Below are 56900 nucleotides of genomic sequence, written 5' to 3'. Positions count from 1 at the left end.
CCCCAGCAGGTAGAGAATCTCTTCCGCTGTCCCCACGCCACCGGGGAACACCACGATGCCGTGCCCGATGCGGACGAACGCCTCCAGACGTTTTTCGATGTCCGGCATGATCACCAGTTCGTTGACGATCGGGTTGGGAGACTCGGCGGCGATGATGCCGGGTTCGGAGATCCCCAGATACCGGCTGCCATGGCGGCGCTGTTTGGCGTGGGCCAGATTGGCCCCCTTCATGGGCCCTTTCATGGCGCCAGGGCCGCAGCCGGTACAAATGTCCAGGCCGCGCAGCCCCATGTGATAACCCACGCCCTTGGTATAGTCGTACTCCTCGCGGGTGATCGAGTGTCCTCCCCAGCAGACCACCATGCTTGGCTCCTGCGCCGTACGCAGAGTGCTGGCATTGCGCAGGATGTGGAATACGGCGTTGGTGGCGCCCTCATTGGTCTCCAGGTCGAACTTGGGGGTGTTCTGGATTTCGTTATAGACGTAGACGATGTCACGCAGCACGGCGGATAGCTGCTCGCGCACGCCTCGAATCATGCGACCGTCGACGAACGCGCAGGCCGGCGCATTGGAGAGCTTGAGCCGGATGCCGCGATCCTGCTGCAGAACCTCGATGTCGAAGTCCTTGTAGGCCTCCATCACTGCCAGGCCATCGTCGGTGGGCGTGTCGCAATTCAATATGGCCAGTGCGCAGCGACGCAGGAGATCGTGAAGGCCGCTGGTGGAGGTGTCCCTGAGTCGATTGACTTCGGATTGAGAGAGCACCTCGAGACTGCCCTCGGGGGAGACGATGGTCGATAGCGTCTCAGGCATGGACGGCATCCTCGTGCAAATAGGTTCGGTGATTCAATGTTCGGCTCTTGCGGCGGCGGTTTGCCAGAGTCCTGCGATCTGTTCGCGATCGGCTTCGCTCATGTTGTCCTGAGCGAAGGTGCTCTCCAGCCACTGCCAATAGGTGGCGTCGAAGTCTTCCGCTTCGACATCGGCTGGATCGTACTCGGCCATCTCCTGCACCAGGCCGATTTGGGGAATCATGTAGCCGAGCGCGAAAAGCTCGCTGTCATCGGCGCTCTGTTCCATCGCGAGTAGCGTTTGTTGCACGGCCTTGGCGCGCTGCGCAAAGGGATCAGACATAGCGTTCTTCAATCCTGAGTGAGAGCCCGGCAATGCTAACATAGGCGCTGGCGCCTATCGCGGGGCGGGAACAAGGTGGGGCGGGTTCGTTGTCGTTGTGTCCAGGTTTCGGCGGTGTGTCACGACCTGAAACCGAGGGGGAAGAAGAGACTCGGGCCGCGCTTTTCTCGGGCGTGACAGTGCGAGTTCGGCCATAAATTGTTATGATTGGAAAGTCCATAGGCGACAACGAGGCGTTATCGACTTTCGGCAGGCTTAGGCCATTGAGTCGAGGCGCTTTAATTGCGTACAGCGTGAGTGATCCGCGTTTCCATGTTCAATGCCCAGTATTTTCGCACCTACATGATGCTCGTCGAGACGGGCAGCTTCACTCAGACCGCGGGCAAGCTGGACATGACCCAGCCGGGTGTCAGCCAGCATGTACGCAAGCTCGAGGAGTATCTCGGCCGCTCGCTGCTCAATCGACATGGCCGCCGTTTCTCGTTGACCGACGCCGGACGCCGGGCCTACGACTACGCGGTGAAGCTCTTCGCCGAACATGAGCATTTTCGTCATTCGCTGGATGATGATTCGCCGGACAGCGGCGAGTGTCGCATTGCGTCTCCCGGTAGCGTCGGACTGATGTTCTATCCTTTTCTGCTGGGATATCAACAGATGCACCCGGGACTGACGGTCAACTACAGTTTCGCGTTCAATCACGAGATTGCGCAGGACGTGGTCGCAGGTCGTTACGACGTCGGCATCGTGACCGAAGTCAGCAAGCATCCCGACTTGAGTTACGAAGCCTGGCACCAGGAGCCCCTGTGCCTGGTGGTACCGGCTGATTTCGCCGGCACCAGTCTCAGTGAACTGCTCGCGCTGGGGTTCGTCAACTACAACGATGGCAACACCAACGCGAGTCTTCTGCTGAAGAGCAACTTCGGCAGCGAGTTCCGCAGCATGAGCCATTTCCCGCGCCAGGGGTTCACCAATGAAGTGGGGCAGGTTCTGGACGCGGTGGCCAGGGGGCTGGGTTTCACGGTGGTGTCGCGCCCGGTGCTGGAAACCTCCCCATGGCAGCGCCAGGTCAAGGAGGTCACGCTGTTGAAACCGGTCTATGAGACGTTGCATCTGGTATCGCGAACGGACGTCGAACTGCCCAAGCGTTACCGCCAGTTGCTGGAGTCCTTTCGTCAGCAGCGGCTCAATTCGCTTTATGGCTATAGTGAACTGCCCGCCCTGGAACCGAACTAGGGTCTGTTCCCGTTTCGTTCGCGGCCGCGCCGGAGCCCGTTTTAGCGCGAGGCAAGGCACGAGATGCGAAGTTTAGTGGGCTAAATGAGCCATCGAGAAACGCAGCATCGCGCTAAAACGGGCCCGGCCCTTCGGGTTGCGCGAAAAATCTCGCCATGCGTTGTTGGAGGACTTGGCAAGGGAACAACCATTCCCTGCGTCCTCCGCCTAGCCTGGCGAGATTTTTCACAGCAACGTGGCTTGCGACGAAACGGGAACAGACCCTAGACACTGCCGTTCATTCCGCAACGACAACGGCCGCTCATCGAGCGGCCGTTGTCGTCGGGTCCTCTCTACGCTTCAGAGAGCCTCTCGATAGGCCTCGATCGGTGGGCAGCTGCAGATCAGGTTGCGGTCACCGAAGACGTTGTCGACCCGATTGACCGCCGGCCAATATTTGGCTTCGCGCACGGCGTCGGTCGGGAACGCCGCCCGTTCCCGGGAGTAGGGACGGTTCCAGTTCTCCTCGGTCACGTCCGCCATGGTGTGCGGTGCCAATACCAGAGGGTTGGCGTCCTTCGGCCATTCGCCGGATTCGACCCTGGCGATCTCTTCACGAATCGCGATCATGGCATCGCAGAAGCGATCGATCTCATAGCGCGACTCGGATTCGGTGGGTTCCACCATCAGCGTACCCGCCACCGGGAACGACATCGTCGGCGCGTGGAAGCCGTAGTCCATCAGGCGCTTGGCAATGTCTTCCTCGCTGATGCCGGAGGCGGCCTTGAGCGGTCGCATATCGAGAATGCACTCGTGTGCCACCGTGCCGTTGGCACCCTGGTAGAGAACCGGGTAGTGCGTTTCCAGGCGTTTGGCGATGTAGTTGGCATTGAGAATGGCCAGCTCGGTCGCTTCGCGCAGGCCGCGAGCCCCCATCATCTTGATGTAGGCCCATGAGATCGGCAGGATCGAGGCGCTGCCGAAGGCTGCCGCCGACACCGCGCTGGAACCCGTCTCGATGCCTTCCTGCGGGGTCATGACATGATTGGGCAGGTGGGGCGCCAGGTGTGCCTTGACGCCGATCGGACCCATGCCGGGGCCGCCGCCGCCATGAGGAATGCAGAACGTCTTGTGCAGGTTGAGGTGCGAGACGTCCCCGCCGTAGTCACCGGGACGGCAGAGCCCGACCTGGGCGTTCATGTTGGCCCCGTCGATGTAGACCTGCCCGCCGTTGTCGTGGACGATTCGGCAGGCGTCACGAATGTTCTCCTCGAATACGCCGTGGGTCGATGGGTAGGTCAGCATGATCGCCGACAGATTGGCGCTGTGCTTCTCAGCCTTGGCTTCTAGGTCCGTCATGTCGATGTTGCCATCGCGGTCGCATTTGACGACGACCACTTTCATCTGGGCCATGGCCGCGGAGGCAGGGTTGGTGCCATGAGCGGAGCTTGGGATCAGGCAGATATCGCGGTGGCCCTCGCTCACGGCGGCCTGATACCGCCGGATCGCGACCAGGCCCGCGTATTCGCCCTGGGCGCCGGAGTTCGGCTGCATCGATATGCCGTCGTAGCCGGTGATCTCGATCAGGAAGTCGCTCAGCTCGGTGATCATCTGACGGTAGCCGGTCGCTTGCGCCGCGGGAGCGAAAGGATGGATGTTGGCAAACTCGGGCCAGGTGATCGGTATCATCTCGCTGGTGGCGTTCAGCTTCATGGTGCAGGAACCCAGCGGAATCATCGCATGGGTCAACGAGAGATCGCGATTTTCCAGGCGCTTGAGATAGCGCAGCATCTCGGTTTCGCTGCGGAAACGCTGGAAGTTGGGATGCTGCAGAAAGTCGCTATGGCGACGATAGGCGGCGGGAATTCCGCCAGCGCTCTGCTCGACGGCCTGATGATCTAGCTCGCTGATGGAGAGACCGTGTTCCTCGCCGATCAGCACATCGAGCAGTTCCGCCAGGTCGGCGGCGGTGGTGGTCTCGTTGAGACTCACCCCGACTTCCCCGTCGGCGGGATAGCGCAGGTTGATCTCGCGCGTCAACGCGCGGCCCTGGATCCGGTGGCTGTCGACACCGGACAACGTCAGCGTGTCGAACCAACTGTCGTGCTTGAGCGCGACCCCATGCTGCTTCAGGCTCAGCGCGAGCAGGGTCGTGAGGCGATGAATGCGGCCGGCTATGGTCCGCAGCCCCTCGGCACCATGATAGGTCGCATAGAAGCCGGCGATATTCGCCAGTAGCGCCTGCGCGGTGCAAATGTTGGAGGTCGCCTTCTCGCGACGGATGTGTTGCTCGCGGGTCTGCATCGCCATGCGCAGCGCCGGGCGTCCGCGGCTATCCTTGGAAACGCCGATCACCCGGCCGGGCAGGGAGCGCTTGAGGGCTTCGCTGGTGGCGAAGAACGCCGCGTGCGGGCCGCCATAGCCCATCGGAACACCGAAACGCTGTGAGTTGCCCAGCACGATGTCCACGCCCATGGCGCCGGGCTCCTTCAGCATGACCAGGCTCATCAGATCCGCCGCGACACAAGTCATTATCTGGCGCGAGCGCGCCTCGGCGACAATGTTTTCGATATCGCCGACCTCACCGTCGACACCGGGGTACTGCAGCAGCGCACCGAAGACGTCCTCCTGTGCCAGCTGGCTCGCGGGTGCCACGACCAGTTCGAACCCGAGGTAGGCCGCCCGGGTGCGGAGCACGTCCAGGGTCTGGGGCAGCACGCTGTCGGAGACGAAGAAACGCTGACTCTTCTGCTTCTTGTTGGCGCGCCGGCAGAGCGCCATGGCTTCCGCCGCCGCCGTGGCCTCATCGAGTAGCGATGCGTTGGCGATCGCCATGCCGGTCAGATCCATCACCATCTGCTGGAAATTGAGCAGCCCCTCCAGGCGACCTTGGGCAATCTCGGGCTGGTACGGCGTATAGGCCGTGTACCAACCGGGATTTTCCAACACGTTGCGCTGAATGACGGCAGGCAGGTGCGTTGGGTGGTACCCCTGACCGATGTAACTCTTGAAAACCTTGTTCTGGCGAGCCAGACCCCGCAGATAATCCAACGCCTCCGATTCGCCGCGCGGACCGTCCAGATCCAGTTCGCCGTCGAGTCGGATTCCCTTGGGAATGGTGCGGTCGATCAGCGTCTCCAGCGATGGCATGTCGAGCACTTTGAGCATCTCGATGACATCGAGAGGATTCGGGCCATTGTGACGCTGAATGAAATCCGTGTGATTGGCCAGGTCAGTCAGAGGGCGAGTCTCGGTGGGCATGATCTATCCGGCGAGGTTGGCGGAAAAAAGGGCGGCCGTTCGACGGTCGTGGCGGCGAACGGCCGAGCTGGTAAGGATGAGGTGGCGATCAGTCGTCCTGATCTTCCTCGGCGGCAACCAGTTCGCGGTAGGCTTCCGCCGAGATCAGCGATTCCAGATCGCCCTGGTCGGTCAATTGCAGCTTGAGAATCCAGCCGTCGCCATAGGGTGAATCGTTGATGGTTTCCGGCGCGTCCTCCAGCGACTCGTTGACTTCGACGATCTCTCCCGCCAGGGGGGAATAGAGGTCGGATGCGGCCTTCACCGACTCGATGACGCCAAACTCGTCGCCGGCGTCCAGTTCCCGCCCAGGTTCCGGAAGTTCAACGAAGACCACGTCGCCGAGGGCGTCCTGCGCATGATCCGTGATACCGACGGTCACGGTGCCATCGCCGTTATCCAGCACCCATTCGTGGCTATCGGTGTACAGCAGGTTGTTGGGGATATCGCTCATGGAAGTTTCCTATACGAAACAGTTTTCGATACGGGGAATTTTGGCGAGCATTATGCACGAATGCGAGATCGATTGGCATAGTCTCGAACGTCTCCAGCACAGCTTTGCGTGGATCGCGCTATTAGGTTGAGCCCAGATCCATAAAACGTCCAGTTCAAGGGGGCGATCTCCGCGGAGCCCCGGCGTATAAGGCGCCGGCGCCGGCCGCTCCATGGTCGGCCGCTGGCACAGGGCGCCACTGCGGTAGAGTCTGGCATCCAGAATGGCCAAAGGAGAAAAGTTTCCTATTGGAAACACCCGGCGCTTTTCGCTAAGGTGTAGCGCCTCGCTACGCGAGATGTGGCGACGGTTGCTGGATGAATGCTTTGGAATAATTGTGAACACGTAGTTGAATCCTCTATTGTTGCCTCGCTCTGACTTGTCAATGATCGATCGTGGCGACGGCTGGCCGTTCGAGCCCGTTCGACAGCAACAACAACGTGATAATGGAGGTCGACGTGGATCAACTTAATGTAGTGTTCAGTACCATCAATGGTGTCGTTTGGGGGCCATTGATGCTGATTCTGCTGTTTGGGGTCGGTATCTATCTGCAGGTGGGGCTCAAATTGATGCCCATCCGCAAGTTGGGGCTCGGTTTCAGCCTGCTGTGGCGTGGACGTCGCAGTGAAGCCGACAGTCGTGATGAAGGCGAAATATCACCGTTCAATGCGCTGATGACAGCGCTCTCCGCGACCATCGGTACCGGCAATATCGCGGGCGTCGCCACCGCCATCGCGCTCGGTGGGCCGGGGGCGGTATTCTGGATGTGGCTGACGGCGTTGGTAGGGATGGCGACCAAGTTCGCCGAAGCCGTGCTGGCTGTCCGATATCGCCAGACCGATTCGACCGGCAACCATGTCGGCGGCCCGATGTATTACATCCGTAACGGGCTTGGCAAACGGTGGGCCTGGCTGGGCGGATTGTTCGCGTTCTTTGGTGCGGTGGCGGCCTTCGGCATCGGCAATACCGTTCAATCCAATTCCGTTGCAGATGCATTGACGACGTCGTTCGGTGTGCCGGCCTGGCTGACCGGCGTGATTATCATGGTGCTGGCTGGCGCGGTGATTCTGGGGGGGATCAAACGTATCTCCCGCGTCGCCGGCAAGCTGGTGCCTTTGATGGCCGTTGCCTATTTTGCAGCTGGCGTGGTCGTTCTGGTGCTGAACGCAGATCAAATCGGTAGCGCATTGGGAACGATCTTTTCCCACGCCTTCCAACCGATTGCCGCCAGTGGTGGTTTCGCCGGCGCGGCGGTGGCGGCGGCGATCCGTTTTGGCGTGGCCCGCGGGATCTTCTCCAACGAAGCCGGCCTGGGCAGTGCGCCTATCGCGCATGCCGCGGCGCAGACACGCAATCCGGTCCGCCAGGGGCTGATCGCCATGCTGGGAACATTCATCGATACGCTGGTGGTCTGCACCATGACCGCGCTGGTAATTCTGACCTCGACCCACTGGCTCGATGGTGAAAGCGGCGCGGCGTTGACCTCTCTCTCCTTCGACAGTGCCTTGCCCGGCATCGGACAGCATATCGTCGCGATCGCGCTGTCGATATTCGCCTTCACCACGATTCTTGGCTGGTCGTTCTACGGCGAGAAATGCTTCCAGTATCTGTTCGGCGATCGGGCGATTCTGCTTTATCGCATACTGTTCGTCCTGGCAGTGCCTGTCGGCGCCATGGCGAAGCTGGACTTCATCTGGCTGGTAGCGGACACCTTCAACGCGATGATGGCGATCCCCAACCTGATCGCGTTGGCGCTGCTGTCGCCGGTGGTTTTCAAGCTGACTCGGGACCACTTCGCGGGCAAGACGGTCCTGCCGGGCGAAGCGCTGGAAGGTCACGATCCTAAAGCGTAACGTTTTTCTATCTGCCCTGATCTGGAGACATCCATGTCCGACATGAAACAGACCCCGCTGTTTGCGTTGCATCAAGAGCTCGGTGGCAAGATGGTGCCTTTCGCGGGATACAGCATGCCCGTGCAATATCCGCTGGGCGTCAAGAAAGAGCACGAACATACGCGCCGGGCTTGTGGGCTGTTCGATGTTTCCCACATGGGGCAGGTGACGGTGACCGGGCCGACTCCCGCGAAGGCGATGGAGACCCTCGTTACCGCCGATGTGGTCGGGCTGCAGAAGGGAGGGCAGCGCTACGCGCTGTTTACCAACGGCGAAGGCGGCATCCTGGACGATCTGATGATCGTCAATCAGGGCGACTCGCTGTACGTGGTGGTGAACGCCGCATGCAAGGACCAGGACCTCGCGCTGATGCGCACCGGGCTCGGGGCGGATCACGATGTCGAGATTCTGGACCGTGGGCTGCTGGCGCTGCAGGGGCCTGATGCCACGGCCGTCATGCGGCGCCTCTGTCCGGCGGCTTGCGATCTGGTATTCATGCAACATGATCGGTTCGAGATCATGGGTCACGAGACATGGATAAGCAGAAGCGGCTATACCGGTGAAGACGGCTTCGAAATCTCGGTGCCGTCCGGCGCGGCCGAAGCGCTTGCACGCTGGTTTGTCGATCAGCCCGAGGTCGAGCCGATTGGTCTGGGCGCACGGGATTCGCTGCGCCTTGAGGCCGGGCTATGCCTTTACGGACACGATCTCGACACCACCACCACGCCCGTCGAGGCGAGTCTCTCCTGGGCGGTGGGTAAGCCACGGCGTGTCGGGGGGGAACGGGAAGCCGGCTTTCCCGGTGCGGACAGGGTCCTACATCAACTGCAGGCCAGGGATCATCGTCGTCGTCGTGTCGGCTTGCTTGGAGAAGGCCGAGCGCCGGTCCGGGAGGGGGTCGAACTGTTCGACGTGAACGACCGGATGGTCGGGCAAGTCACCTCGGGCAGTTTCGGGCCCAGCGTGGGCGCGCCCGTGGCCATGGCCTACGTTGCGGTCGAAGTTGCCGAGAAGGGCGCCACGCTCTATGCCGATGTTCGCGGCAAGCGATTGCCGATGGTGATCAGCCCGATGCCTTTCGTGCCAGCCAACTATTATCGCGGCTGATCCGCTTACGAGGCGGTGTCTCTCAAGTTTATACCGTTATCTTTCATGCCTCCCAAATAGGGAGGCATTTTTGGTTTCAGTAGCCCTGAGAAGCCCCTAGAGGATTCGACGAAAGGTCAGGTTGATACGGACGCCGTCGATCACGCGTGGCGCGAGCGCATGCTGCCATCGAGATTGAACACCGGGCCCCATCAGCAGGAGGCTGCCATGCGGTAGCCAGACGTTGAAGGCGTGATGGGATCCACCCGTTTTCTCCCGAAAGCGAAGAGGGCGTTCACTGCCCATCGAAAGCGAGGCGACGATAGGGTTCTTTCCCAGCTCGGGTTCATCGTCGCTGTGCCACCCCATTCTTTGCTCGCCGCTCTCGTAGCGGTTCAGCAAGGCACTGTTGAAGTCGGCGTAAGGTAGGTTTTCTGCCTGCAGCGCACTTCGCACTCGGTTTCTCAGATCCTCTACCAGCGGATGCCAAGGCCGTGGTTGAAGGGTCCGACCGGAGTAGTGATAGCTTGCGCCGTCATCGCCCATCCAGCATTGAGAGCGGGGAATGACATGTCGTTTCCCGTAGAGCGACAGGGTCGGCGAAGACCACGCGATCTCCTGCTCAAGCACCCGTTGAATGGCGGAGGCTTCGGCCGCGGCGACGAAATCGGGGAGCAGTATCAACGACGGGGAAGCGACGACGCATTGCCAGCGGGTACTGCTAGGCATATACAGGGACTTCAGTTCCAGACCATCAGAACCAGCAGACCGCTGCACCAGGCGAGGCCTGCTCCGATCAGCGCTCCCACGACCACGTCACTGACGTAATGGAGTCCCAGCACCACGCGGGAGATGGCGATCAGGCCGGCAAGAGGCAGGACCGCTGGCAGCAGTTGCGGGCTGCTGGCGGCCGTCAGGCTAGTGAACATGACCGCATGCAAGGTATGCCCGCTGGGAAAACTGTAGCGGTCCACGGGAGGCATTGTGCAACGGATCGTCGTGAAGGTGATATACGGGCGCTCACGACACAGACGGGTCTTGAGCAGACGGTAGAGCAGGGCGGCAATGCTAGCCGTCAGGCCCCACTGAATGGCGATCAACCAGCCTTGATAGCCGTGAAGAAGGGGTTGCAACAGCGCCAGAAACGCCCACGCGGGCCAGTCTCCCAATCTGCTGACGCAGCGGAAAAGCCAGAGTGTTGGGGTGTGGCGAGACAATTCCGCCAGACGGTGGCTGAGCCGACTTTCGAAGCGATCCAGTCGCTCAAACGTGAGACGTTGAGTGCGTGGCGGCATGTTGGGTCCCCTGAACTTGAATCAACTGCGCAAGAAAGCGATCGCCAATGTGGCTCCAGCTCAGACTGGAGACGCGCTGGTGTGCCTGACGGCCCAGCCGAGCGTAGAGCGCGGGCTGCCGGCACAGCTCGCTGGCCGCCTGAATGAAGCCCCGAGAATCTCCCGGCGACACCAGGCGACCATCGACGTTGTCCGTGATCAATTCCCCCGCTGCGGCGTGATCGAAAGCCACCACGGGCAATCCGCTGGCCATCGCCTCCGGGACGACATTGCCAAACGTCTCCGATAGCGAGGGAAAGATGAACATATCGGCGCTGGCATAGTGACGGGCCAGTGCTTCGCCGGTCTTGAATCCCGTGAATATGGCTTCTGGCAGTCGCCGGGCGATCGTCTTGCGAGCGGGGCCGTCCCCCACCAGTACCTGCACGAGCGACGGGTCGGCACGTTGCATGGCTGCCATCGTATCGGCCAGCAGGTCGATATTCTTCTCGCTGGCGAGTCGCCCGACATAGAGTGCAACGGGCTGGTGTGGACCGGCTCCCCACTGGCGCCTCAGCTCGACATCCCGACGAGAGGGGCGGTAGCGCTCGGCATCGACGCCCCGGGCGAGTACCGAGACGCGACGGTACCCGTTGCCTTCGAGCATTCTCTGTTGTGCTGAGGTGGGAACCAGCGTCGCGTCGCAGCGATTGTGAAAATACCGCAATCCCCGGCGCGCGATAGGAATGCTCCAGCCGAGGTGATAGTTGCTGGCATATTGATCGAAGTTGGTATGAAAGCCGCTGACCACGGGAATTCCCAGGTGGCGAGCTGCGTTCAACGCCGACCAGCCGAGCGGGCCTTCGGTCGCGATGTAGATTGCGTCGGGGCGCTCGTGGCGCCAGAGCCGGACCAGGCGTCGGCGACAAGGCAGGCCGATATGCACGTCGGCGTATACGGGAAGGGCGATGCCCCGAACGTGAACGTCTCGTTCTGCCAAGGCGTCGCGTTCGCCATTCACCGGGTTGGGACGAATCAGTTGGAGCAAGACGCCCTTGGATGCCAGATGGTTGGCGAGCTGACTCAGTGTATGAGCCACGCCGTTGACCTCCGGCGCCCAAGTTTCACTGACCAGGGCTACACGCATCTCTATCACTCCTTCCACGCCAGCGAAGCCTTCTAGCAGTCCCGCCTCGTCGCCAACCGTGTTCGAACTGGTCTCCGATAATGCGGGGCACCGATGACGTCAATGCGTCACGATGATGACGAATTCATGACATCGTTGATTAGCGTAGCACGCCCGCGGGATCCACGGGCTTGCCGCCGTGGCGGAGATCGAAAAGCAGATGATAGCGGCTGCTGCCGTTCTCCTTTCCGATTTCGCATAGCGGGGTGCCGGCGGAGACGGATTGTCCCTCCGACACCATCAGTCGGTCGCAGAACGCGTAGACGCTCTGCATGTTGTCGGCGTGGTGGAGTATGACGACCTGTCCCAACTGGCGCATGCCGCTGGCGAATCTTACCTTGCCCGAGGTGGTTGCCTTGGCGGTGGCGGGCGAGGGTGTTGATAGCATCATGGGCTGCAGCGTGCCATGGGCGTCCCGCCCGAATCGGCGCTCGATGGTGTAGTCATCCAATGGCCAGCGCCACTGGCTTGCCGACGAGGGTAGCGGGCCGGGGTCGGGCAGCGACCGGGATGCCGCCGGTGTTGGCGGTGTTCGACGACTCGCCGAACCGCCTGCCAGCGGAATCTGGATCAACTGGCCGACGGCCAATTGAGATGGGTCGATGCCCGTATTCGCGGCCTGGACACGCTGCGGGTTGGCACCGAAGTAGCGCGCGATCGAATAGAGGGAGTCCCCCCGTCTTACCTGGTAGCGGTAAGGGCCCCCACCGGGAGCGCGCTCCTGCTGAGAAGGCAGCAGCAGACGTTGGCCAACCGCCAGGCGGCGGGAGTCCACGCCTGGATTGAAGCGCTGGAGCCGGAGTAATGGTACGCCCGCCTGGCTGGCGATCCTGCCCAATGTATCGCCACGTTGCACGGTCACCCAGCCCCCGCCGTCGGCGATGCTGGCATGATTGCCACCGCCGCTCGCGCAGCCCGCGAGTACCAGCGTCAATCCCAGGAGTAGGAGGAGAGCGCCGCGTCTTTTTCCTGCCACAATAAGTTCAACCATGTGTAGAAACGTTCCTTGTATTGGGCATCGTCGTAGTCCCCGTCCAGCATCCACTCCGGCCTGTCGAGACATCTTGCGACGATCGCCACGTCGGCCTCGCGTCCGCAAAGGAAATCCCAGAAATTGGGCGTGCCCCGACGGTAGTGCAGGGTCACGTCGATGATACCGTCCAGGCGTGGCCCCAGCAGCCCGATCACCTGCGCGACGCCCCCGGCCTTGGGTCGCAGGAGATGTTGGTAGGGGCTCTCCTGCCGGCGCTGCTTCTCCGGTGTGCACCGCGTCCCCTCGACGAAGTTGTAGATCGTCATCGGCATCTCGCGGGCATGGTCGCACATGCGCCGGGTCGCCTGGCGGTCTCGTTCGGCAAGTTTGGGGTTTCGAGCCAGCTTCTCGCGGGGGTAACGACGCATGAATGGAAATTCCAGGGCCCACCAGGCCAGCCCGACAATTGGCACCAGAATGAGTTCCCGCTTGAGAAAGAACTTTGGCATCGAGACGCGACCCGTCAGCACATAGAGCAGGGCAATGATATCGGTCCAACTCTGGTGATTGGCTATGACCAGCCACCAGCGGCGCGGGGAGAGCGAGGCTGGGAGGTCGGCGTGGATCTTTGGATGAATCCAGCAGCGAATCCATACATTGTTGGTTTTCACCCAGGCGAGGGCGATCCAGTGGAGACCGCCGAGCACCCGAAGGCGCCATCGCCGGGTTGGCGTGACCAGTTTCAGTATCGTCAGCGCCACCAGAGGTACACCCCAGAAGAGCGTATTGAGGACCAGCAACAGGACGCTGACACACCCTTTCAGGGTCGACATGCCATTCTCCATCAATGACTTGGCTCAATGTTACTGGAATGTCGCCAAGCTGCACAGCGACTCGGCGGGGAAGTCGTTGGTTCCTGGCCAGCGCGGCGAATCAGTCAGCGGAATGTTGGAAAGGTTGAGATCCGTCATTGCCGAAAAACTGACCAATCTAAGGCCGGCGTTGATAGGGTCAGCGACCATCGCTATCGGCCACTGGAAATGCACAGCGTTATCCACAGAAGGTGTGAATAATTCGTGTCGGCCGCCGATCACCCTGAGACGGAGGTGTGATCTCGGCAAGAGACGCTTTGACTTGATAGACTGCCGCCGCTTTTTGTCTTCTGACACCGAAATTCGGCGTTCATCGATTCGAATCGACGCCAATACGTCGAACTTTTCGCCAACCGCCGCTGAATGGAGAACCTCGTTGCGTTCACTACCCGCGACCCTGCCGATCCTGTTTCTATGTGAAATCAGCTTCCTGCTCGGGCATGGACTGATCATGACGCTGCTCGGCGTGCGCATGTCGCTGGAAGCATTTCCCTCTCAGATGGCGGGTTTGCTCATGTCCTGTTTTTCGCTGGGCTTCGTTGCGGGGAGCTACTGGCTGGAGAAACGCATACGCAGTGTCGGCCACATTCGTGTTTTCGCTGCCTGCGCTGCGCTGCTGGCAGCGACGGCGATGCTTCATGGGCTATGGGTCAATCCCTGGGCGTGGCTGATCTGGCGGTTGTTTGGCGGCGCGGCGACCGCAGGGTTGTTGATGGTGATGGAGTCCTGGGTCTCGGGAGAGTCGACCAACGAGAATCGCGGTCGGGTGCTGGGCTGGTATCTGGTGATCTCAACGCTGTCCCTGGCGGGTGGCCAGTGGATGCTCAACATGGCGGACCCGGGCACTTTCGTGCTGTTCTCGGTGGCCGGTGTTCTGTTCGCCTTGTCGCTGGTACCGCTTTCGATCCATCGCATCCAGGGGCCGCTGCGCAGCAGTCACGACATATCCGCCAAGGTCTCGCTGCGTACCCTGCTGAAGCGCGCACCGGTGGGGCTGGTGGGGGCTTTCGTGGCGGGGCTCATGGTACAGGCCTTCTTTGCGATGACTCCCTACTATGGCCAGGAGATCGGGCTCACGACGGCCCAGACCGCGAAGTTCATGTCGATCACCACGCTGGTGGCGCTCATCGCGCAGTGGACGCTGGGAAGGGTCTCGGACCGCTTCGATCGCCGCAAGGTCATCCTGTGCATGGCGCTGGTGATGACGATATCCGGCGTGCTGATCGTGTTTGCCGCCAGATCGAGTTACTGGCTGCTCGTTTTCGTCGCGAGTTTCCATACCGCGATGCTGCATACCCTGTATTCATTGAGCCTGGCCCACACGCATGACTGGCTCGAGCCGGAAGAAACGATCCAGGCCAATGCGAAAGTCCTGATGTGCTACGGCGTGGGCTCTATCGTTGGGCCGTTTAGTGCTTCTCTACTGATGCACAGCGTCGGGCCGGATGGTCTCTGGCTGTTTCTCGGCGCTGCCGCACTGGGGCTGGCGCTGTTTATCGGTTATCGGTTGTGGCGACGCGAGCCGGTCAAGGCGCCGGAGGAGCAGGAACCGTACACGCCGCTGGTACCGATGGTGGAATCGACGCACTACATCAACGAGCTGGATCCGCGGCATGGTCCTTACCAGTACGAGCTGAATCTGGAAGGGGAGCTGGAAGCCGCGCAAGAGGAGTCCGGTCTGCAACCGGCGTGAGGTGGTGGAGCGGCCGCAGGAGCAGGCCTATCACGAAGCAGCGCCGCGCCGAAACGAAAAAAGCCGGCGGATGCCGGCTTCTGAAGCTTTGGTCGCCGTTTCCTGTCAGGCGTTTTCGGGCATCAGCGCCTTGTCTCGCACGTACTGGTCAAACTCCGTGAAGCCGCCGATGTGGGTCTGGTCGACGAAGATCTGCGGCACGGTCTCTACCGGCTTGCCGATGGTCTTCTCCATGTCGGCTTTGGTGATGCCTTCCGCATGGATATCGATGTAGCGGAAATCGAAATCGTCTCGCGCTTCCTTGAGTTTTTCCGACAGATCCTTGGCGCGAACACAGAAAGGGCAACCGGGACGGCCGAAAATGACAGTCAGCATCGATGAGTCTCCTGTTCTTTGTAAAAGGGCGATGGGATGGTTCGAAATCTGTAAATAGAGATGGGGGTTATTCTTTCGTATTAAACCCATGCGGCCCAATAGAGTCTCCCTACGTTCATCATTGCAAGCCGCTATGGCTCGAGGCGTCGCCCCGCGTCGGCATCCCGCAGTAGATCTCCCAGCGCCCGGTGGATGCCAGGTGCCGTGACCAGCAGGTTTTCGCCATAGAGTTCCACCGGCAGATTCTCGGGGCATTCGTAGAGATGACTGGTTGTTGCGCCGGCTTCGCGGGCGATCAGCAGCCCGGCGGCGAAATCCCAGGGCGATACGCTTTCATAGTAGGCATCGAGCTGACCGCAGCCGACATGGCAGAGATCGAGCGCGGCAGAGCCATTGCGGCGCACGTCGCGGCAGGCGTGGACGACATGGTTCAAACGCTTGATCAGGGGGCCACGTTTGTCGCGAGCATACGGGAAGCCTGTCCCGACCAGGCTTCTTTCCAGCAGTTCCGACTGGCTACATGCCATCGGCTCGCCATTGAGTTGCGCTCCATGGTCGCGCACCGAGGTGAAAGTTTCGCCGAGAAAAGGGGCGTGAACCACGCCGAGTTGAACCTCTCCGTTGACCGCCAAGGCAATCGACACCGCGACGTGGGCATGGCCATAGGCGAAATTGACCGTACCGTCTATGGGATCCACGACCCATAGCTGGCCGCTCCGTTCGAGTTGGCTGCGGTCCGGGGTCAGTTCCTCAGTCAGTCTTGCCTCTCCCGGGAACAGGGTCTCCAGTTCCTCGGCAATCATGCGATCGACAGCGACATCTATCTCGGTCACCAGCTCGTCACCATCCTTGTACTGGTGGGAGAAGTTTTGCTTCTGGCGGGCCTGAGCGATCATGTCGCCGGCCTGTCGGGCGATACGGATCACCTGGTCGAGGCGTTGGTGGCGGTCCACGTTGAACTCCTATCGGGAAAATGGCGTGTCCCCGGCGATCGGCGGAATCGTCGGGGCGTACGAAAAAACACGTCTTCATGACGGCGGAGACCGGTTCGACACGGTAAGCCCCGATCGACGCAGAGCGCTGCCGAGGCCTGGGTGACGACGAGCCGCGGCGGTTTAGTGCCGCACCGGACGCTTCTGGAGTTTACGCTGCAGGGTTCGCCGATGCATGCCCAGGGCCCGGGCGGTTGCCGAGATATTGCCGTCGTGTTCATGCAGCACTTTCTGGATGTGCTCCCAGGTGACCCGGTTAACCGAGGGTGGGTTGTCGGCGATTTCCACGTCGACGTCGCCACTTTCGCGCTCGAGCGATTGCAAAATCTCGTCGGCGTCGGCTGGCTTGCAAAGGTAGTTGACGGCACCAAGCTTCATCGCTTCCACGGCGGTGGCGATGCTCGAGTAGCCCGTCAACACCACGACACGGCACTCGGGAGCCACTTCCAGCAGCGCGGGAAGCAGCTTCAGCCCAGAGTCCGATTCCAGCTTCAGATCGAGCGTCGCCAGGGCGGGCGGCGCCTCCCTTGCCGCCGCCAGTGCCTGGTCATGGGTATGGGCAACGACCACGTCGTAGCCCCGGCGCCGCATGGCGCGCTCCATGACGAAACAGAGTTGCTCGTCGTCGTCGACGATCAGTAGACGTTCCGGATCACTCATCGGTGGTTCTCCTTGGCGGATGATTGACAGCAGCCCTACACGCTCTCGCCGACTTTGATGCGGGGGAGCTTGACCTCCGTCAGCGTGCCGCCTTCCTCGTGGTTGTAGAGGCTCACGCCGCCGCCAAACCGATTGACGGTGGCGTGAGTCAGAAACAGCCCGATTCCCATGCCTTTGCTCTTGGTCGAGATGAAAGTGTCACCCAACTGATCCGCGATCGACATCGGGACGCCCGGGCCATGGTCGCGGATGTCGATGACGACTTCGTCGGTGTTCCAGTCGAGGCTGGTGACGATGGCGTCGGGACTGGCATCGGCGGCGTTATTGAGCAGATTGATGAGCGCCTGCTCCAGCGTCGCATCGACGGCGATGGTCGGCTGGCCGCGCTTGCCGAGTACTTCCAGGCGATGGTTGACATCGGGGCGCAGCACCAGCCAGCGCTGAATCAGGTTCTCGAGCCAGGGAGTGGCGCGAAGCGTCTCGGGCTTTTCCAGACGTCGCCGGTCTGCATTGGCGACGAGTGTCTGCAAGCGCTGCTTGCAGGTGTCGACCTGGTGGCGCAACAGGTCGATATCTTCCACCAGCGATGGTTGCCGGCTGGCTTCGTGGCGCATCTCCTTGAGCAGAACGGCCATCGTCGATAGTGGCGTGCCGAGCTCGTGCGCCGTGCCGGCGGCCTGGGTCGCCACGGCGAGGATCTGTTCGTTGCGCAGCGCCGCCTCGCGCGTCTTCGACAGGGTCATGTCGCGACGGCGCAGCGTGTGCGCCATCTTGAAGATGAAGAAGGTCAACAGGCTGCCGGAGAGGATGAAGTTCAGCCACATGCCCAGGGTATGCAACTGGACGCCAAAGACGACCGTGCTGTTGGTCAACTGTGGAACCGGCTGATAGAACAGCATCATGGTGGTGTAACTGGCGGTTGCTGCTATCGCGATAACCCAGGCGTAGGACCACGGCAGGGTGGAAGCGGCAATCCCCAGCGGCACCAACAGGTAGGTGATGAAGGGGTTGGTCGAGCCCCCGGTATAGTAGAACAGCAGGCTCAGTCCGGCGATGTCGACCAGCCAATGCAGCAGATACTCGGTGTCGGTGACCGCGCGAGGCCGGCCCAGTCGCCACCAGGTCGCCACGTTGAACAGGCCCATGGCAACGATGACGCTGATGACCGGTAGAACGTGCAACTGGAATCCCAGTACCTCGATACCGAAGATGATTGCGGCGAGGAAACCGGTCCAGGTGATACCGCGGACGATCGTCAAGCGAACCAGGTTGCGGTTCGGCGTCGAGAGCGGAAGCGGTTGCAGCATGATCTCTCCGGGATCGAGTCGGGGGACGGCGTCAAAGGTGTCCAACAGCGACGGTGCGGCTGACTCGACATCGCCGCCAGCGTCGTCGCCATGTTAACGCAATGCCAGGAAGTGGCGTGAGCCCGGACGCTACCGTCGGGGTGGAGAGGGCAGTGTCCATTTGTCGCAGGTCCGGCCGGAGGTGTCAGGCAGGCCAGGCGGCTACAACTCTGCGGGATCAGCGCGTACAATCGCCGCCATCTTCGATTCCCCGCGAACTCCCGGCCATGCCCCCATGTCTCGTGAGAGTCGCCCCAGTCAGTGAAGCCTTTCATGTCAGATGCTCAGCTCGCCCAGGAAGCGGCCCTACGTCGCACTTTCGCCATCATCAGTCACCCCGACGCGGGGAAGACGACGATTACCGAGAAAATGTTGCTGTTCGGCAACGCCATTCAGTTGGCCGGCTCGGTCAAGAGCAAGCGGGCGGAGCGCCACGCCACCTCCGACTGGATGAAGATGGAGCAGGAGCGCGGTATCTCCGTCACCACCTCGGTGATGCAGTTCCCCTACAACGGACGCATCGTCAATCTGCTCGACACCCCCGGGCACGAGGATTTCTCCGAGGACACCTATCGCACCCTGACCGCCGTGGATTCTGCGCTGATGGTCATCGATGCGGCCAAGGGCGTCGAGGACCGCACCATCAAACTGATGGAAGTCTGTCGGCTGCGCACCACGCCAATTCTGACCTTCATCAACAAGATGGATCGCGAGACCCGTGACCCCATCGAAGTGATGGACGAGATCGAGACCGTTCTCAATATCCAATGTGCGCCGATGACCTGGCCGATCGGCATGGGCCGGCAGTTCAAGGGGGTCTACCACCTCTACGACGACGTGATCCACCTCTACACCCAGGGGCAGGGCAACCGGATTCCGGAAGACAAGCGCATCGAAGGGTTGGATAGCGCCGAAGTCGATCGGGTTCTTGGCGAAAGCGCGGCGGAAGAGCTCAGGATGGAAGTCGAACTGGTAAGGGGTGCGTCCCATGCCTTCGATCTGGAAGCCTATCGCCGCGGCGAACTGTCACCGGTCTACTTCGGCACGGCGATGGGCAACTTCGGCGTTCGCGAGATGCTCAACGGCTTCGTCGAGTTCGCGCCGACACCCCAAGTCCGAGAGACCGATACACGGGAAGTGGTCGCCGACGATGGTCGCTTCTCCGGATTCGTGTTCAAGATCCAGGCCAACATGGATCCCAAGCATCGGGACCGGGTGGCGTTTCTGCGGATCTGTTCCGGCAAGTACGAACGCAACATGAAGATGCGTCACGTCCGGATCGGCAAGGAGGTCAAGATCGCCGACGCGCTGACCTTCATGGCCTCCGATCGCTCTCATGTCGAGGAGGCGTGGCCGGGCGACATCATCGGCCTGCACAATCACGGCACGATCCAGATCGGCGACACCTTCACCGCTGGCGAGGACATGCGCTTCCTCGGCATTCCGCACTTCGCCCCGGAGCTGTTCCGCCGGGTGAGACTGCGCGATCCCTTGAAGATGAAGGCGCTGCAGAAGGGGCTCCAGCAGCTCTCGGAGGAGGGCGCGACCCAGGTTTTCCTGCCGCTGGACAATAACGATCTGATCGTCGGCGCGGTCGGTACGCTGCAGTTCGATGTCGTCGCGCACCGCCTCAAGGAGGAGTACAAGGTCGACTGCCTTTACGAGCCCGTCAATGTCAATACGGCACGCTGGGTCTACTGCGCGGACGCGAAGAAGCTCGATGAGTTCAAGCGCAAGGGCAGCGCCAACCTGGCCCTGGATGGCGGAGACTACCTGACCTACCTGGCGCCGACCCGGGTCAATCTCCAGATGACCCAGGAACGCTGGCCGGAGATCGAGTTCCGGGCCACCCGCGAGCACTGAGACACGGCCATGCCGTCATTGGACGAGGGGAGGCGATTTCATCTTGCCGCTCCATGGCGGTTGGGCCATGCTGACTAGCGTCGCGGCCCGGTGGGAGCCGGTCCCCTCCGAGTGCCGTGCGATCGACCAAAAAGGAGAATGTCGATGGCTTCCAAATTCCTGAAGGAGTTCCGCGAGTTTGCCGTCAAGGGCAATGTCGTCGATATGGCGGTGGGTATCATCATTGGCGGTGCGTTCACGCTGATCGTGCAGAGTCTGGTCAAGAACGTGATGAACCCGATCCTGGGGCTGCTGATCGGTGGCGTCGACTTTGCCAACTTCTTCGTCGTGCTCAAGGAAGGCGGTACGGCGGGACCCTACGCCTCGCTCTCCGCTGCCCAGGAAGCTGGCGCCGTCACCCTGGACTACGGTCTGTTCCTCAACGCCGTGATCAGCTTCGTCATCGTGGCCTTCGCCGTGTTTTTGCTGGTGCGCAGCATCAACCGCATGAAGCGCGAGGAGGCCGTCGCTCCCAAGGCGCCGACGGACAAGGCCTGCCCGCACTGCTTCATGACGATTCCGGTCAAGGCCACCAAGTGCGGCCACTGCACGGCCGACCTGCCGGTGTCGGACCTCGAGCCGCAAGGGACACCGTGATCTGAGCCATGCTGTTCGACGCCCACTGTCACCTCGATTTCGACAGTTTCGACGCCGATCGCGAAGCCGTTTTCGAACGTGCGCACGCGGCCGGCGTCTCGCGTTTCATGGTGCCCGGAACGACGCGCGAGCGCTGGAAGGCGGTGCTGGCCCTGGGGGAGCGCGCCGACGTGGTCGTGGCACTTGGCCTGCACCCCTATTTCATCGCGCGACATGGTGCTGACGATCTCGAGGCGCTGGAGGAGGTCGTAGCGCATGGCGAGGGGCTCGTCGGCATCGGCGAGTGTGGGGTCGACGCGAGATTCGAGGCGACGCTGGAGCGTCAGTGGGAACTGTTCGAAGCCCAACTCCAACTGGCGAAGCAGTATCGGCTCCCGGCCATCATCCACTGTGTTCACGCCGATGATCAGGTGGCCAAGCGACTGAAACAGCTCGATCTCCCGGCACGTGGATTGATTCACGCCTTCGGTGGCAGCCCGCAACAGGCCCGGCGTTTCCTGGATCTCGGCTATCTGCTTGGCGTGGGCGGCGCGATCACTTACGACCGCGCCAAACGCCTGCATCGGGCGTTACGGGCAATTCCCGGCGACGGCTTCGTGCTCGAGACCGACAGCCCCGACATGCCGCTGGCCGGGCGTCAGGGTCAGCGCAACGAGCCCGCCCACCTCGACGAGACCCTGGCTCGTGTCGCGCTATTACGAGGCCAGGATCCCGGCACGGTCGCTGCCAATGCCTGGGACAACACCCACCGGCTCTTCCGGCTGGAGGTGGCGTCGCCCTGAGTGGACGCTGACGTCGTCAGGCGGTCACGTTCCCGTTGGCGACGGATTCGGGATCGAGACGTTCGAGCGGATAGGGCAGATCGCGCAACACCAGTCTGCGCTCGCCGACGAACAGTTCCGACTCCTCGTCCTGGTTGGTGTTGAGCACGGCCAGGACGGAGCACTCCTCCAGATTGTCGCCGTTCACTGCCTGGAATATCTCGCCCACGCGCTTGGCCTCGGCGTTGCGGATCTCCTCGCCGATGCCGGGTGGCGAGGTGCCCTCGACGCTGGCGATCCGCAGGCGCCGTTTGACCTGACCCCGGAAATGCGCCCGCGCCACCACTTCCTGCCCGGTGTAGCAGCCCTTGCGGAAGCTGATGCCGCCCAAGGCTTCCCAGTTGATCATCTGCGGCAGAAAGGCGTCGCTGTGATCGGCGGTGAGCCAGGCGATGCCGGCATCGACATCCGCACGCCGCCACAGGGCCGTATCCGCGACGCTGGCGGACCGGCTCAACGACTCCCACCGTGCCGCGGCCTCGGACGCTGGCAGAACCAGCATCACGCGGGATCGACCGGCGGGCTGACGCAGGGCGACGGTGCCGTCTTGCTGGGTCATGTGCCAGTCGAGACGGGGCAGGTCGGCCACGCCGGCCGCGCTCGCCCACGACGCCGGGCTCCCGATCATGCCGATCAGGGCCAGGTCCTCGCGATGGCTCAGCTTCACCTTGTAGAAAGGGGCGTATTTGCCAAGCTGGGTCGCCAGCGAGGCAGCCAGGGAGGCGTGCAGCAGCAGCCAGTAGCGTTCGGCGGATACCCTGAGCACTTCGGCATTGGCGATCATGCGCCCCTTCGGCGTGCAGAAGGCGGTCAAGGGCGCGAAGTCACCATCCGCATGTTCGACGTTGGCGCTCGTCTGGCCCTGCAGGAAGCGAGCTGCATCGGGACCGTCGCACTCGAGGATGCTCAGGTGGGTCAGCGGTACCAGATGTTCACCGTCAATGGCGGAACCGTTATCGCCGTTCGGAAAGGCCCAGTCGCGATCACCCGACTGGCGCCCGCCCAGGGCCGTGAGATGTGCCAGCCAATCGTCCATCCGATTCCTCCTGTGAACTGGTTGTCGGTACCGGCGTGGAGGGGTACCTGAGTGTGGCGTCTGGCCTCAAGATGGCGGCGATGTTCGGGTATTGCAACGCCAGGTCGCGCAAACGACATGCTAGTCTATGCTGTCTGCCTGAAATCGTCGTGGAAGACCGTTGTGGAGAGCCTCGTATGTCACATATCAATCTCACGCTGAGCGGCGTATCGACGCCGGAAGACCTCAATCGCGTCACGACCGCCCTGATGATGGTGGATGGCGTCGAAAGCGTCGATATCGGCCGGGAGTGGGCCGAGGTCGAAGGGCGTGTCAGTCGCGACGCCTTGATCGCGGCGGTGGAGGCGCTGAAATCGGGATTTACCGCACGGTGATCTTGGCTCGTCCCCGAGCGCTGGCACTCGAAATCACCATCCCGCCCTTGAATGACGATAGTTTGGACCCTAATTAGTCACCATGAACAAACCTTTCAAGATTCAATCCAAGTATCGTCCGGCGGGAGACCAGCCGGCCGCCATCGAGGGGCTGGTCCGCGGCCTGGGTGCCGGTCTGTCGCATCAGACGCTGCTCGGCGTCACCGGGTCGGGCAAGACCTTCACCATGGCCAATGTCGTCGAGACGCTGCAGCGCCCGACCATCGTGCTGGCGCCGAACAAGACCCTGGCGGCCCAGCTCTACGGCGAGTTCAAGAGCTTCTTCCCGGACAACGCGGTCGAGTATTTTGTCTCGTACTACGACTACTACCAGCCGGAAGCCTATGTGCCGTCGTCGGATACGTTCATCGAGAAGGACGCCTCGATCAACGACCATATCGAGCAGATGCGGCTCTCCGCGACCAAGGCGCTGCTGGAGCGTCGCGACGCGTTGATCGTGGTATCGGTTTCCGCGATCTACGGCCTGGGCGATCCCGAGCAGTACATGAAGATGCGCCTGCACTTCAATCGCGGCGAGCAGATCGACCAGCGCAGCTTTCTGCGCCGGCTGGCGGAACTCCAGTACACCCGCAACGATGCCGACTTCCGCCGTGGCACGTACCGGGTTCGCGGCGACGTCATCGATGTCTTCCCGGCGGACGCCGAGGACGAAGGCGTGCGGATCGAGCTGTTCGACGACGAGATCGACTCGATCCGACTGTTCGATCCGCTGACCGGGGAGGTGCGCGGTCAGGTGCCACGCATGACCATCTACCCCAAGAGCCACTACGTCACGCCACGGGATACCATCCTCGGCGCGATCGAGTCGATCAAGCAGGAGCTGGCGGACCGGCTCGAGTACCTGCGCAAGCACGAGCGCCTGGTCGAAGCGCAGCGGCTCGAGCAGCGCACGCTCTACGATATCGAGATGATGCTGGAGCTGGGTTACTGCAACGGCATCGAGAACTACTCCCGCTATCTTTCCGGGCGCGCGCCGGGGCAGGCGCCGCCGACGTTCTTCGACTACCTGCCGGACGACGCCCTGCTGTTCATCGACGAGTCCCACGTCAGCGTGCCGCAGGTCGGCGGCATGTACCGCGGCGACCGGTCGCGCAAGGAGACGCTGGTCGAGTACGGCTTTCGCCTGCCGTCGGCGCTGGACAACCGACCGATGACGTTCGAGGAGTGGGAGGGCATCGTACCGCAGACGGTGTTCGTCTCGGCCACGCCGGGACCGTACGAGGCGGAACACGCGGGCCAGGTCGTCGAGCAGGTCGTGCGTCCCACCGGGCTGGTCGACCCGCAGATCGAGGTGCGTCCGGCCACGACCCAGGTCGATGATCTGCTCTCCGAGATCCGTTTGCGCGTGGATGTCGGCGAGCGGGTGCTGGTCACCACCCTGACCAAGCGCATGGCCGAGGATCTGACCGAGTATTTCGACGAACACGACATTCGGGTTCGCTACCTCCACTCGGATATCGACACGGTGGAACGGGTCGAGATCATTCGCGATCTTCGCCTGGGCAAGTTCGATGTGCTGGTCGGCATCAACCTGCTGCGTGAGGGGCTCGACATCCCCGAGGTATCGCTGGTCGCCATTCTCGACGCCGACAAGGAGGGCTTCCTGCGTGCCGAGCGCTCGTTGATCCAGACGATCGGACGGGCCGCGCGTAACGCCCACGGCAAGGCCATCCTCTACGGGGATCGAATCACCGATTCCATGCGCCGGGCGATGGACGAGACCGAAAGACGCCGCAACAAGCAGATCGCGCACAATGAACGTCACGGCATCACGCCGATGACCGTGACCAAATCCGTGGCCGACATCATGGAAGGGGCGCAAGCGCCGGGCAGCCGCAAGAGCGGGCGTAAGCGCACCGAGCAGTTGGTGGCGGAAGCCCCGGGCGACTACACCCGCGAGGCCTTGAGCCAGATGAACGCGCCACAGCTCACCAAGGAGATCGGCAAGCTCGAGGATCGCATGCACGAGGCTGCCCAGAATCTCGAATTCGAGCAGGCCGCGAAGCTGCGCGACCAGTTGCAGACGCTCAAGGCCAGGTTGCTGGAGCTGGGATAGGCGAGGTCAGGAAACGCTCGAATGCCGGAAGGACCGGAAATACGTCGTGTGGCGGATCGGCTGGGCAGGGTGCTGGTCGGCAGACCGTTGGTTCAGGCCTGGTTCGCCTTTGCCGAGATCGAGTCGATGGCGGGGCGCCTGGGCCGAAGCCGGGTCACGGCGGTCGACTGCTGGGACAAGGTTTACTGATCGCCTTCGGCGACGGACGGGATTGACAGATAATGGTGCTCTTAAATAAAGAGATAGTTCAAAGTTTATACCGTTATCATTCTTAACGTAAACAACAACACCAAACTGCCAATTCCCGTTCTCTAGGGTATGATTAGCGGCCTTGAAGTTACCGACCCACGGACGATCGATCCGTCGGGCAGTCACCGTGACCAGCAGGAGACCGATGATGACCGTGATCCGCCAGGAGGATCTCATTCAGAGCGTGGCCGACGCGCTGCAATACATCTCCTATTACCATCCCAAGGATTTCATCGATGCCATGCACGCGGCCTACCAGCGGGAAGAGAACCCCGCCGCGCGGGATGCCATCGCACAGATTCTGATCAATTCCAGGATGTGCGCCACCGGCCATCGGCCGATCTGTCAGGACACCGGTATCGTCACGGTCTTCGTTCACGTCGGCATGAACGTGCGCTGGGAAGCCGACATGAGCCTCGACGACATGGTCAACGAAGGCGTGCGCCGCGCCTACCTGCTGCCCGACAATGTCCTGCGCGCTTCGGTGCTGGCCGACCCCGACGGCAAGCGTCGGAACACCGGGGACAACACCCCGGCGGTGATCCACCACAAGCTGGTGCCGGGTGACACGGTCGAGATTCACGTGGCGGCCAAGGGCGGGGGGAGCGAGGCCAAGTCCAAGTTTGCCATGCTCAACCCGTCTGACAGCGTGGTCGACTGGGTGCTGGAACAGCTGCCCAAGATGGGTGCCGGCTGGTGCCCCCCTGGGATGCTGGGGATCGGCATCGGAGGTACCGCGGAAAAGGCCATGGAACTGGCCAAGGAAGCGCTGCTCGACCCCATCGACATTCAGGCGCTTCAGGCCCGCGGTGCCAGCAATCGTGCCGAAGAGCTGCGTCTGGAACTGTTCGACAAGGTCAACCGGAGCGGCATCGGCGCGCAGGGGTTGGGCGGATTGACCACGGTGCTCGACATCAAGGTCAAGGATTATCCCACTCATGCGGCCAACAAGCCGGTGGCGATCATTCCCAACTGCGCTGCCACCCGCCACGTGCATTTCAGCCTCGATGGCAGCGGTGCGGCGCAGCTGCCGGCACCCAGGCTCGACGACTGGCCGGAGATCACCTGGGAAGTGGGCGAGGGCGTGCGCCGCGTCAATCTCGACGAGATCACCCCGGAAGCCGTGCGCGAGTGGCAGCCCGGCGATACCGTGCTGCTCTCCGGCAAGCTGCTGACCGGGCGGGACGCCGCCCACAAGCGGATGATCGATATGCTGGCCAGGGGCGAGAGCCTGCCGGTGGATCTGAAGAATCGCTTCATCTATTACGTCGGGCCGGTCGATCCGGTCGGCGACGAAGTGGTCGGACCGGCGGGCCCCACCACGGCGACGCGCATGGACAAGTTCACGCGGACGCTGCTCGAGGAGACCGGCCTGTTGGGCATGGTCGGCAAGGCCGAGCGCGGCCCGCTGGCGATCGAAGCCATTCGCGACAACCAGGCGGTCTATCTGATGGCCGTCGGCGGCGCGGCCTATCTGGTGGCGCAAGCGATCAAGAAGGCGGAGGTGATCGCGTTCGACGACCTGGGCATGGAGGCGATCTACGAGTTCGAGGTCGAGGACATGCCCGTCACGGTGGCCGTGGACCATCTGGGTACGTCGGTTCACCAGACGGGCCCCGCCAGGTGGAAGGAGATCATCGCCGAGCGGGTCTAAGCGGCCAGGTGGCGGTCGATGGAGCTCGGGCCCGCGGCGCCGGGCACTATTCAACAAAGAGATCGCGTCAAGGAGAGAGTCCCTGTGGGGCTCTCTCTTTTTTTCGGTATGATGTTGGTTCGACTAACGATTTTTGGCGGAGAGGATGGTGATGCAGCGTAGCGGAAGATGCCGGACATGACCGTATTGATCGGCTGGCTGTTGTTCGTCTCCCACGTTGCCGGGATCGCCACGGCGATCATGGCGCTGATGTCCAGCCGCACCTCCCAGGGTGCCGTCGCCTGGATCGTGACGCTGATCAGCTTTCCCTATATCGCCGTGCCGATTTTCTGGACATTCGGCCGGCCCAGGTTCTATGGCTATGTCTCGGCGCGGGGCGAGCGGGACACCGTGCTGCGCCAGGTTCTTCAGCGCTATCGGCCGAACATGGAGTCGTTCATTTCGCGGCCGGACGCGGTCAGCGGACGTATTCGTGCGGTCGAGGAGCTGGCCCGCATGCCGATGACCCGAGGCAACCGGGCGGAGCTGCTGATCGATGGCGATGCCACCTTCGACAGCCTGTTCGAAGGCATCGATCGTGCCGAAGAGTATATCCTCGTCCAGTTCTTCATCGTGCGCGCCGACGAGATCGGCCTGGCCTTCAAGCGCAAGCTGATCCACCAGGCGGAGCACGGCGTCAACGTCTATTTCCTCTACGACGAGATCGGCAGTCGCGGTTTGTCCGGAGGCTATCTGAGAGATCTGGAGGAAGCGGGGGTCCGGGTCTCGGCCTTCAATTCGTCACGCGGCTGGCGCCACCGGTTCCAGATCAACTTCCGCAATCATCGCAAGATCGTGGTGGTGGATGGCCGCGTGGGCTGGACCGGTGGGCTCAACGTCGCCGATGAGTATCTGGGGCGAGTCGAACGTTACGGACGATGGCGGGACACGCATCTCAAGCTCCAGGGACCGAGCGTGCTGGCGCTTCAGGAAGCCTTCTGGGAAGACTGGTACTGGGCGACCGGCGACATCCTGGCTCTCGGCTGGAAGCCCACGCAGATTCCCGATGCGTCCCAACATGTGGCGATCGTACCTTCCGGCCCGGCAGACGGGCGCGAAACGGCCAGCCTTCTGGTTCAACACGCCATTCACGGCGCCCGCCACCGTCTGTGGGTCACCAGCCCCTATTTCGTTCCCGATCACGGCGTCCAGGACGCGCTGACACTGGCGGCGCTCAGAGGCGTCGATGTCCGGGTACTGATTCCCGAGCGTCCGGATCATCTGCTGGTCTTTCTCTCCGCCTTCGCGTTCTTGCCGGAGATGATCCGCAACGGGGTCAAGATATACCGTTATCAGCCTGGATTCTTGCATCAGAAAGTCCTGTTGGTGGACGATCACACCTCGATGGTGGGGACGGTCAATCTCGACAACCGTTCTTTTCGGCTCAACTTCGAAGTCACCGCGTACGTTCCCGACAAGGTCTTTGCCGCCTCCGTTTTCGAGATGCTCGAGCAGGATTTCGCCAATAGCCGACAGGTCAGCCGGCGCGAACTCGAGGAGAGGCCGCTATGGCGCAAGCTGGTGTCACGGGCCACGTACCTGCTGTCGCCCGTACAGTAGCGATGCCACTGGCGTGGCGCTCGACGTCATCAATGCATGAAGGGTTGCCGGGAGGCCCCCATTGAATCTAGAAACCAAATGGCTCGAGGACTTCGTGGCCTTGTCCAACACGAGGAGCTTCTCGGCTTCGGCGCGCCAGCGACATGTCACGCAGCCCGCGTTCAGTCGGCGCATTCGTTCGTTGGAACAAGCCGTCGGCGCCACCCTGGTGGACCGCTCGACCACGCCGGTCAGCCTGACGCCGGAAGGGCAGCTCTTCCTGGTGACCGCCAGGAACATCGTCGAGCAGCTCAACGACAGCCTGGCCCATCTCCGCGGTCTCGCGATGGACAACGAAGCCCTGGACATCGTCGCCGCCCACTCGCTGGCGCTGGCCTTCTATCCGCCCTGGATATCGCGCCTGCAGAAAGGCGTCGGCGAGCTGCCCACCCGGTTGGTGGCCATGAACGTCGGCGATGCCATCCACGTCCTTCGGGAGGGCAACTGCGACCTGATGCTGGCCTACCATGACCCCTACGCCACCATGCAGCTGGACGCCGAAATCTTTCCCTCGTTCTCCATCGGGCAGGTCAAGATGATTCCCGTCAGCGTTCCGGATGCCGCCGGCGAGCCGAGATTTTCATTCGATGGCGACGGGCCGATTCCGTTCTTGTCCTACACCCAGGGTGCCTTCCTCGGCCGCAGTGTCCGCATGCTGCTCAAGAACGAGCCAGGGCGCATGCGCCTCAAGACCGTCTACGAAACGGCGATGGCGGAAGGGCTCAAGGGCATGGCCCTGCAGGGGGTCGGGCTGGCCTGGATTCCCGATTTCTGCATCCGCGACGAACTGGCGAACGGAAAGCTGGTGCGCGCCGCGGGGAGCGACTGGGATATCCCGTTGGAAATTCGCCTGTATCGATGCTCGCTGGTTCACAAGCCCGGTGTCGAGAAACTGTGGCGCCGCATGATGAAGCTCCCCAGCGATTTCCTGCGTGCATGAGTCGCGCTCGGTACGGATGACGTTCCGCCGCTGGCGCGGGAAGTGCGGAAATCTCGTCTAGACTGGGTGTGTCGTAACAGGCCGATTATTCAAGGTTCGTCTTTACCGCCCGCGGTGACAGCAGACAATAGGGAACTCGACTTGATAGCCCTCTACTCCAAAGCCGTCTTTTTCTGCAAATACTGGTTCGCCGTCGTTCGCGATTCAGTCAAGTTATGGCTTGACCGCAACGCCTTCAGCTACGCTGGCTCGCTGGCGTTCTACACGCTTTTTTCTCTGGCGCCAACGGTCATCATCGCGGTCACTGTGGTGGGACTATGGCTGGGTGAGGATGCGGCGCGCGGTGAGATCGTGAACCGCTTGCAGGATACGCTCGGCCCTTCGGCGGCCAGCGCAATCGAGAGCGCCGTCGCGCAATCGAGCATCCAAGCCTCGGGCATCCTGCCAACGGTAGCGGGCTTCGTCACGCTGCTCATTGGTGCGACAACGGTATTCGGTCAGATGCAGTTTTCGCTCAATACCATCTGGGGTGTCGCGCCCAATCCGGATCGCAACAGTATCTTTCTATTTGCCAAGAAACGTCTACTGTCGATGGCCGTCGTACTGGCGATCGGTTTCGTGCTACTCGTGTCATTGATATTGGGTGTCATCGTGCAGGCGACGTTTAGCTACGCCGGGGACTGGGTTCCTGGCAGCGTGTTTCTGCTCGAGATCGCTCAGTTCGCGCTGTCTATCGTGGTCATCACGCTGTTCTTTGCCGCTATCTTCAAGGTGTTGCCGGACGTCGTGCTCTCCTATCGCGACGTACTGCTCGGCGCCTTGGTGACGGCGCTGCTATTCATCCTCGGCCGCAACGCCATCGCTGCCTATCTGGCGCACACCGCGACGGCGTCGACCTACGGCGCCGCTGGTTCGGTAGTGCTGGTGCTGCTCTGGGTGTACTACTCATCGCTGATCCTGCTGTTCGGCGCGGCGTTCACCCGAACCCATGTCCTGGCCAAGGGCGGCAGCATCATTCCTCGCAATACGGCCGTGGCGGTGCGCCATGAAGTGATCACAAAGGAGGAGGCATCTCATGACCCATCGGACGATCAAGGCCTGGGTGAGCGGGAGAGTCCAGGGCGTCAGCTACCGTGAACATGTACGTCGTCACGCGGAGCGCTGGGGCATTACCGGTCATGCGATCAATCTCGAGGATGGACGTGTCGAGATAACCGCCCATGGCGAAGCCATCGCCATCGCCGAACTGATCGATCAGCTTTGGGAGGGGTCGCCGGCCGCGGACGTCACCGATGTCACGGTCGAGGAGGCGACGCTCGCGGCGCCTGCGAGCTTCACCACGAGTTGAGCAGTCAGAAAGCCGGACGGCGGTACCGGAGTACGACGAGACGCCGCCCGATCGCCTCCGGCGATCGGGCGATCCCGTTTCAGTGCGAGGGAGGGGCGACGAGAGTATCGACGATCCAGTCGATGACGCCTGGGCCATCGGCGTTCATGCAGACCTCCGTCACGTTGCCTTGGGACCAGCGGGTGTCGACGAACTCGCGTCGCTCCGGTGCCATCACGGTCTGCCCCTCGGCCAGACCGTCGGTGACCACGCTCAGGTAGCCCCGCTCGACGGTAAAGAGATCCGGTCGCAGCAGCCACACCAGCGCACAGCTGTCATGGGGACAACAGCCATCGATGCCCAGCGCCTGCTGGTAGAAAGCGCGATAGAAATCGTAGCTCTCACCCAACACTTTACCCAGCGCGCCCTGGGCTTCAACGATGCGCGCCATGCTCTGCGGGTCCAGCACGCAACGGTGCGTTGCATCCAACCCCACCAGCGTCAGCGGCCAGCCGGCCTGCAACACCCGGGCCGCGGCGTGGGGATCGTTGAAGATATTGGCTTCCGCGACGGGGGTCACGTTACCGCCTTCACGGATCGATCCGCCCATCACCACCACTCGCTTGACCTTGTCGACCAGACCAGGGTCGAGCTGCAATGCGGCGGCGAGATTGCCCAGCGGGCCGACGGCGACCAGCACGACGTCTCCCGGCCGGGCATTGACCTGATCGACGATGAACTGGGCGGCACTCTGCTTCAGGGCTTGTGTGGAGACCTCCGGCAATTCGATGTTGCCCAGGCCGTTGTCGCCGTGGATGTGTTCCGGTGGCGGGTTCTTGGGCTTGACCAGCGGCCCGGCGGCTCCCTGGGCAACGGGAATCGACTGACCGGCGAGCTCCGTGAGCAGCAGCGCGTTGTGGGTGGCGACTTCGATCGTGACGTTGCCGAAGGTGGTCGTCAGGCCCAGTAGCTCGATATCCGGGTGGGCCAGCGCGATGGCGATGGCCTGGGCGTCGTCGACCCCCGGGTCGGTGTCGAAAATGATGGGTGTCGGCATGAGGATTCCTAGGATCGGTTCAGGTGGCGCGACACCAACTGCCGGGCCGGCGGCGCGGCGTCGGTGACGATGTTCAGGGCTATTTTCAGAGCTATGTTCAGGGCTATGGTCAGAGTGTCGAGCGCTCGGCCGCGAGGGCGGGTAGGGCCACCAGGGCCTTCTCGACGGCACTGGCGTCGGGAATGCTGGGTTCGGCGCCGGCTGTCTGGACACAGAGCGCCGAGGCGGTCGTCGCCAGGCGCAGCGCCTGCTCGACATCGTCGCCGCGCTGCCGGGCCGCCATGAAATAGCCAATGAAGGTGTCGCCGGCGGCCGTGGTGTCGATGGCCTCCACCGCGTGGGCGGCCAGGGTGATTCGCTGGCCCCGATGCTGATGACAGGCGCCCTGGCCACCCAGGGTCAGGACGACCTCCACCTCCGGCAAGCGTGTGGCCAGCGCCTCCAGCAGCATGTCAGAATCGACGGACTCTTCCTGCCCGACCAGCGCAGCCGCCTCGCCGCGATTGAGGAACAGGAGCTGGCACAGATCCAGCGGCAAGTCGGCAATCTCCACGGAGAGCGGGGCCGGGTTGAACGCGACCGACAGACCCTTGCCGGCCGCCAGGCGCAGCATCTTTCCGGCGTCATTGCACTCGTTCTGGAGCAGGATCCAACTGCCGGGGGCGGCCGAGTCGACCAGGGAGCCGAGGCGACCGTCGTCGAAGCCGTGGTTGGCACCCGGATAGAGAATGATCGCGTTCTCGGCGGCGTCGTCGACCTGGATCAGCGCATGGCCGCTGGCGTCATCGGTCAACTCGATATCCGCGACGTCGACGCCAGCGCTGGCCAACGGCTCCAGCGCCCACCGGTCCCCCTCGTTCAGGCGCCCCCAGTGGACCACGCACCCGCCGGCGCGCGCCAGTGCCAGCGACTGATTGGCACCTTTGCCACCCAGTACCCGATGCAGGCTGGTACTGGAGAGCGTCTCGCCCGGGCGCACCAGGTGCGGAACCCGGTAGACGTGGTCGATGTTGATGGAGCCGTAGTTGTAGATCCTCGGAGTGTCGTTCGCCATCAGGCGCGCTCCTCGTTCAGCCAGGTGCGCAGGTTGTCCGCGGTCAGGTCGACGACGCGCTGGCGCGCTTCCGGCGTGATCCAGGCATTGTGCGGCGTCACGATCAGGTTGAGCGGCTCGGACAGGGCATCGAGCAGGGGGTGTCCCTCCCGTGGCGGCTCGACGGGCAGGCTATCGACAGCCAGCCCGCCCAGTCGCCCATCGCGGAGGGCGGCGAGCGCCGCGCCCTCGTCGATGATTCCTCCGCGCGCACAATTGATCACCAGCGCATCCGTCTTCATCGTCGCCAGCGCCTCGCGGCCGACCAGGCCCCGAGTCGCTTCCGTCAGCGGACAGTGCAGGCTCAGCACATCGGCTTCACCCAGCAATGCCGCCAGCGGCGGACGCGAATCGTCGGCTTCGTTGCCAGGGCGCGCGGCGAAAGTGACACGCATGCCGAAGGCTTCCCCCAGCTTGGCCACCGCCGTACCCAGCACGCCGCTGCCGACGATCACCAAGTGCTTGCCCGCCAGCTGCAACGTGCGGTGATCGAGCAGGCAGAAGATGTCGCTTCTCTGCCAGGCACCATCACGCACGTCGGTCTGATACAGCGGCAGTCGTGCGGCCAGGGCCAGCATCAGCATCAAGGTGTGCTGGGCGACGCTCGCCGTGCCGTAGGCCGCAACGTTGCGGACCAGGACGCCACGACGTTCGGCCGCGGCCATGTCGATGTTGTTGGTGCCGGTGGCCAGCACGCAGATCAGCTTCAGATCGGGGAGGGCATCGATCAGTTCGGCATCGATGACGACCTTGTTGGTCAACGCGATGGTGGCACCCTCGAGCCGGCCGAGCGTCTCGTCCTTGGCCGTCAACTGATGAGTCACGAGATCGTCGACGAGCTTGCGAACCGGCGCGAGGTCGACGTCGTCGCCGAGGGAAGCGGCATCCAGAAGTACGGCTTTCATGCGTCTTTTCCTTGTCTCTTTTCCGTTCCGACGGTCGTCGCCTGGCGGTCGCTGGCGTGCGAACGACGACATCGGCATTGTCAGCCGGTAATATTGCCTGCGACCGGCCGCTACGCGCTATACTATGCGGCTTTCGAGCTTGGCTTGGGAAGGTCCGTGTGGCCACCGGTCATGACGAAGAACGAACGAAAAACCGACTAAAGGATGGCGCGACGCTCGTCGGGAGAAGCGCGCCTGGATATTGCCAGCAAGCCGCTCGATCACCGGCCGGCGACCCTGGCAGTCATAGAGAGTGACGACATCATGCCCATCTATGAATACGAGTGTAAGGCTTGCGGTCATCGGTTGGAAAAGCTCCAGAAGATCAGCGCCGCGCCGTTGACGGATTGCCCGGCCTGCGCGCGCGCCGAACTGTCCCGGCTGGTCTCCGCGGCCGGCTTTCGGCTGGCCGGCGGCGGCTGGTACGAGACCGATTTCAAATCGGGCAGCAAGAAGAACCTCGTTGGCGATAGCGCCAAACCCGCCGCTTCCGGCGACAGCGCCGGCAAGTCGGATGGCGCCAGCAAGGCGAGTGGCGAGAGCAAAGCCTCGGCCTGAATACCGTCTTCACCATTTTTAGCTTCACAATTTTAGGATCCAGCATGCGCAGTCATTATTGCGGCCAATTGAACGAGTCATTGATCGATCACGAAGTCACGCTCTGCGGGTGGGTCCATCGCCGCCGCGACCATGGCGGTGTCATTTTCCTCGACATGCGCGATCGAGACGGTGTCGCTCAAGTGGTGGTGGATCCCGACACCGCGGAGGCGTTCGCCAACGCCGACCGTGCGCGCAGCGAATACGTACTGCGTATCGTCGGCCGCATTCGACTGCGCCCCGAAGGCACTCAGAACCCCAACATGCCCACCGGCATGATCGAGGTGCTGGCCAAGCAGGTCGAGGTACTGAATACCGCCGCCACGCCACCTTTCCAGCTCGACGAGCATGGCAAGGTCGGTGAGGAAGTGCGGCTGAAGTACCGCTATATCGACCTGCGCCGGCCGGAGATGATCGAGAAGCTGCGCCTGCGCTCGCGCATCACCCACAGCGTGCGTGCCTATCTCGAGGATCAGGGTTTTCTCGATATCGAGACCCCGATTCTGACACGCGCCACGCCGGAGGGCGCGCGGGACTATCTGGTACCCAGCCGGACTCACGATGGCCACTTCTTCGCACTGCCGCAGTCTCCGCAACTGTTCAAGCAGCTGCTGATGGTGTCCGGTTTCGATCGCTACTATCAGATCGCCAAGTGTTTCCGGGATGAAGATCTGCGCGCGGATCGCCAGCCGGAATTCACCCAGATCGATATCGAGGCGTCGTTCATCGACGAGCAGGAGATTATGGCCACGACCGAGCAGATGGTGCGCCAGCTGTTCCGGGACGTGCTCGACGTCACGCTGCCCGAGTTTCCGCGCATGCCCTACAGCGAAGCGATGCAGCGCTACGGTTCCGACAAGCCGGACCTGCGTATCCCGCTGGAGCTGGTGGATGTCGACGACCTGATGCAATCGGTGGACTTCAAGGTCTTCTCCGGCCCGGCCAAGGCCGACGACGGTCGGGTCGCGGCGCTGAAGGTGAGTGGTGGCGCCAAGCTGTCGCGCAAGGAGATCGACGAATACACCAGGTTCGTGGGCATCTATGGCGCGAAAGGGCTGGCTTGGATCAAGGTCAACGAACGCGCCAAGGGACTCGAGGGGCTGCAGTCGCCGATCGTCAAGTTCATGGAAGGCATCGTCGAGCAGCTACTGGATCGCGTGGGTGCCGAGGATGGCGACATTATCTTCTTCGGGGCCGACAAGGCGCGAATCGTCAACGAAGCGATCGGCGCGCTGCGCGTCAAGCTGGGTGAGGACCTCGAACTCTACACGTTGCGCTGGGCGCCGCTGTGGGTGGTCGACTTTCCGATGTTCGAAGCGGACGACAACGGCCGGCTTTCCGCGCTGCATCACCCGTTCACCGCACCGTCGTGCTCGCCGGAAGAACTGCAGTCGTCACCGGCCACGGCGCTGTCCCGCGCCTATGACATGGTGCTGAACGGCACCGAGCTGGGCGGCGGTTCGATTCGTATCCACGATCAGGCTATGCAGCGAGCGGTGTTCGAAGTGCTCGGTATCGGCAAGGACGAGGCGGAAGAGAAGTTCGGCTTCCTGCTCGATGCGCTGCAGTACGGTGCGCCACCCCATGGTGGCCTGGCCTTCGGTCTCGATCGGCTGGTGATGCTGATGACCGGATCGCGAACGATCCGTGATGTCATCGCTTTCCCCAAGACCCAGAGTGCCGCAGACCTGATGACCGATGCTCCTGGCGAGGTCACCCAGCAGCAGCTACGCGACTTGCATATCCGCCTGCGCCAGAAAGCGCAGCCGGAGCCCTCCGGCGAATGACGAGCCTGTTCTGGCAGGATGCCGGCGCCCCAGATGGGCGCCGGCGTTGTTTTGCCGGTATCTTTCGCGCTCGACGCCGCTCCGACCATATTCGCGGCACGTGTTCGCAGAGTGGAACCCGAGGTGCATCGTCGTGACCAGTCATGATTGGCGGACAATGGCAGAGGAGTCGGGCGCTTGATCCTGTTGGGTATCGACCCCGGTTCGCGAGTCACTGGCTACGGCGTCATCGATGTCGCAGCCAAGCCTTGCTATGTCGCCAGTGGCTGTATCCGCATCGACGGAGACGACCTGGCCCAGAAGCTGGCACGGATCTATGCCGGTATCAGCGAGTTGATAGGTGAGTACCGGCCTTCGGAGTTTGCCATCGAGCGGGTGTTCATGGACAAGAACGCCGACTCAGCGCTCAAGCTCGGTCAGGCAAGAGGCAGCGCGATCGTGTGCGCGGCCAATCATGGCCTACCGGTGCACGAGTATGCCGCTCGCCAGGTCAAGCAGGCGATTACTGGCAACGGCGGCGCCGAGAAGGCGCAGATTCAGCACATGGTGGTGGCGCTATTGTCCCTGGATGCGCCGCCGCCAACCGATGCCGCCGATGCGTTGGCCATCGCACTGACCCACGCTTACGCTCGACAAGGGTTGCTGACCGTCGCGCCAAAACGTCGTGGAAAACCCTCGCGAGGCGGGCGTTGGCGGGACTTCAAGCCGGATCGCTAGCCGCGTGTCGGCGGCTAGTCAGTTGAATCGGCGATGCGTATAGTGGACGCGGGCAGAGTAAGGACACGGATGGCATGATTGGACGTCTGCACGGCACGCTATTGGAAAAACACCCCCCCTGGATCGTCATCGATGTACACGGCGTGGGCTACGAGCTCGAGACCTCGATGACCACGCTGGTTGCGATGCCGAGCGTGGGAGAAGAGGTGCGGCTATACACGCATCTTAGCGTGCGTGAAGATGCCCATCTTCTGTATGGCTTCGTCCGTGACGAAGAGCGTCAGCTATTTCGGGCGCTGATCAAGGTCAATGGCGTGGGCCCCAAACTGGCATTGGCCATTCTCTCGGGCATGGATACCGATGCTTTCATCCGCTGCGTCATGGATGGCGACAGCAAGGCATTGACCAAATTGCCCGGCGTCGGCAAGAAAACGGCCGACCGACTGATCGTCGAGATGCGCGACCGCTTCCCGCATTGGCAGGAGGGGCAGGGATCGCTACTCGAGGCTGGCAATGTCGCCGCGCGGCCGTCGTCCGACCCGCACGCGGATGCCGAGGCGGCATTGGTGACGTTGGGTTACAAGCCCCCCGAGGCTTCCCGCATGTTGTCCGGTCTGGACAAGAATCTGCCGACCGAGGCGCTGATCAAAGCAGCGCTGTCACGCCAGTTGGCTGGATAACGCGCCCATGATTGAACCCGATCGCCTGGTGGCAGCGCCACCGCAACAGGGCGAGCAGCAGGTCGACCACGCCATCCGTCCCCGCCGGCTCGATGATTATATCGGCCAGCCCCGGGTGCGCGAACAGCTGGACATCTTCATCTCCGCGGCGCGAAAGCGCGGGGACAGTCTCGATCACACCCTGGTTTTCGGTCCGCCCGGACTGGGAAAGACGACGCTGGCCAATATCATCGCCGCCGAGATGGAAGTGGATATCAAGTCCACCTCCGGCCCGGTGCTGGAACGTGCCGGCGATCTGGCCGCGATGCTGACCAATCTGCAGCCGGGGGACGTACTCTTCATCGACGAGATTCACCGTCTGCCGGCTGCGGTGGAGGAGGTCCTCTATCCAGCCATGGAGGATTTCCAACTCGATATCATGATCGGCGACGGTCCGGCGGCGCGTTCGATCAAGCTCGATCTGCCCCGGTTCACGCTCGTGGGTGCCACCACGCGTGCGGGCCTTCTGACCTCACCGCTGCGCGACCGATTCGGGATCGTCCAGCGGCTCGAATTCTATGCCATCGACGAGTTGACCGAGATCGTCACCCGCTCGGCGCGCCTGCTCGATGTGCCTGCCGATGTCGCCGGCGCCCGGGAAATTGCACGCCGGGCCCGGGGGACGCCACGAATCGCCAATCGCCTGCTGCGGCGGGTACGAGACTTCGCCGAGGTCAAGGGCAACGGTAGCGTCGACGTCTCGATCGCCGATCAGGCGCTCAACATGCTCAACGTCGACAGCCATGGGCTCGATCACATGGACCGACGGCTGCTGTTGGCGATGATCGAGAAGTTCGATGGCGGACCGGTCGGAGTCGATAGCCTGGCGGCCGCCATCAGCGAGGAACGCGACACGATCGAGGATGTCATCGAGCCCTATCTGATCCAGCAGGGCTTCATGATGCGCACCGCCCGCGGCCGCGTCGTCACTCGCTCCGCCTACAGCCACTTCGGTATCGTACCCAGCGAGCAGGCGCCCCGGAGCGCCCCCCCGAATCATGGCGGCTCCGGCAATGAGTGAATTCATCCTGCCGGTGAAGGTCTACATCGAGGATACCGACGCTGGTGGCATCGTGTACTACGTTAACTATCTGAAATTCATGGAGCGTGCGCGGAGCGAATGGTTGAACGCATTGGGCTTCGGTCAACGTGGACTGATCGAGCAGGGCGTACAACTGGTGGTACATTCGCTGCAGTGCCGCTACGCACGCCCTGCGCGGCTCGATGACCGGCTGGAAGTGACAGCCGGCGTCGGCCGCCTTTCTGCCTGCTCGTTGCAATTCGTGCAGGCGGTCCGGTACGACGGGGATACATTATGCGAAGCGACGGTCGATATTGCGTGTGTCGATGCGCAACGCCTGAAACCGAGACGTTGGCCCAGCGAACTACACGCGGCGCTGACATCCGCCATTCCAAGCCAGTGATTCGAGGATTTTCGTGAACGACTCCATGTCCATCCCCCATCTGATCATGAACGCCAGTCTGGTGGTCCAGCTGGTCATGCTCCTGCTGTTGGCCGCTTCGGTCGCTTCATGGGTCGTCATCTTTCAACGCAGCTTCGCGTTGAGTCGAGCCAGAAAGGCGCAGAAAGCGTTCGACGAGCGTTTCTGGTCAGGCGTCGATCTCAATGAACTCTATCGTGACGTGCCGGAGAACTACGAAGCGCAAGGTTCGGAGCATGTGTTTCGCGCGGGGTTCCGTGAGTTCAATCGCCTGATGCCCAAGACGCGCAGCAGCGAAGCCGTGCTGGACGGTGTACAACGTTCCCAGCGCGTGGCGCTATCACGCGAGGAGGACAACCTCAACGACAAGCTCACCCTGCTGGCCACGGTGGCGTCGGCCAGTCCCTACATCGGCCTGTTCGGCACCGTCTGGGGCATCATGGGTTCCTTCCAGAGCCTGTCAATGGCGCAGCAGGCGACGCTCTCGACCGTGGCCCCCTGGATTGCGGAGGCTCTGGTGGCGACGGCCATGGGGCTGTTCGCGGCGATTCCGGCGGTGATCTTCTACAACCGGCTGTCATCCATCGCCAGCCGTCTGCTTGGCGAGTACGAGGATTTCGCCGAAGAGTTCCATTCGATTCTGCACCGTAACCTGCAAGGTCGCGGTGGCAACCCGGCGGCCTGAGGCGGAGGTTCAACATGGGTGGACCCTATAGCCGCCATCATCGGCGCAAGCCGATGGGCGAAATCAACGTCGTACCGTTCATCGACGTCATGTTGGTACTGCTGGTGATCTTCATGATCACCGCGCCGATGCTGACCCAAGGCGTGCAGGTCGACCTGCCGCAGGTCACGTCGGAGCCGATCGATACCGAAGAGCAGGAGCCGATCATCGTCTCCGTGGACAGCCAGGGCGAATACTTCATATCGCTGGGCGAACAGGACAAGGCGGTCACGTTGCAGACCGTCGGTGATCAGGTGGTGGCGATTCTAGAGCGCAAGCCCAACACGCCGGTCATGGTCCGTGGTGACAAGAATGCATCATACGGTCAGGTCGTGACATTGATGAGTACGCTGCAGATGGCAGGTGTGGCGAATGTCGGATTGATTTCCGAGCCGCCGCAAGGCAACGACGGGTAAGGAGTCAGCATGGCGAAGCGAAACCGCCGTGTCGGTTACGGCTTGCCCGTCGTTCTGGCGATCGCCGTTCACGTGGTGGCATTATTGTTGACGATGTTGCGTCTGCCGGATAGCGAGCCCACGCCCAGTTCGTCCTCGGTGGTACAGGCCACACTGGTCAGCGATGTGACCGCAACGGACCAGGCGCAGTACGCTCGGGAAGCGCGGGCGCGTGCCGCGCAGCAGGCGGCCGAGCAGCAAGCTCAGGAGCAGGCCCAGCAGCAGGAGGCTCAACGGCAGGCCGCCGCGGAGCAAGCCCAGGCAGAATCCGAGCGTCGCCAGCAGGCAGCGGAACAGGCGGCAGCCGAGCGGGCCAAGGCTGAAGAGCAGCAGAAGACGGCAGAGGCCGCGCGAAAGGCTGAGCTCGAGAAACAGCAAGCCGAAGCAGCCAAGCAGCGCCAGGCGGCGGAGGCGAAGAAGAAGGCCGAAGCCGAGGCTGAGGCTGAGGCTGAGGCTGAGAAGAAACGCCAGGCCGAGGAGGCGAAGAAGAAGGCTGAAGCCGAGGCGGAGAAGAAACGCCAGGCCGAGGAGGCGAAGAAGAAGGCTGAAGCCGAGGCGGAGAAGAAACGCCAGGCCGAGGAGGCGAAGAAGAAGGCCGAGGCTGAGAGGAAGCGCCAGGCCGAAGCGGCAGCCAAGGAGGCGGCAGCCGAGTCAATGAGCGATTCCATCTCCAACGAACAGGAGCGAATCGCCAATGCGGAACAGTCCGACCAGGCCTCGAACAGCTTCATCAATCTGGTCAAACGTGCCGTCGAGGATCGGTGGCACTTGCCGGCCAACGTGGACAATGGTTTGGTGGCGCAAGTCAGAGTGAGGCTCGGGCCCTCGGGTGAACTGCTGGCAGCCAGCGTCACTCGTAGTAGCGGCAGCCCCAGCTTCGATCGCTCGGCCACGCAGGCCGTGGAAGCCGCGGCACCGTTCCGCGAGCTGCAGCAGTTGGATGCCGGTCTGCAGCGGCGGTTCCGCGATTTCAATCTCAAATTCACACCCGGGGATATACAGTGATGAAACGATGGATGTCTCAAGGATGGAAGACCCTGGCCGCTGGTTGGCTGGTGTCGCTGTTTTGTCTGGCGGCCACTGCCCAGGCTCAGGCGCAGAACCTGACCATCGAAATCACCCGCGGTAGCGATCAGGCCACGCCCATCGCCATCGTACCGTTCGAATTCAGTGGACAAGGCGGGTTGCCGCAGGATGTGGCGCAGATCGTCAGCGACGACCTCGAACATAGCGGCCAGTTCTCGCCGCTGAGCCGTAGTTCTCTCGTGTCTCTGCCGAGCAGCAGTGAAGACGTGTTCTACGACGATTGGAAACGTGTCGACGCCCGCTATCTCGTGGTCGGGAAAATCGAGCCCCAGGGCGATCAATATCGGATCCAGTACGAGCTGATGGACATACTGGGAGGCAAGCGCATGCTGGGCGAGACGCTGACCTCGTCAAGTGGCGATCTTCGTGCCAGCGCCCACTACATCAGCGACCAGATCTTCGAGGCGATCACCGGGATCCGGGGTGCTTTCTCCACCCGTATTGCCTACGTCTCGGCTAGCGGTACCGGCGACAACGCGCGATACGCGCTTTACGTGGCGGATGCCGATGGACACAACGGCCAGCAGGTTCTGTCGTCCGACGATCCGATCCTGTCACCGGCCTGGTCGCCGGATGGTCAGAAGATCGCCTATGTATCGTTCGAATCCGGCAACTCGGCTATCTACGTGCAGAATGCCTCCACGGGAGAGCGGGTCCGCCTGACATCCTTCCGCGGCATCAATGGGGCGCCGGCCTGGTCGCCGGATGGCCGCAAGCTCGCGATGTCGCTCTCCAAGGATGGACAGCCGGAGATCTACGTGATGAACCTGGCAACTCGTCAGTTGACCCGACTGACCACCAATCCCGCCATCGAGACCGAGCCCGACTGGTCCCCGGACGGCCAGTCCCTGATTTTCACCTCCGATCGCAGCGGAGCGCCACAGCTCTATCGCATGTCGGCAACGGGCGGCCAGGCCGAGCGGGTGACCTTTACCGGCAACTACAATTCCGATGGACGTTTTTCACCGGATGGAAAATCATTGTTCATGGTGACTCGTGACGACAGCGGTTATCACGTGGCGAAGCAGGATCTCGACACCGGTCGCGTGACGGTCCTGACGGATTCACGTTGGGACGAATCGCCCAGTGTCGCGCCGAATGGCACCATGGTAATCTTCGCTACCCAGCAAGGGGCGCAAGGTGTGTTGGGGGCAGTTTCTTCGGATGGACGAGCGTCTTTCCGACTGCCTTCGGCGCAGGGTGACGTACGCGAACCCGCGTGGTCGCCGTTTTTGAACTAAACGACTACAGTCATTGTGTCATTCGACATCCGAGCAAGGAGATGACAATGCAAATGAAGACCTACGCCAAGACGTTAGCAGTCGCGCTGTCGCTAGCCGTAGTGGCTGGCTGTTCCAGCAGTGGCGGTACCCAGGAAGGGGACATGAATGGCACTTCCGGCGGCACGTCCGGACAGGGCATGACTTCCGGACAGGGCACCTCTGGCTCGCAGATGGGCGCCAACGAACAGCGCCCCAGCGTCGACACCATCTATTTCGCATTCGACAGCGAAGAAATTCGCCCCGAATTCGAATCGGTACTGCGCGGCCACGCTCAGTATCTGATGGCCAACCCGAACACCAACGTGACCCTTCAGGGTTATGCTGACGAGCGCGGTACCCGCGAGTACAACCTGGGCCTCGGCGAGCGTCGTGCACAGGCGGTCGAGCAGTACCTGACCGTCCAGGGTGTGTCCCCGTCACAGATCCAGATCGTCAGCTACGGTGAAGAGCGTCCGGCAGTTCAGGGCCACACCGAAGAAGCTTACGCCAAGAATCGTCGCGTCGTGTTCTCGTACTAAGCAGCGACGGAGAAAAGCATGAAACACGGTCTGAAAAGACTGTGCGGCGCGGGAGCCCTGGTGCTCCCGCTGTCCGTATGGGCTCAGCAACCGGCCATCGATGATCTCACCGGTCAATCGAACGGCTTCTACAGTCAGACGGAAGCCCGCCAAAGTGGCGGCGGCACCCTGACGATTCTCAATCAGCTACAGGACAACAAGCAGCAGATCCAGCAGCTTCGCGGCCAGGTCGAGGAGTTGCGTTACCAGTTGGACCAGCTCAAGCAGCAGACCCAGCAACAGTATCTGGATCTCGATGACCGTATTTCCGGCGGCGGGGCGAATTCAGGCGGCGCTGGAGATACCAGCAACGATTTGAACGGGTCCGACGTCGACAGCGATACCGCGAACGCCGTCTCCGGCGGCAGTGCTTCGACGGCGAACGCTGATGGCGAAGCCGACACTACCGTGGGCAATTCGACCTCATCCAGTGCGACTGGGGATAACGGGCGGGAAGCCTATCAGGCAGCGTTTCAGCAAGTGCAGTCACGCCAGTTCGACGCCGCCATTGACGCCTTCCAACGCTTCATCGGCGATTACCCGCAGTCCAGCCTGTTACCCAATGCGCACTATTGGCTGGGAGAGCTCTACTCGGCACAGTCCCAGCTCGATCAGGCCGCCGATGCGTTCGATACCGTCATCAACGATTATCCTCAGAGCAACAAGGTACCGGATGCGCTGTACAAGTTGGGTTTGCTAAAGGCACGTCAGGGCGATACCGAGGGTAGTCGGCAACTGCTGCAGCGAGTGCGTAGCGATTATCCCGATAGCAACGCCGCGCAGATGGCGGGTGATTTCCTCAACCAAATGGGCTGACCGGATCGCTTACCGATTCCACGGCACTACGACTCAGGACGTTACCTTATGACCTGCCATATCGATTATCAGGCGCCCGCGGACCTGCTCGCCGGAAAGATCGTGCTGGTGTCCGGTGCCAGCACCGGCATTGGCAGGTCCGCGGCGATGACCTATGCGCGCCACGGCGCCACGGTCATTCTGCTGGGACGCAGTGTCAGCCGGCTCGAGGTGGTCTATGACGCCATCGAAGCGATGGGCGCGCCGCAGCCGGCGATATTCCCGCTCAACCTGGAAAGTGCGGCCGCCCAGGATCATTTGGCGGTGGCCACCAAGCTCGAGAAGGAGTTCGGGCGCCTGGACGGATTGCTGCACAACGCCAGCATCCTCGGTGATCGGGTGTCGGTGGCGTCCTACGATCTGGAGCTCTGGGCCAAGGTCATGCAGGTCAACTTCACCGCGACGCTGGGGCTAACCCAAGCGCTGCTGCCGCTACTGGGTCAATCGGGCAATTCGTCCGTCGTGTTCACTTCATCCAGTGTTGGACGACGAGGGCGAGCCAACTGGGGGGCCTATTCGACCTCGAAGTTCGCTACCGAGGGGTTGATGCAGATTCTGGCCGACGAGCACCACGGTTCCGGCATTCGCTTCAACTCTCTCAACCCCGGCGCCACACGCACTGCCATGCGTCGGGCAGCCTACCCCGACGAAGACCCTCAGGTGCTCCGTACACCGGAAGAGATCATGCCAACCTATCTGTGGCTGATGGGTTCGGAGAGCGAGGGGGTCAGTGGCGAAGCCTTCGATGCCCAGCCCCCGAAAACCTGAGTACCGTCTAGCGGGCCGCCAGTAACGCCAGCAGCGCGTCGGCCAGAGACTCCGACGTCTCGAACCAGCGGTCCGCCGGCCACTCATCGAACGGTTCTTCTTCCGGGATATAGCCGTAGCGCACGGCAATCGCCGTCATGCCGGCTCGTTCGGCCGCTTCCATGTCGCGTCGATGGTCCCCGACATACCAGCACTGGCCCGGTTCCACGTTCAGCCGACGAGCGGCGAACCACAGCGGTTCCGGCTCGGGTTTCCTGACAGGCAGATCATCGGCACAGACCAGCACCCCAGGCCGCAATGAGAGAGCTTCGATTAGTGGCTCCGCATAGGCCCTGGGCTTGTTGGTCACGATCCCCCAGCCCCGCGCCTCGGCTTCCCAGCGCGCTATCAGGTCCGCCAGCCCCGGATAGACGCGGCTATAGTCGGCGACGACTTCCGCATAACGATCCAGCAGATATTGACGAGCGCCGGCATGTTGCGGGTGGTCGCTGGCGAATTCCAGCGCCAGCGTCACCAGAGCGCTCCCCCCGTTGGAGACCTGCGCTCGGATGACCTCGTAGGGAAGCCTCGCCAGTCCATGGTGCTCTCTCAACCGATTGGTGGCTTCGGCCAAGTCGGGAGCGGTATCGACCAGGGTCCCGTCGAGATCGAACAATAGCGCTTTCGGGAGGGCGTCATGGCTCATATGTCGTCGCCGCTGCCGGTCCATTCCGGACGCACGTGCACCATGTAGTTGACCGAAACATCATTGGGATCCAGCCGGTAGCGCCGGGACAGGGGGTTGTAGACCAGCCCGGTCTGATTCTGAAGCCGCAGGCCATGCTGTCGGCACCAACCGGAAAGCTCGGAAGGGCGGATCAGCTTGCGGTACTCGTGGGTGCCCCTCGGCAGAAGGCCCAACACGTATTCGGCACCGACAATCGCGAAGGCGTAGGATTTCGGATTGCGATTGATCGTCGAGAAGAACAGATGACCGCCAGGCTTGACCAGTTTGGCGCAGGCCGCGATGACTGAAGCCGGATCCGGCACGTGTTCGAGCATCTCGAGGCAGGTCACGACATCGAACTCGCCGCCATGTGCTGCCGCCATCGCCTCCACGCTGATGCGACGGTAGTCTACCTCAACGCCACTCTCCATCTGGTGAAGCCGCGCGACCGCCAAGGGCGCTTCGCCCAGGTCAATCCCCGTGACTTCGGCACCGCGCATGGCCATGGCTTCGCTAAGGATTCCACCCCCGCACCCCACATCGAGGACACGTTTGCCGGCCAGGGAGACATGAGTATCGATGAAGCCCAGGCGCAGCGGATTGATATCGTGCAGCGGCTTGAATTCGCCTTCCCGATCCCACCAGCGGCTGGCAAGCGCATCGAATTTGGCGATTTCAGCATGGTCGACATTGTGATGAAGAGAAGCTTCGTCGTGAGGTGATGATGTCATGAACGGATTTCCTTTCCGGGAATGTCGGTGCACCGTCAAGTCGGTCGGCCAAGCCGTGGTGTCGCGCATCGGTGCATCGCTTTGCGATATTCTACTATGGACGGTAGCTTGTCTGGAGACCACGTCGGACGAAAAGCGAGTTGGCTGACAAGCACCTGGAGTTGTCGCTTTTCTGCGACTGTGCTTTCGGCTTCTCGCCCGCTAAGCTAGCAGAAGGATACGAAGTCGGGACACCGGCAATCGTTGATTTCATACCCAGGAAGGGAAGGACCTAAAAGATGATTCGCAAGGCCGTACTGCCCGTCGCCGGATTCGGCACCCGCTGTTTGCCCGCTTCCAAGGCGATTCCCAAAGAGATGATCACCATCGTCGACAAACCGGTGATTCAGTACGTGGTCACCGAGGCGGTAAAGGCGGGCATCAAGGAGATCGTCCTGGTCACTCACTCCTCGAAGAGCGCCATCGAGAACCATTTCGACAAGCATTTCGAGCTCGAGACCCAGCTCGAGGCCAAGGGCAAGAACGAACTGCTCGAAGAACTGCGCAACATCATTCCGGACGACGTCAATATCATCAGCGTGCGCCAGCCGGAGGCGCTGGGGCTCGGTCATGCCATCCTGTGCGCCCGCCCGGTCATCGGCAATGATCCGTTCGCCGTCCTGCTGCCCGATGTGGTCATCGACGACGACGGTATGTCCAGCAACGATCTCACCGGCATGATCAAGGCGTTCGACGACACCGGCAAGGCCCAGATCATGGTCGAAACCGTTCCCAGGGAACTGACGTACAAATATGGCATTGTCGCACTGGAGGGCGCCGAGCCCGCCGCAGGCAAGAGCGCACCACTGACCGGCATGGTCGAGAAACCCAAGGTCGAAGAGGCGCCGTCCACGCTGGCCGTGATTGGTCGCTATCTGCTGCCGGGCGAGATTTTTCCGATTCTGGCCGAAACACCCCCTGGCGCAGGTAACGAGATTCAACTGACAGATGCGATAGAGACGCTGCGCAAGAACAGCGGTGCGGCGGCCTATCGCATGCAGGGCCAGACCTACGACTGTGGCAGCCAGCTCGGCTATCTCGAAGCGATACTGGCCCTGGGGCGGAAGCATCCGACCTTGGGTGAGGGATTCCGTCAGTTGATTCAGCAATACGCGGCCGAGGATTAAGTCAATGCGCGTGGTCGTACATGGTAGCGAATTGGCCGCGGCAACCGCCGCCGCCGCATTGTGCTCGGTTGGGCATCAGGTTACCTGGATGCCACATGCCGATTTTCGTTGGGAGGACCTGGCGAATGCCGACTGGCTGATCAGCGAGCCGGGGCTCAAGGACCAGATTCTGGCCGGTGAAGACTCCGGCCAGTTGACGATCGTGGATGAAGTGCCGACCGATACCGATGCTGACGTCCATTGGCTGGCACTCTCTCCAGATCAACGGGAGTCGGCGGAAAGTTATGTCAAGCAGGTGCCGGGGCGCCAGAGCACGCCGCTGATCATCGTCAACAACTCCACGTTCCCGGTCGGGCAGACGGAGAAACTTGAGGCGTTGCTCGGACACGCCGGCCAAGTGGCCGTGGCGCTACCGGATCGCATCGAGGAAGGGCGTGCTTGGGAAACGTTCACCCGACCCGCGCACTGGTTGTTGGGCAGTGAAGACGAATGGGGTACCCGGCAGATCCGCGAACTGCTGCGGGCCTTCAATCGCCGCCATGAGGTATTCCAGTTGATGCCCCGGCGCGCAGCCGAGCTGACCAAACTGGCCATCAACGGCATGCTGGCGACGCGTATCAGCTTCATGAACGAGTTGGCAGGCCTTGCCGATTCGCTCGCCGTGGACGTGGAGTATGTGCGGCAGGGGATGGGGGCTGATACCCGCATCGGCTTCGAGTATCTCTACCCTGGCTGTGGCTTCGGTGGGCCCAATTTCTCACGGGATCTGATGCGTTTGGCCGACGTTCAGCACTCGACCGGGAGGGAGTCTCATTTGCTGGAGCACGTTCTCGACATCAACGAAGGTAAGAAAGAGACGCTGTTCCGCAAGCTCTGGAACCACTTCAAAGGGGAATTGGAAGGCCGCACCGTGGCCATCTGGGGGGCCGCCTTCAAACCCGGAACGGCGCGAATCGACCATGCTCCGGTCCTGACGTTGCTGGAAGCGCTGTGGGCTCAGGGTGTCACTGTCAGGGTCCATGATCCGGCGGCACTGCATGCGTTGGGTGAGCTCTATCCCGACCATCCGCAACTGGTGTTGTGCGAAGGCGATTTCTACAGCGCTTGTGAGGGGGCCGATACCCTGATGCTGGTAACGGAGTGGAAATGTTACTGGAACCCGGATTGGCGTCGGCTACTGCAGTCACTGAAGACACCGCTCATTCTGGATGGTCGCAACATCTACGACCCGGCCTACGTCGCCTCTCGCGGTTTTGTCTACCGTGGCATCGGCCGTCGCGCCTAGCCCCAAACGTCGGAGAATACGTGCCTCGCCGGCCCAAGGGCCGGCGTTCAACCGGTCGCTTCGAGGTTGAGTTGCGCATAGTCCCAGTTCATGTGGGGCCACAGCGCATCGAAATAGTCTCCGCAGCGTCCACGATAATCGATTCGGTACGCATCTTCGGCCAACGCAATGGCAAGCAGCGGAGCCGCTCCTACGGGGCGCTCTCCCGTTGGCGACGCCAGCAGTTCCAGATCGCCACTGGCGTCGACAGTCAGCCAGGACCAGCCCTCGGCGACGTCATGAACGTGAGCTCGCCATCGATACTGTAACGCTCCAATACCGCCGAAGGCCTGGTCGATTCGTCGTGCCAGGACAGCGGGTACCGCAACGCTTCCGGCGCTGAGACCGTGCCAGAAGAAGACCAGGTTCCAGGCCTCCTGCGCAGAACGGCGAATCGCGTTTCCGTCGTGCTCGGCGAGACTCGACAGAGAGTGCCCGTGTATCGTTGCGCCTCGAGCGTTGAGCGTATCGATATGGCGGCGATGGTAGTGACTGTAGAGCAGGTCGACCTGGGCCCGGGATACATCGGGCTCCAGTGAATGGCGCTCGAACGGAAGGGCGGGCAACTCGAATCGGGTAGCGAATTCAGGCATCGGGCTCATCGACGATAGGGGGAGAGAGGGCCACATTACGCTCCGCGGGTGGCGGGCATGCTACCGCGAACGCGACCTTCATCGCCAATCCGGCGATGGTGATCGGGCCGCTGCCACTATCACGCGAGCCGACCGCTGCCAAGCCTGGGTTTTATGCCGGCTTTCACGTAACGTGATCCCGTCAGCCGCCCGAGGCCAGCTTTTCGTGGCATAGTGGTTTCCATGACTGACGCGTCTGGACAGGCATCCGGGCTCTAGGCCCCGGATGCCGAGCCTCCTGTTCTCTCGCAGTATCCGCATCACTATTGGCAAGGTACACGACGGCAATGCCATCACAATCCGACGAGCATCGCGCATCCCCAACCATCGTTCCAGATCGAGACGACATGACGACACGCCGGTCGGGTGCGTCTCGTTACCCAGGGTCTCCCGGACGCGGCCGGCCCAGAGTGTGGCCGCTGTGGTTTCTCATTCTGCTACTGATTGCCGGAGCGGGCGCGGGAGGCTGGCAGCTTTTTCAGCGGCTGGAAGCACAGAGCGCCCAGATCGACAGGCTCAACCAGCGTGTCGATGCGACCGGATCGACACTGGACGCTTCCGGTGAAAGCTTGCGGGCCGAGTTCGATCGCTTGCGTGACCAGTTGGAAGCCACGCGAGCGGCGATAGGGAGCCTGGAAACGCGAGTGGCGGATTCCCAGCCGGACGACCAAACGACTCGGCAGATCGAGAAGTTGCAGGACTCCGATCGGAATCTGCAGGCATTGATTGGCACGCTGAAATCCTCGCTCGATGCCCTCGAAAGCACAGGAAAGGACGAGCGCGGGGCGCTGGCCGCCAGGCTGACTTCGCTCGAGGGTGGCCAGCAACAACAGAACGATCGCCTCGACTCGGTAGGGAATTCGCTCGATCAGCAGCAGCAGGCCCGTCAGGCGCTATCGGAGCAGCTAACAACCTCGCTCGAAAAGTTGCGTCAATCTCAACAAGCCCTTTCGCAACAGGTCGAAGGGAGCGACTCGACCGATCTGCGCGCTTCCGTCGCCGACCTCGAATCCCGTGTCGAGGCCCTTGCCAAAAAAGACGTGCCATCATCCGACGCCTTGAATCAAATTCGCAGCTCGATGACGGAACTTCGGCAAGGCCAGACGGCTCTCAATGCGAGTCTCGAGTCTTTGCAGTCACGTGTCGATGCGCTGCCCACGGGAGCGAGTACCGCCCAGATTCGCGAGCTCAGGGAGAGACTGGGATCTCTCGAGGCCAGCCGCTCGCAATTGACGAGCCGCGTGGCCTCCTTGATCACGGACGTTTCCGACTTACAGCGCGGCGGAGGTTGATGTAATGCGGCAAGTCAAGGTCCTACGGACGGGACTCATTTGCCTGGCGCTGCCTGCCGCAGGGCACGCCTGGGCACTCGATGTGACGGTCAAAGGATTGAGCGGGCCTCCGGCGGAGAACGTGATCAACATCCTGTCCGAACTCGAGCCCGACAGCCAGGCTACCCGGGAACGTCTGGACGGAGTCGTCAGGAATCGTGCCGAGCAGGCGCTACAGGCTTTTGGCTACTACAACGCCAAACTGGCTACCCATTACCCCGACACAGACAATCGTCAGGTCGTGATCGATGTCGAGCCAGGCGAGCGCGCCAAGATCACCCAGGTCGACGTTTCGCTGGAGGGCGACGCCAAGCAGGACGAAGCCTTCGAGCAGGTGATGCGTTCGAATCCGCTCAAGGTCGGTGATCCGCTGTTGCATTCTCGTTACGACGGTTTCAAGGGAAAGATGTCGACCCTGGCGCTGGAGCGCGGATACTTCAATTCTCGCTTCCGTCAACAACGGATCGAAGTGCGTCCCTGGGAGAATAGCGCCCGCATCTTCCTCGATCTCGACAGTGGTCAACGCTATCGATTCGGGCATGTGCACTTCCAGGGAAGCCAGATCGAACCGCGCCGGTTGAAAAACATGATTCCCTTCGAGCCTGGCGACCCGTATCTCGCTGGTGATCTCGCCACGCTCAACCAGAATCTCGGGCAAACCGACTGGTTCGCTGGCGTGGCGGTGCGTCCGCGGGTGAACGAAGAGGCCACATCCACCACCCCCAGCCCGTGGTGGAGCGAATCGACCGGACGCGACACCACGGCCGATCCGTCCAGCGTGCTCGGCGGGCCGGGACTGAGCATGGCGCGCGAGTTGACCGATAGCCGGCCCACGGTAGTACCCGTCGATGTCGAGCTGACACCGGCCGACCGCCATCAGTTCGAGGTTGGTGTCGGCTACGCCACCGACGTGGGCCCGCGGACCCAGTTTTCCTGGACCATGCCCTGGCTCAATCGCTATGGGCACAGCCTGACCAACTCGCTCTATCTCTCGGGCCCGGAGCAGCGCTTCTCGGGGGAGTACAGGATCCCGCTGGAAACGCCGCTGAGAGACAGCTATCGGGTTCGCTACGGCCTCAAGAATATCGACAACGAGGACACCAAGAGCTTCGAGAGCTCGGTGCAGGTGGCCCGCCACTGGGAGTTCTCCAACGGCTGGATCCAGGATCTCTACTGGCAGACCACCTACGAGGATTTCACCCAGGCCGACCAGGACGCTGCCGTGCTGCTGCTCTATCCCGGCATCAGCTGGTCGCGGACACGAAAACGCAACCCGATCTTCCCGAGTTGGGGCGACAAGCAGGAATTGACCCTGGAGTGGTCCGATCCTTCGTGGGGGTCGGATGCCCGCTTTGTGCGTACCACCTTCAACTCCCAGTGGGTTCGGATGCTCGGTAGCGAAAACCGCTTCGTCGGACGTATCGGTGGGGGCGCCATGGCCACCAATACCTTCGACAAGATACCGCCCTCGCTACGCTTCTTCGCCGGTGGCGACCAGAGCATACGCGGCTATTCCTACGAGAGCCTGTCACCGGAAAACGATGACGGCGAGCTGCTCGGCGGGCAGCACATGTTGACCAGCAGCGTCGAGTATCAACGACACCTTACCGGCAATTTCTGGAGTGCGACCTTCGTCGATACCGGCAACGCCTTCGACGAGTGGTGGCCCGATGAACTCAAGACCGGCGCAGGCATCGGCGTGCGCTGGATATCACCCGTTGGGCCGATCCGTTTCGATATTGCCCATCCGTTTGACGACGAGGAGGACTCTTGGCGTCTTCATTTCTCCATCGGACCGGAGTTCTGATTCGGCTGCTGCTGTTCCTGATCCTGTGGTTGCTGGGTCTGGTTCTGACGCTGGCCGGGCTGGGATTGTCTCCCTGGGGTAGCCAATGGTTGTTCGAGCAGGCCCAGTCGCGAGGCTGGGTCGAGGCACAACGTTTCGAAGGCGCGCCGCTCGATGAACTGACCGTCGAAGGTCTGCGCCTCTCTGCTGGCGCACTGGACCTGTCCGTGGACCGTCTCCACCTGGCCTGGGCGGACGATTGCCTGCTCAAGGGGCGGGTGTGTCTGGATGATTTGACGATCGCGGGCGCGCGAGTTCGGCTGGGCGAGAGCGAATCCCGGCCGCCCCCCGAGCCGGAAGCGGCCGAAGACGGTGGCATGCCGTCCATCTCCGTGCCACTGCCCATCGAGATTCGCCAGGTGCGCCTGGACGACGTCGGCATTCATCTCGCCGACGGCACCAACGTGCACTGGGATCATTTCCGAACCGGTGCCGAGATGTCCGGCAACCACCTGAAACTGCTACCGACGACTTTGGAGCGGACTCGCATCGCGCTTCCCGACACGCCGGGCCGGACGCTGGCAGCGCCCGACCTGGGAAGCGGGGTCTTGAGTTCGGATGCCATCGATGTGTCGGTCGCCATCAACACGCCCGCCGATGAGGGCGGTGCCAAACCCTCCACTCCGCTCACGGATTCCGCCGCGCCGCCCGACGACCCGATCGCCATGGCGCTGACGCCGTTGACCCTGGCAGCCGCTGCCAACGTTGCCGACGGCGATGCCGGGCAGACCGATGTGCGGGTCCAGAGCATCGAGCAGAGCCTGCGGGAGATCCGCGATCGGCTGCCCAATATTCAGGTGCCGCTGGAGGTCGAGATACCGGATCTGACGGTCAGCGACCTGCGACTCGAGGGACCGAGCCCACAACGTCTCGACAAGTTGACGTTGTCGGCTTCCGCGGTCGATCGTCGGATCGAGATTCACCGGCTGATGGTGGATGCGCCCGATGGTCATGCCGAACTCACCGCCAGTGCCGAGCTGGGGGGCGACGTTCCGCTCTCCCTGTCATTGCGGGGGCGCGTCACACGAGCGCCGGTCTACGGCCAGACGCTATCGCTCGACGCCAGTGGGACGCTGGCCGACCTGGATATCCGATTGCGCACGACCGGAAACGCAGAGGCGGCGGTCGATGCGAAACTCCAGGCGTTCGAGCCGGGGCTGCCGTTTTCGGTGAACGTCAACGCCGAACGGCTGCGCTGGCCGCTGGTATCCCGGCCCTTCGCGCCGCTCACCGACCTGGACGGCGGAGTCGATGAAGTCGCGATCCTGGGTGCCCGCGAGCTTCGCGGTATCCAGGGGACCGAGCAGCCCCCAGCGCAGTACCAGCTCGATCACCTCGCCCTGGATGTCGAAGGTCGGCTCGACGACTACCGCGCCAGCGTCGATCTTGCCGGTCAAGGAGAGGGGCTGCCCCCGGTGACGCTGACTGCCGCTGGTGAAGGGGACCTCGATCATTTCCGTTGGAAACCGATGCGGCTGGCGGCCAAGGGCGGCCAGCTCAATAGCCAGGGCACCGTACGCTGGACACCGGCACTCTCGGCCAGTGTGAATCTGGATTTCGAGCAGCTTCCGCTGGGGGCGTTCACCCAAGCCGTGACGGGGCAACTGAACGGCCAGGCACGCACGGCCTTCGCCATGCGTGACGACGGCGGCTGGCAGCTGTCGGTACCACAACTGACGATCGACGGCCGGCTGCAGCAGCGTGCGCTCAAGCTGAACGCGCGTCTCGACGGCAACAGCGACATGCAGTGGAACATCCGTGCGCTCGACTTTCGCCAGGGCGACAACCGGGTGACCGCCAACGGCCGCATCGACGACAATCTCGCCATCGATGGTCAGATCGACGCTCCGGCACTGGGCACGATCCTACCCGATCTCTCGGGCGCGCTGCGCGGCCACTTCCGGGGGCGCGGCACGCTCGAAAGGCCGCAGATCACGGTCGACCTGCAGGGCAGCGACGTGGGATACGCGGAAAACCGTCTCGACCAGTTGGCGTTGAAGGCCACTTCCACCGGCACCCAGGACCCCCAGTTCGACGTCGACTTGAACGCCAGCGGAATCCAGGCCGGCGGACAGCAGCTTCGGAGCGTCGATCTGGACCTCCAGGGGCGACTGTCGCGACATCAGCTTTCGCTCGACGTGAGCGGTGGCGAAGGTCTGCCGGTCGCCCAGGCTTCCGTGAGGCTGCAGGGCGGTCTGGACAGCGCGCTCCAGCACTATCGGGGCGCATTCTCTCGGCTCTCGGTGTCGACCGACTACGGAGACATCGCACTACGCGACTCGCTAGACTTCAGCGCCAACCTGACCAACTCCAGCGCGACGATCTCGCCGTTCTGCCTCGATCGCCAACAGGGGGGCGCGCTCTGCCTGGCCGAGCGCATGAACGCGTCGGCTGCACAGGGACGCGCGGCACTCTCGATCGACGACATCCCGATGGCATTGCTCAACGATTTCATGCCGAGCGGATGGCAGGTCGACGGCCAGACAAACGGCAATGTGATAGCCAGTTGGTCACGCGGCGGCCAGGCCTGGGCTGCCACGGCCGATATCGATAGCCGTGTCGATGTCCGTGGTGTCGACGCGCGCGGGGCTCCCTGGCGGGTGCCGGCGGCGGCGATGTCTCTGTCGCTGGACGCCAACCAGCAGCGAGCCCAGACGCAATTCGAGCTCCAACTGGAAAATGCCGGCCGGGTGCAGTTGCAGGCCCGGATCGACGACCCAGCGGGGCAAGGCTCGCTCCAGGGACGCCTGCAGATGAGCGACCTGCGATTCAGTCCCTATCGGCCACTGGTATCCGGGATCGATCAGTTGGAAGGTGCCATCAATGGCGACGTTTCGCTGGGTGGCACGATAGCGATGCCAGCCTTGAACGGCGACGTCACGATCGACGGTGTCAAGGCCAAGGGCGACATGTCGCCGGTGGCGGTGACCGATGGGCAACTGACGCTGACGCTGCAGGGCCAGTCATCGACCCTGCAAGGGTTCGTCCAGAGTGAAGATGGACGACTTGACCTGACCGGGGACGCCAATTGGCAGGAGCCCGGCAACTGGCGAGCCAATGCGGATATCGACGGCACCGAAGCCCCGTTGATGGTGGCGATGCCGGCCTACGGGCGCCTGCGGATAGCGCCGGACCTGCAGATTCGTGCGATGCCCCAGCGCTTGCAGGTCCGGGGGGATGTGAGCGTGCCATGGGCACGCCTGGAAGTCGGTCAGATTCCCTCGTCCGCGCAAGCGCCCAGCAGCGATGCCGTCGTGATTACCGAGGAAGAGGATCGGCAGCAGCAGGCCGCCGCCCAACAGAACGACGAAGGTGCCGGCACCGCCCAGGCCCTGGCCGATGCAGGGATGCAACTCGACGTCCGCGTCAACCTGCACCTGGGGCCCGACATGAAGCTGGAGGCCTATGGGCTCGAAGCTGGCCTCCGGGGAGAGCTACAGGTGCGTCAGGGCACCGGCCCGGTTCAGCTGTATGGAGACGTCAACCTGGTCGATGGTACCTACACCTCTTTCGGGCAGGATCTCATCATCCGGCAGGGCCAGGTCCTGTTCAGCGGCCCGGCGTCGCAACCTAGCCTGCAGTTCGAAGCCATCCGCAACCCGGACACCACCGAAGACAATGTGATCGCGGGCTTGCGGGTGACGGGCTCCGCTTCCGCGCCACGGCTGACGATCTTCTCCGAGCCGGCAATGACCGAGAGTCGTGCGCTCTCTTACATTCTGCGAGGTCGGGCGCCCGAGGACTCGGGTAGCGGAGACGATGCCCTGACTTCGGCCCTGATCGGGCTCTCGCTCTCTCAGACCGGCAGCGCCGTGGGGCAGGTCGGCCAGGCGTTCGGCGTTCAGGACCTGAGCCTGGATGCCTCGGGATCGGGCGATGACAGTCAGGTCGTGGTCAGTGGTTACGTCTTCGACGACTTGAAGGTGAGCTATGGCGTC

The 56900-nt window shown here is 62.3% G+C and carries 53 protein-coding genes (2 of these 53 running past the window's edge); 33 read left to right on the top strand and 20 right to left on the bottom strand.

Annotated features, from left to right (window positions below; all coding sequences use genetic code 11):
* Positions 1 to 813, bottom strand: the 5' portion of a protein-coding gene (ppnN, locus tag F0A16_RS08335) for a nucleotide 5'-monophosphate nucleosidase PpnN (protein ID WP_149434909.1). The gene continues 552 nt to the left of window position 1, outside the view; 813 of the gene's 1365 nt are visible here — the first part of the coding sequence; it begins with the start codon at positions 811 to 813; its stop codon lies beyond the left edge, outside the window.
* A gap of 33 nt (positions 814 to 846) precedes the next feature.
* Entirely contained in the window at positions 847 to 1134 is a 288-nt protein-coding gene (locus tag F0A16_RS08330; RefSeq protein ID WP_187775944.1) for a YfcL family protein, read from the bottom strand.
* Positions 1135 to 1446: 312 nt separating this feature from the next.
* On the opposite strand from F0A16_RS08330, the gene F0A16_RS08325 reads away from it, so the two are divergent.
* The gene (locus F0A16_RS08325) at positions 1447 to 2367 is read left to right on the top strand and encodes a LysR family transcriptional regulator (RefSeq protein WP_149434907.1); all 921 of its coding nucleotides are present in this window, start codon (positions 1447 to 1449) and stop codon (positions 2365 to 2367) included.
* Positions 2368 to 2706: 339 nt separating this feature from the next.
* Here the strand turns inward: F0A16_RS08325 and gcvP are convergent, their stop codons facing one another.
* Positions 2707 to 5607, bottom strand: a complete 2901-nt coding sequence (gene gcvP / locus F0A16_RS08320) for an aminomethyl-transferring glycine dehydrogenase (protein WP_149434906.1) — start codon at positions 5605 to 5607, stop codon at positions 2707 to 2709.
* A gap of 88 nt (positions 5608 to 5695) precedes the next feature.
* Positions 5696 to 6100 carry a glycine cleavage system protein GcvH gene (gene gcvH / locus F0A16_RS08315; protein WP_149434905.1) on the bottom strand — a complete coding sequence of 135 codons (405 nt, stop codon included), beginning with the start codon at positions 6098 to 6100 and terminating at the stop codon, positions 5696 to 5698.
* A gap of 554 nt (positions 6101 to 6654) precedes the next feature.
* On the opposite strand from gcvH, the gene F0A16_RS08310 reads away from it, so the two are divergent.
* Both F0A16_RS08310 and gcvT read left to right on the top strand, forming a co-directional pair.
* Complete coding sequence (locus tag F0A16_RS08310; protein WP_420853076.1) at positions 6655 to 7992, top strand: alanine/glycine:cation symporter family protein; 1338 nt, start codon at positions 6655 to 6657, stop codon at positions 7990 to 7992.
* A gap of 33 nt (positions 7993 to 8025) precedes the next feature.
* The gene (gene gcvT, locus F0A16_RS08305; protein WP_149434904.1) at positions 8026 to 9138 is read left to right on the top strand and encodes a glycine cleavage system aminomethyltransferase GcvT; all 1113 of its coding nucleotides are present in this window, start codon (positions 8026 to 8028) and stop codon (positions 9136 to 9138) included.
* Between the two features lie 96 nt (positions 9139 to 9234).
* On the opposite strand, the gene F0A16_RS08300 is transcribed toward gcvT, so the two are convergent.
* From F0A16_RS08300 to F0A16_RS08280, 5 genes are all read right to left on the bottom strand, one after another.
* Positions 9235 to 9894, bottom strand: a complete 660-nt coding sequence (locus F0A16_RS08300; RefSeq protein ID WP_239023758.1) for an alpha-ketoglutarate-dependent dioxygenase AlkB family protein — start codon at positions 9892 to 9894, stop codon at positions 9235 to 9237.
* Complete coding sequence (locus tag F0A16_RS08295) at positions 9858 to 10412, bottom strand: phosphatase PAP2 family protein (RefSeq protein ID WP_149434902.1); 555 nt, start codon at positions 10410 to 10412, stop codon at positions 9858 to 9860. Before F0A16_RS08295 ends, F0A16_RS08300 begins: the two co-directional genes overlap by 37 nt.
* Positions 10381 to 11538 carry a glycosyltransferase family 4 protein gene (locus F0A16_RS08290; RefSeq protein ID WP_149434901.1) on the bottom strand — a complete coding sequence of 386 codons (1158 nt, stop codon included), beginning with the start codon at positions 11536 to 11538 and terminating at the stop codon, positions 10381 to 10383. The genes F0A16_RS08295 and F0A16_RS08290 overlap by 32 nt, the downstream gene beginning before the upstream one ends.
* Before the next feature lie 139 nt (positions 11539 to 11677).
* Positions 11678 to 12568 carry a LysM peptidoglycan-binding domain-containing protein gene (locus F0A16_RS08285; RefSeq protein ID WP_149434900.1) on the bottom strand — a complete coding sequence of 297 codons (891 nt, stop codon included), beginning with the start codon at positions 12566 to 12568 and terminating at the stop codon, positions 11678 to 11680.
* Positions 12508 to 13383, bottom strand: coding sequence for an acyltransferase (locus tag F0A16_RS08280; protein ID WP_149434899.1), 876 nt, complete (start codon positions 13381 to 13383; stop codon positions 12508 to 12510). Before F0A16_RS08280 ends, F0A16_RS08285 begins: the two co-directional genes overlap by 61 nt.
* A gap of 415 nt (positions 13384 to 13798) precedes the next feature.
* On the opposite strand from F0A16_RS08280, the gene F0A16_RS08275 reads away from it, so the two are divergent.
* Positions 13799 to 15115 carry an MFS transporter gene (locus F0A16_RS08275; protein WP_149434898.1) on the top strand — a complete coding sequence of 439 codons (1317 nt, stop codon included), beginning with the start codon at positions 13799 to 13801 and terminating at the stop codon, positions 15113 to 15115.
* Between the two features lie 105 nt (positions 15116 to 15220).
* Here the strand turns inward: F0A16_RS08275 and F0A16_RS08270 are convergent, their stop codons facing one another.
* The 4 genes from F0A16_RS08270 to F0A16_RS08255 all read right to left on the bottom strand — a co-directional run bounded on the left by F0A16_RS08270 (position 15221) and on the right by F0A16_RS08255 (position 18449).
* Positions 15221 to 15490: a GrxA family glutaredoxin gene (locus F0A16_RS08270; RefSeq protein ID WP_149434897.1), complete on the bottom strand. Its 270-nt coding sequence runs from the start codon at positions 15488 to 15490 to the stop codon at positions 15221 to 15223.
* A 131-nt stretch (positions 15491 to 15621) separates the two neighbouring features.
* Positions 15622 to 16443: an inositol monophosphatase family protein gene (locus tag F0A16_RS08265; RefSeq protein WP_149434896.1), complete on the bottom strand. Its 822-nt coding sequence runs from the start codon at positions 16441 to 16443 to the stop codon at positions 15622 to 15624.
* 162 nt (positions 16444 to 16605) lie between these two features.
* Positions 16606 to 17142 carry a response regulator transcription factor gene (locus F0A16_RS08260; protein WP_149434895.1) on the bottom strand — a complete coding sequence of 179 codons (537 nt, stop codon included), beginning with the start codon at positions 17140 to 17142 and terminating at the stop codon, positions 16606 to 16608.
* A gap of 35 nt (positions 17143 to 17177) precedes the next feature.
* Complete coding sequence (locus F0A16_RS08255; protein WP_149434894.1) at positions 17178 to 18449, bottom strand: ATP-binding protein; 1272 nt, start codon at positions 18447 to 18449, stop codon at positions 17178 to 17180.
* Between the two features lie 312 nt (positions 18450 to 18761).
* Between F0A16_RS08255 and F0A16_RS08250 the strand changes: the two genes are divergently transcribed.
* From F0A16_RS08250 to F0A16_RS08240, 3 genes are all read left to right on the top strand, one after another.
* Entirely contained in the window at positions 18762 to 20351 is a 1590-nt protein-coding gene (locus tag F0A16_RS08250; protein WP_149434893.1) for a peptide chain release factor 3, read from the top strand.
* A gap of 144 nt (positions 20352 to 20495) precedes the next feature.
* A complete protein-coding gene (gene mscL / locus F0A16_RS08245; protein ID WP_149434892.1) occupies positions 20496 to 20987 on the top strand; it encodes a large-conductance mechanosensitive channel protein MscL in 492 nt (163 codons plus the stop codon).
* Between the two features lie 8 nt (positions 20988 to 20995).
* Entirely contained in the window at positions 20996 to 21769 is a 774-nt protein-coding gene (locus tag F0A16_RS08240) for a TatD family hydrolase (RefSeq protein ID WP_149434891.1), read from the top strand.
* Between the two features lie 16 nt (positions 21770 to 21785).
* On the opposite strand, the gene ygfZ is transcribed toward F0A16_RS08240, so the two are convergent.
* Positions 21786 to 22844, bottom strand: coding sequence for a CAF17-like 4Fe-4S cluster assembly/insertion protein YgfZ (gene ygfZ / locus F0A16_RS08235; RefSeq protein WP_149434890.1), 1059 nt, complete (start codon positions 22842 to 22844; stop codon positions 21786 to 21788).
* Positions 22845 to 23020: 176 nt separating this feature from the next.
* On the opposite strand from ygfZ, the gene F0A16_RS08230 reads away from it, so the two are divergent.
* The 8 genes from F0A16_RS08230 to F0A16_RS08195 all read left to right on the top strand — a co-directional run bounded on the left by F0A16_RS08230 (position 23021) and on the right by F0A16_RS08195 (position 31163).
* Complete coding sequence (locus tag F0A16_RS08230) at positions 23021 to 23218, top strand: heavy-metal-associated domain-containing protein (protein ID WP_149434889.1); 198 nt, start codon at positions 23021 to 23023, stop codon at positions 23216 to 23218.
* A gap of 82 nt (positions 23219 to 23300) precedes the next feature.
* Positions 23301 to 25334 carry an excinuclease ABC subunit UvrB gene (uvrB, locus tag F0A16_RS08225; RefSeq protein WP_149434888.1) on the top strand — a complete coding sequence of 678 codons (2034 nt, stop codon included), beginning with the start codon at positions 23301 to 23303 and terminating at the stop codon, positions 25332 to 25334.
* A gap of 21 nt (positions 25335 to 25355) precedes the next feature.
* On the top strand, positions 25356 to 25523 hold the full coding sequence (locus F0A16_RS21680; protein ID WP_187775943.1) for a hypothetical protein: 168 nt from the start codon (positions 25356 to 25358) through the stop codon (positions 25521 to 25523).
* A 208-nt stretch (positions 25524 to 25731) separates the two neighbouring features.
* Complete coding sequence (locus F0A16_RS08215; RefSeq protein WP_149434971.1) at positions 25732 to 27237, top strand: fumarate hydratase; 1506 nt, start codon at positions 25732 to 25734, stop codon at positions 27235 to 27237.
* Positions 27238 to 27414: 177 nt separating this feature from the next.
* Positions 27415 to 28836 carry a cardiolipin synthase gene (cls, locus tag F0A16_RS08210; RefSeq protein WP_149434887.1) on the top strand — a complete coding sequence of 474 codons (1422 nt, stop codon included), beginning with the start codon at positions 27415 to 27417 and terminating at the stop codon, positions 28834 to 28836.
* A 61-nt stretch (positions 28837 to 28897) separates the two neighbouring features.
* Positions 28898 to 29815 carry a LysR substrate-binding domain-containing protein gene (locus F0A16_RS08205; RefSeq protein ID WP_149434886.1) on the top strand — a complete coding sequence of 306 codons (918 nt, stop codon included), beginning with the start codon at positions 28898 to 28900 and terminating at the stop codon, positions 29813 to 29815.
* Positions 29816 to 29956: 141 nt separating this feature from the next.
* Positions 29957 to 30952 (top strand): YihY/virulence factor BrkB family protein, encoded by a 996-nt coding sequence (locus tag F0A16_RS08200; protein ID WP_239023757.1) that lies wholly within the window; start codon positions 29957 to 29959, stop codon positions 30950 to 30952.
* Positions 30891 to 31163: an acylphosphatase gene (locus F0A16_RS08195; RefSeq protein WP_149434885.1), complete on the top strand. Its 273-nt coding sequence runs from the start codon at positions 30891 to 30893 to the stop codon at positions 31161 to 31163. Before F0A16_RS08200 ends, F0A16_RS08195 begins: the two co-directional genes overlap by 62 nt.
* A gap of 79 nt (positions 31164 to 31242) precedes the next feature.
* Here F0A16_RS08195 and F0A16_RS08190 read toward each other — a convergent pair whose 3' ends face one another.
* The 3 genes from F0A16_RS08190 to F0A16_RS08180 all read right to left on the bottom strand — a co-directional run bounded on the left by F0A16_RS08190 (position 31243) and on the right by F0A16_RS08180 (position 34197).
* The gene (locus F0A16_RS08190) at positions 31243 to 32199 is read right to left on the bottom strand and encodes a nucleoside hydrolase (protein ID WP_149434884.1); all 957 of its coding nucleotides are present in this window, start codon (positions 32197 to 32199) and stop codon (positions 31243 to 31245) included.
* A 109-nt stretch (positions 32200 to 32308) separates the two neighbouring features.
* Complete coding sequence (locus F0A16_RS08185) at positions 32309 to 33253, bottom strand: ribokinase (RefSeq protein WP_149434883.1); 945 nt, start codon at positions 33251 to 33253, stop codon at positions 32309 to 32311.
* A complete protein-coding gene (locus tag F0A16_RS08180; RefSeq protein ID WP_149434882.1) occupies positions 33253 to 34197 on the bottom strand; it encodes a D-2-hydroxyacid dehydrogenase in 945 nt (314 codons plus the stop codon). Before F0A16_RS08180 ends, F0A16_RS08185 begins: the two co-directional genes overlap by 1 nt.
* 303 nt (positions 34198 to 34500) lie before the next feature.
* Between F0A16_RS08180 and F0A16_RS08175 the strand changes: the two genes are divergently transcribed.
* From F0A16_RS08175 to F0A16_RS08115, 13 genes are all read left to right on the top strand, one after another.
* Positions 34501 to 34794, top strand: a complete 294-nt coding sequence (locus F0A16_RS08175) for an FmdB family zinc ribbon protein (protein ID WP_149434969.1) — start codon at positions 34501 to 34503, stop codon at positions 34792 to 34794.
* A 44-nt stretch (positions 34795 to 34838) separates the two neighbouring features.
* The gene (gene aspS / locus F0A16_RS08170) at positions 34839 to 36620 is read left to right on the top strand and encodes an aspartate--tRNA ligase (RefSeq protein WP_149434881.1); all 1782 of its coding nucleotides are present in this window, start codon (positions 34839 to 34841) and stop codon (positions 36618 to 36620) included.
* A 177-nt stretch (positions 36621 to 36797) separates the two neighbouring features.
* The gene (gene ruvC, locus F0A16_RS08165) at positions 36798 to 37337 is read left to right on the top strand and encodes a crossover junction endodeoxyribonuclease RuvC (RefSeq protein ID WP_149434880.1); all 540 of its coding nucleotides are present in this window, start codon (positions 36798 to 36800) and stop codon (positions 37335 to 37337) included.
* A gap of 74 nt (positions 37338 to 37411) precedes the next feature.
* Positions 37412 to 38017: a Holliday junction branch migration protein RuvA gene (ruvA, locus tag F0A16_RS08160; protein WP_149434879.1), complete on the top strand. Its 606-nt coding sequence runs from the start codon at positions 37412 to 37414 to the stop codon at positions 38015 to 38017.
* Positions 38018 to 38024: 7 nt separating this feature from the next.
* On the top strand, positions 38025 to 39077 hold the full coding sequence (ruvB, locus tag F0A16_RS08155) for a Holliday junction branch migration DNA helicase RuvB (RefSeq protein WP_149434878.1): 1053 nt from the start codon (positions 38025 to 38027) through the stop codon (positions 39075 to 39077).
* Complete coding sequence (gene ybgC / locus F0A16_RS08150; protein WP_275401751.1) at positions 39070 to 39480, top strand: tol-pal system-associated acyl-CoA thioesterase; 411 nt, start codon at positions 39070 to 39072, stop codon at positions 39478 to 39480. Before ruvB ends, ybgC begins: the two co-directional genes overlap by 8 nt.
* Positions 39481 to 39493: 13 nt before the next feature.
* Complete coding sequence (gene tolQ, locus F0A16_RS08145; protein WP_110708907.1) at positions 39494 to 40183, top strand: protein TolQ; 690 nt, start codon at positions 39494 to 39496, stop codon at positions 40181 to 40183.
* A 14-nt stretch (positions 40184 to 40197) separates the two neighbouring features.
* Entirely contained in the window at positions 40198 to 40638 is a 441-nt protein-coding gene (gene tolR / locus F0A16_RS08140) for a protein TolR (protein ID WP_149434877.1), read from the top strand.
* 9 nt (positions 40639 to 40647) lie between these two features.
* Complete coding sequence (tolA, locus tag F0A16_RS08135; RefSeq protein WP_149434876.1) at positions 40648 to 41682, top strand: cell envelope integrity protein TolA; 1035 nt, start codon at positions 40648 to 40650, stop codon at positions 41680 to 41682.
* 11 nt (positions 41683 to 41693) lie between these two features.
* A complete protein-coding gene (gene tolB, locus F0A16_RS08130) occupies positions 41694 to 43004 on the top strand; it encodes a Tol-Pal system beta propeller repeat protein TolB (protein WP_149434875.1) in 1311 nt (436 codons plus the stop codon).
* 47 nt (positions 43005 to 43051) lie between these two features.
* Positions 43052 to 43564, top strand: a complete 513-nt coding sequence (gene pal, locus F0A16_RS08125; RefSeq protein WP_149434874.1) for a peptidoglycan-associated lipoprotein Pal — start codon at positions 43052 to 43054, stop codon at positions 43562 to 43564.
* An 18-nt stretch (positions 43565 to 43582) separates the two neighbouring features.
* On the top strand, positions 43583 to 44419 hold the full coding sequence (gene ybgF, locus F0A16_RS08120) for a tol-pal system protein YbgF (protein ID WP_149434873.1): 837 nt from the start codon (positions 43583 to 43585) through the stop codon (positions 44417 to 44419).
* A 48-nt stretch (positions 44420 to 44467) separates the two neighbouring features.
* On the top strand, positions 44468 to 45226 hold the full coding sequence (locus F0A16_RS08115; protein ID WP_149434872.1) for a YciK family oxidoreductase: 759 nt from the start codon (positions 44468 to 44470) through the stop codon (positions 45224 to 45226).
* Between the two features lie 7 nt (positions 45227 to 45233).
* On the opposite strand, the gene F0A16_RS08110 is transcribed toward F0A16_RS08115, so the two are convergent.
* Both F0A16_RS08110 and ubiG read right to left on the bottom strand, forming a co-directional pair.
* Entirely contained in the window at positions 45234 to 45911 is a 678-nt protein-coding gene (locus F0A16_RS08110) for an HAD-IA family hydrolase (RefSeq protein WP_149434871.1), read from the bottom strand.
* Positions 45908 to 46663: a bifunctional 2-polyprenyl-6-hydroxyphenol methylase/3-demethylubiquinol 3-O-methyltransferase UbiG gene (ubiG, locus tag F0A16_RS08105; protein ID WP_149434870.1), complete on the bottom strand. Its 756-nt coding sequence runs from the start codon at positions 46661 to 46663 to the stop codon at positions 45908 to 45910. The genes F0A16_RS08110 and ubiG overlap by 4 nt, the downstream gene beginning before the upstream one ends.
* A 278-nt stretch (positions 46664 to 46941) precedes the next feature.
* Between ubiG and galU the strand changes: the two genes are divergently transcribed.
* Together galU and F0A16_RS08095 are read left to right on the top strand one after the other, a co-directional pair.
* Positions 46942 to 47829, top strand: a complete 888-nt coding sequence (galU, locus tag F0A16_RS08100; RefSeq protein WP_149434869.1) for a UTP--glucose-1-phosphate uridylyltransferase GalU — start codon at positions 46942 to 46944, stop codon at positions 47827 to 47829.
* Between the two features lie 4 nt (positions 47830 to 47833).
* A complete protein-coding gene (locus tag F0A16_RS08095; RefSeq protein WP_149434868.1) occupies positions 47834 to 49114 on the top strand; it encodes a nucleotide sugar dehydrogenase in 1281 nt (426 codons plus the stop codon).
* 47 nt (positions 49115 to 49161) lie between these two features.
* On the opposite strand, the gene F0A16_RS08090 is transcribed toward F0A16_RS08095, so the two are convergent.
* Entirely contained in the window at positions 49162 to 49746 is a 585-nt protein-coding gene (locus F0A16_RS08090) for a Fe-Mn family superoxide dismutase (protein ID WP_187775942.1), read from the bottom strand.
* 386 nt (positions 49747 to 50132) lie between these two features.
* Between F0A16_RS08090 and F0A16_RS08085 the strand changes: the two genes are divergently transcribed.
* The 3 genes in view from F0A16_RS08085 to tamB are tightly spaced (at most 4 nt apart) and all read left to right on the top strand, a layout consistent with a single transcriptional unit that may run on beyond the window.
* The gene (locus F0A16_RS08085; RefSeq protein ID WP_149434866.1) at positions 50133 to 51077 is read left to right on the top strand and encodes a coiled-coil domain-containing protein; all 945 of its coding nucleotides are present in this window, start codon (positions 50133 to 50135) and stop codon (positions 51075 to 51077) included.
* A 4-nt stretch (positions 51078 to 51081) separates the two neighbouring features.
* Positions 51082 to 52923 carry an autotransporter assembly complex protein TamA gene (gene tamA / locus F0A16_RS08080; protein WP_149434865.1) on the top strand — a complete coding sequence of 614 codons (1842 nt, stop codon included), beginning with the start codon at positions 51082 to 51084 and terminating at the stop codon, positions 52921 to 52923.
* On the top strand, positions 52887 to 56900 hold the 5' portion of the coding sequence (gene tamB, locus F0A16_RS08075; protein WP_239023756.1) for an autotransporter assembly complex protein TamB. The gene runs 138 nt beyond the window's last position; the window shows 4014 of its 4152 coding nt (coding positions 1-4014); its start codon is at positions 52887 to 52889; the stop codon falls past the right edge of the window. Before tamA ends, tamB begins: the two co-directional genes overlap by 37 nt.

Origin of the sequence: Salinicola corii, assembly GCF_008298015.1 — a bacterium.
Classification (GTDB): domain Bacteria; phylum Pseudomonadota; class Gammaproteobacteria; order Pseudomonadales; family Halomonadaceae; genus Salinicola; species Salinicola corii.
The sequence above is the reverse complement of the archived record's forward strand: the minus strand, read 5'-3'. Positions and strand labels throughout refer to the sequence as shown.

Excerpts from the sequence above, each read along its gene's own strand:
- F0A16_RS08330 (WP_187775944.1), bottom strand. The coding sequence starts at position 1,134 with ATGTCTGATCCCTTTGCGCAGCGCGCCAAGGCCGTGCAACAAACGCTA.
- F0A16_RS08325 (WP_149434907.1), top strand. The coding sequence starts at position 1,447 with ATGTTCAATGCCCAGTATTTTCGCACCTACATGATGCTCGTCGAGACG.
- gcvP (WP_149434906.1), bottom strand. The coding sequence starts at position 5,607 with ATGCCCACCGAGACTCGCCCTCTGACTGACCTGGCCAATCACACGGAT.
- gcvH (WP_149434905.1), bottom strand. The coding sequence starts at position 6,100 with ATGAGCGATATCCCCAACAACCTGCTGTACACCGATAGCCACGAATGG.
- F0A16_RS08310 (WP_420853076.1), top strand. The coding sequence starts at position 6,655 with ATGCTGATTCTGCTGTTTGGGGTCGGTATCTATCTGCAGGTGGGGCTC.
- gcvT (WP_149434904.1), top strand. The coding sequence starts at position 8,026 with ATGTCCGACATGAAACAGACCCCGCTGTTTGCGTTGCATCAAGAGCTC.
- F0A16_RS08295 (WP_149434902.1), bottom strand. The coding sequence starts at position 10,412 with ATGCCGCCACGCACTCAACGTCTCACGTTTGAGCGACTGGATCGCTTC.
- F0A16_RS08290 (WP_149434901.1), bottom strand. The coding sequence starts at position 11,538 with ATGCGTGTAGCCCTGGTCAGTGAAACTTGGGCGCCGGAGGTCAACGGC.
- F0A16_RS08285 (WP_149434900.1), bottom strand. The coding sequence starts at position 12,568 with ATGGTTGAACTTATTGTGGCAGGAAAAAGACGCGGCGCTCTCCTCCTA.
- F0A16_RS08280 (WP_149434899.1), bottom strand. The coding sequence starts at position 13,383 with ATGTCGACCCTGAAAGGGTGTGTCAGCGTCCTGTTGCTGGTCCTCAAT.
- F0A16_RS08270 (WP_149434897.1), bottom strand. The coding sequence starts at position 15,490 with ATGCTGACTGTCATTTTCGGCCGTCCCGGTTGCCCTTTCTGTGTTCGC.
- F0A16_RS08260 (WP_149434895.1), bottom strand. The coding sequence starts at position 17,142 with ATGAGTGATCCGGAACGTCTACTGATCGTCGACGACGACGAGCAACTC.
- F0A16_RS08255 (WP_149434894.1), bottom strand. The coding sequence starts at position 18,449 with ATGCTGCAACCGCTTCCGCTCTCGACGCCGAACCGCAACCTGGTTCGC.
- F0A16_RS08250 (WP_149434893.1), top strand. The coding sequence starts at position 18,762 with ATGTCAGATGCTCAGCTCGCCCAGGAAGCGGCCCTACGTCGCACTTTC.
- mscL (WP_149434892.1), top strand. The coding sequence starts at position 20,496 with ATGGCTTCCAAATTCCTGAAGGAGTTCCGCGAGTTTGCCGTCAAGGGC.
- F0A16_RS08240 (WP_149434891.1), top strand. The coding sequence starts at position 20,996 with ATGCTGTTCGACGCCCACTGTCACCTCGATTTCGACAGTTTCGACGCC.
- ygfZ (WP_149434890.1), bottom strand. The coding sequence starts at position 22,844 with ATGGACGATTGGCTGGCACATCTCACGGCCCTGGGCGGGCGCCAGTCG.
- F0A16_RS08230 (WP_149434889.1), top strand. The coding sequence starts at position 23,021 with ATGTCACATATCAATCTCACGCTGAGCGGCGTATCGACGCCGGAAGAC.
- uvrB (WP_149434888.1), top strand. The coding sequence starts at position 23,301 with ATGAACAAACCTTTCAAGATTCAATCCAAGTATCGTCCGGCGGGAGAC.
- F0A16_RS21680 (WP_187775943.1), top strand. The coding sequence starts at position 25,356 with ATGCCGGAAGGACCGGAAATACGTCGTGTGGCGGATCGGCTGGGCAGG.
- F0A16_RS08215 (WP_149434971.1), top strand. The coding sequence starts at position 25,732 with ATGACCGTGATCCGCCAGGAGGATCTCATTCAGAGCGTGGCCGACGCG.
- cls (WP_149434887.1), top strand. The coding sequence starts at position 27,415 with ATGACCGTATTGATCGGCTGGCTGTTGTTCGTCTCCCACGTTGCCGGG.
- F0A16_RS08195 (WP_149434885.1), top strand. The coding sequence starts at position 30,891 with ATGACCCATCGGACGATCAAGGCCTGGGTGAGCGGGAGAGTCCAGGGC.
- F0A16_RS08190 (WP_149434884.1), bottom strand. The coding sequence starts at position 32,199 with ATGCCGACACCCATCATTTTCGACACCGACCCGGGGGTCGACGACGCC.
- F0A16_RS08185 (WP_149434883.1), bottom strand. The coding sequence starts at position 33,253 with ATGGCGAACGACACTCCGAGGATCTACAACTACGGCTCCATCAACATC.
- F0A16_RS08180 (WP_149434882.1), bottom strand. The coding sequence starts at position 34,197 with ATGAAAGCCGTACTTCTGGATGCCGCTTCCCTCGGCGACGACGTCGAC.
- F0A16_RS08175 (WP_149434969.1), top strand. The coding sequence starts at position 34,501 with ATGCCCATCTATGAATACGAGTGTAAGGCTTGCGGTCATCGGTTGGAA.
- aspS (WP_149434881.1), top strand. The coding sequence starts at position 34,839 with ATGCGCAGTCATTATTGCGGCCAATTGAACGAGTCATTGATCGATCAC.
- ruvA (WP_149434879.1), top strand. The coding sequence starts at position 37,412 with ATGATTGGACGTCTGCACGGCACGCTATTGGAAAAACACCCCCCCTGG.
- ruvB (WP_149434878.1), top strand. The coding sequence starts at position 38,025 with ATGATTGAACCCGATCGCCTGGTGGCAGCGCCACCGCAACAGGGCGAG.
- ybgC (WP_275401751.1), top strand. The coding sequence starts at position 39,070 with ATGAGTGAATTCATCCTGCCGGTGAAGGTCTACATCGAGGATACCGAC.
- tolR (WP_149434877.1), top strand. The coding sequence starts at position 40,198 with ATGGGTGGACCCTATAGCCGCCATCATCGGCGCAAGCCGATGGGCGAA.
- tolA (WP_149434876.1), top strand. The coding sequence starts at position 40,648 with ATGGCGAAGCGAAACCGCCGTGTCGGTTACGGCTTGCCCGTCGTTCTG.
- tolB (WP_149434875.1), top strand. The coding sequence starts at position 41,694 with ATGTCTCAAGGATGGAAGACCCTGGCCGCTGGTTGGCTGGTGTCGCTG.
- pal (WP_149434874.1), top strand. The coding sequence starts at position 43,052 with ATGCAAATGAAGACCTACGCCAAGACGTTAGCAGTCGCGCTGTCGCTA.
- ybgF (WP_149434873.1), top strand. The coding sequence starts at position 43,583 with ATGAAACACGGTCTGAAAAGACTGTGCGGCGCGGGAGCCCTGGTGCTC.
- F0A16_RS08115 (WP_149434872.1), top strand. The coding sequence starts at position 44,468 with ATGACCTGCCATATCGATTATCAGGCGCCCGCGGACCTGCTCGCCGGA.
- F0A16_RS08110 (WP_149434871.1), bottom strand. The coding sequence starts at position 45,911 with ATGAGCCATGACGCCCTCCCGAAAGCGCTATTGTTCGATCTCGACGGG.
- ubiG (WP_149434870.1), bottom strand. The coding sequence starts at position 46,663 with ATGACATCATCACCTCACGACGAAGCTTCTCTTCATCACAATGTCGAC.
- galU (WP_149434869.1), top strand. The coding sequence starts at position 46,942 with ATGATTCGCAAGGCCGTACTGCCCGTCGCCGGATTCGGCACCCGCTGT.
- F0A16_RS08095 (WP_149434868.1), top strand. The coding sequence starts at position 47,834 with ATGCGCGTGGTCGTACATGGTAGCGAATTGGCCGCGGCAACCGCCGCC.
- F0A16_RS08090 (WP_187775942.1), bottom strand. The coding sequence starts at position 49,746 with ATGCCTGAATTCGCTACCCGATTCGAGTTGCCCGCCCTTCCGTTCGAG.
- F0A16_RS08085 (WP_149434866.1), top strand. The coding sequence starts at position 50,133 with ATGACGACACGCCGGTCGGGTGCGTCTCGTTACCCAGGGTCTCCCGGA.
- tamA (WP_149434865.1), top strand. The coding sequence starts at position 51,082 with ATGCGGCAAGTCAAGGTCCTACGGACGGGACTCATTTGCCTGGCGCTG.